Annotated in this window: 51 protein-coding genes; 22 read left to right on the plus strand and 29 right to left on the minus strand. The window is 65.3% G+C overall.

The window, feature by feature from the left end:
* Positions 1-173 precede the first annotated feature (173 nt).
* The gene (tyrS, locus tag CCR82_RS11920) at positions 174-1364 is read right to left on the minus strand and encodes a tyrosine--tRNA ligase (protein ID WP_201245988.1); all 1191 of its coding nucleotides are present in this window, start codon (positions 1362-1364) and stop codon (positions 174-176) included.
* A 188-nt stretch (positions 1365-1552) separates the two neighbouring features.
* Here tyrS and CCR82_RS11925 point away from each other — a divergent pair, with 188 nt between their 5' ends.
* Positions 1553-1789, plus strand: coding sequence for a hypothetical protein (locus CCR82_RS11925; RefSeq protein WP_201245989.1), 237 nt, complete (start codon positions 1553-1555; stop codon positions 1787-1789).
* Positions 1790-1810: 21 nt separating this feature from the next.
* Here CCR82_RS11925 and erpA read toward each other — a convergent pair whose 3' ends face one another.
* The 5 genes from erpA to CCR82_RS11950 all read right to left on the minus strand — a co-directional run bounded on the left by erpA (position 1811) and on the right by CCR82_RS11950 (position 4709).
* The gene (gene erpA / locus CCR82_RS11930; protein WP_201245990.1) at positions 1811-2164 is read right to left on the minus strand and encodes an iron-sulfur cluster insertion protein ErpA; all 354 of its coding nucleotides are present in this window, start codon (positions 2162-2164) and stop codon (positions 1811-1813) included.
* A 59-nt stretch (positions 2165-2223) separates the two neighbouring features.
* On the minus strand, positions 2224-2955 hold the full coding sequence (locus CCR82_RS11935; protein ID WP_201245991.1) for a DUF6776 family protein: 732 nt from the start codon (positions 2953-2955) through the stop codon (positions 2224-2226).
* Positions 2956-3021: 66 nt separating this feature from the next.
* Positions 3022-4053, minus strand: a complete 1032-nt coding sequence (argC, locus tag CCR82_RS11940; RefSeq protein ID WP_201246066.1) for an N-acetyl-gamma-glutamyl-phosphate reductase — start codon at positions 4051-4053, stop codon at positions 3022-3024.
* A 33-nt stretch (positions 4054-4086) separates the two neighbouring features.
* A complete protein-coding gene (locus CCR82_RS11945; RefSeq protein ID WP_201245992.1) occupies positions 4087-4449 on the minus strand; it encodes a HesB/IscA family protein in 363 nt (120 codons plus the stop codon).
* A 95-nt stretch (positions 4450-4544) separates the two neighbouring features.
* Complete coding sequence (locus CCR82_RS11950; RefSeq protein ID WP_201245993.1) at positions 4545-4709, minus strand: rubredoxin; 165 nt, start codon at positions 4707-4709, stop codon at positions 4545-4547.
* Between the two features lie 165 nt (positions 4710-4874).
* Here CCR82_RS11950 and hemL point away from each other — a divergent pair, with 165 nt between their 5' ends.
* On the plus strand, positions 4875-6161 hold the full coding sequence (gene hemL, locus CCR82_RS11955; protein ID WP_201245994.1) for a glutamate-1-semialdehyde 2,1-aminomutase: 1287 nt from the start codon (positions 4875-4877) through the stop codon (positions 6159-6161).
* 106 nt (positions 6162-6267) lie between these two features.
* Positions 6268-8268 carry a bifunctional DedA family/phosphatase PAP2 family protein gene (locus CCR82_RS11960; protein WP_201245995.1) on the plus strand — a complete coding sequence of 667 codons (2001 nt, stop codon included), beginning with the start codon at positions 6268-6270 and terminating at the stop codon, positions 8266-8268.
* Positions 8269-8326: 58 nt separating this feature from the next.
* Here CCR82_RS11960 and CCR82_RS11965 read toward each other — a convergent pair whose 3' ends face one another.
* The 11 genes from CCR82_RS11965 to CCR82_RS12015 form a co-directional block, all read right to left on the minus strand.
* A complete protein-coding gene (locus tag CCR82_RS11965; RefSeq protein WP_201245996.1) occupies positions 8327-8959 on the minus strand; it encodes a flavin prenyltransferase UbiX in 633 nt (210 codons plus the stop codon).
* Between the two features lie 48 nt (positions 8960-9007).
* Positions 9008-10453 carry a UDP-N-acetylmuramate:L-alanyl-gamma-D-glutamyl-meso-diaminopimelate ligase gene (gene mpl, locus CCR82_RS11970; protein ID WP_201245997.1) on the minus strand — a complete coding sequence of 482 codons (1446 nt, stop codon included), beginning with the start codon at positions 10451-10453 and terminating at the stop codon, positions 9008-9010.
* A gap of 23 nt (positions 10454-10476) precedes the next feature.
* Entirely contained in the window at positions 10477-10995 is a 519-nt protein-coding gene (locus CCR82_RS11975; protein WP_201245998.1) for a hypothetical protein, read from the minus strand.
* A gap of 120 nt (positions 10996-11115) precedes the next feature.
* Positions 11116-12717 carry an apolipoprotein N-acyltransferase gene (gene lnt / locus CCR82_RS11980; RefSeq protein ID WP_201245999.1) on the minus strand — a complete coding sequence of 534 codons (1602 nt, stop codon included), beginning with the start codon at positions 12715-12717 and terminating at the stop codon, positions 11116-11118.
* The gene (gene gloB / locus CCR82_RS11985; protein ID WP_201246000.1) at positions 12710-13492 is read right to left on the minus strand and encodes a hydroxyacylglutathione hydrolase; all 783 of its coding nucleotides are present in this window, start codon (positions 13490-13492) and stop codon (positions 12710-12712) included. Before gloB ends, lnt begins: the two co-directional genes overlap by 8 nt.
* Before the next feature lie 6 nt (positions 13493-13498).
* Positions 13499-15430, minus strand: a complete 1932-nt coding sequence (gene dxs, locus CCR82_RS11990) for a 1-deoxy-D-xylulose-5-phosphate synthase (RefSeq protein WP_201246001.1) — start codon at positions 15428-15430, stop codon at positions 13499-13501.
* 141 nt (positions 15431-15571) lie between these two features.
* Positions 15572-16414: a glutaminyl-peptide cyclotransferase gene (locus CCR82_RS11995; protein WP_338073157.1), complete on the minus strand. Its 843-nt coding sequence runs from the start codon at positions 16412-16414 to the stop codon at positions 15572-15574.
* A complete protein-coding gene (locus tag CCR82_RS12000; RefSeq protein WP_201246002.1) occupies positions 16415-16762 on the minus strand; it encodes a chaperone modulator CbpM in 348 nt (115 codons plus the stop codon). It lies immediately after the preceding gene.
* A gap of 4 nt (positions 16763-16766) precedes the next feature.
* Positions 16767-17747, minus strand: coding sequence for a DnaJ C-terminal domain-containing protein (locus CCR82_RS12005; protein ID WP_201246003.1), 981 nt, complete (start codon positions 17745-17747; stop codon positions 16767-16769).
* A gap of 200 nt (positions 17748-17947) precedes the next feature.
* The gene (locus tag CCR82_RS12010) at positions 17948-18376 is read right to left on the minus strand and encodes a putative toxin-antitoxin system toxin component, PIN family (RefSeq protein ID WP_201246004.1); all 429 of its coding nucleotides are present in this window, start codon (positions 18374-18376) and stop codon (positions 17948-17950) included.
* Positions 18376-18618 (minus strand): hypothetical protein, encoded by a 243-nt coding sequence (locus tag CCR82_RS12015; protein WP_242513418.1) that lies wholly within the window; start codon positions 18616-18618, stop codon positions 18376-18378. Before CCR82_RS12015 ends, CCR82_RS12010 begins: the two co-directional genes overlap by 1 nt.
* Before the next feature lie 188 nt (positions 18619-18806).
* On the opposite strand from CCR82_RS12015, the gene CCR82_RS12020 reads away from it, so the two are divergent.
* The 6 genes from CCR82_RS12020 to CCR82_RS12045 all read left to right on the plus strand — a co-directional run bounded on the left by CCR82_RS12020 (position 18807) and on the right by CCR82_RS12045 (position 28143).
* Positions 18807-20357, plus strand: coding sequence for a 2-isopropylmalate synthase (locus tag CCR82_RS12020; RefSeq protein ID WP_201246005.1), 1551 nt, complete (start codon positions 18807-18809; stop codon positions 20355-20357).
* A gap of 3 nt (positions 20358-20360) precedes the next feature.
* Positions 20361-21284 (plus strand): uracil-DNA glycosylase, encoded by a 924-nt coding sequence (locus CCR82_RS12025; protein WP_201246006.1) that lies wholly within the window; start codon positions 20361-20363, stop codon positions 21282-21284.
* Between the two features lie 80 nt (positions 21285-21364).
* The gene (locus CCR82_RS12030; protein ID WP_201246007.1) at positions 21365-21574 is read left to right on the plus strand and encodes a DUF2281 domain-containing protein; all 210 of its coding nucleotides are present in this window, start codon (positions 21365-21367) and stop codon (positions 21572-21574) included.
* Entirely contained in the window at positions 21564-21983 is a 420-nt protein-coding gene (locus CCR82_RS12035; protein WP_201246008.1) for a PIN domain-containing protein, read from the plus strand. The genes CCR82_RS12030 and CCR82_RS12035 overlap by 11 nt, the downstream gene beginning before the upstream one ends.
* Positions 21984-22028: 45 nt before the next feature.
* Positions 22029-25322 carry a DNA methyltransferase gene (locus CCR82_RS12040; protein WP_242513419.1) on the plus strand — a complete coding sequence of 1098 codons (3294 nt, stop codon included), beginning with the start codon at positions 22029-22031 and terminating at the stop codon, positions 25320-25322.
* Positions 25323-25326: 4 nt separating this feature from the next.
* Positions 25327-28143: a BPTD_3080 family restriction endonuclease gene (locus CCR82_RS12045; protein WP_201246009.1), complete on the plus strand. Its 2817-nt coding sequence runs from the start codon at positions 25327-25329 to the stop codon at positions 28141-28143.
* A gap of 74 nt (positions 28144-28217) precedes the next feature.
* Here CCR82_RS12045 and CCR82_RS12050 read toward each other — a convergent pair whose 3' ends face one another.
* From CCR82_RS12050 to CCR82_RS12060, 3 genes are all read right to left on the minus strand, one after another.
* Positions 28218-28973, minus strand: a complete 756-nt coding sequence (locus tag CCR82_RS12050; RefSeq protein ID WP_201246010.1) for an anaerobic ribonucleoside-triphosphate reductase activating protein — start codon at positions 28971-28973, stop codon at positions 28218-28220.
* Between the two features lie 10 nt (positions 28974-28983).
* Entirely contained in the window at positions 28984-29256 is a 273-nt protein-coding gene (gene nrdD / locus CCR82_RS12055) for an anaerobic ribonucleoside-triphosphate reductase (RefSeq protein ID WP_201246011.1), read from the minus strand.
* Positions 29257-29426: 170 nt separating this feature from the next.
* A complete protein-coding gene (locus tag CCR82_RS12060; protein WP_201246012.1) occupies positions 29427-31466 on the minus strand; it encodes a ribonucleoside triphosphate reductase in 2040 nt (679 codons plus the stop codon).
* A gap of 267 nt (positions 31467-31733) precedes the next feature.
* Between CCR82_RS12060 and miaB the strand changes: the two genes are divergently transcribed.
* The 4 genes from miaB to CCR82_RS12080 are packed head-to-tail and all read left to right on the plus strand — an operon-like array spanning position 31734 to position 35639.
* Complete coding sequence (gene miaB, locus CCR82_RS12065; protein WP_201246013.1) at positions 31734-33131, plus strand: tRNA (N6-isopentenyl adenosine(37)-C2)-methylthiotransferase MiaB; 1398 nt, start codon at positions 31734-31736, stop codon at positions 33129-33131.
* A 34-nt stretch (positions 33132-33165) separates the two neighbouring features.
* Entirely contained in the window at positions 33166-34143 is a 978-nt protein-coding gene (locus tag CCR82_RS12070) for a PhoH family protein (protein ID WP_201246014.1), read from the plus strand.
* On the plus strand, positions 34106-34738 hold the full coding sequence (gene ybeY, locus CCR82_RS12075; protein WP_242513420.1) for an rRNA maturation RNase YbeY: 633 nt from the start codon (positions 34106-34108) through the stop codon (positions 34736-34738). Before CCR82_RS12070 ends, ybeY begins: the two co-directional genes overlap by 38 nt.
* Positions 34716-35639, plus strand: a complete 924-nt coding sequence (locus CCR82_RS12080; protein ID WP_201246015.1) for a CorC family transporter — start codon at positions 34716-34718, stop codon at positions 35637-35639. Before ybeY ends, CCR82_RS12080 begins: the two co-directional genes overlap by 23 nt.
* A gap of 52 nt (positions 35640-35691) precedes the next feature.
* On the opposite strand, the gene CCR82_RS12085 is transcribed toward CCR82_RS12080, so the two are convergent.
* The 7 genes from CCR82_RS12085 to rsxA form a co-directional block, all read right to left on the minus strand.
* Positions 35692-36582 carry a phosphoribulokinase gene (locus tag CCR82_RS12085; protein ID WP_201246016.1) on the minus strand — a complete coding sequence of 297 codons (891 nt, stop codon included), beginning with the start codon at positions 36580-36582 and terminating at the stop codon, positions 35692-35694.
* A 169-nt stretch (positions 36583-36751) separates the two neighbouring features.
* On the minus strand, positions 36752-37474 hold the full coding sequence (gene rsxE / locus CCR82_RS12090) for an electron transport complex subunit E (RefSeq protein ID WP_201246017.1): 723 nt from the start codon (positions 37472-37474) through the stop codon (positions 36752-36754).
* Positions 37474-38205, minus strand: a complete 732-nt coding sequence (rsxG, locus tag CCR82_RS12095) for an electron transport complex subunit RsxG (protein WP_201246018.1) — start codon at positions 38203-38205, stop codon at positions 37474-37476. Before rsxG ends, rsxE begins: the two co-directional genes overlap by 1 nt.
* Positions 38206-38232: 27 nt before the next feature.
* Positions 38233-39297: an electron transport complex subunit RsxD gene (rsxD, locus tag CCR82_RS12100; RefSeq protein WP_201246019.1), complete on the minus strand. Its 1065-nt coding sequence runs from the start codon at positions 39295-39297 to the stop codon at positions 38233-38235.
* Positions 39298-39308: 11 nt separating this feature from the next.
* Positions 39309-41147, minus strand: coding sequence for an electron transport complex subunit RsxC (gene rsxC, locus CCR82_RS12105; RefSeq protein ID WP_201246020.1), 1839 nt, complete (start codon positions 41145-41147; stop codon positions 39309-39311).
* 63 nt (positions 41148-41210) lie between these two features.
* Entirely contained in the window at positions 41211-41801 is a 591-nt protein-coding gene (gene rsxB / locus CCR82_RS12110) for an electron transport complex subunit RsxB (RefSeq protein ID WP_201246021.1), read from the minus strand.
* A gap of 115 nt (positions 41802-41916) precedes the next feature.
* Positions 41917-42498, minus strand: a complete 582-nt coding sequence (rsxA, locus tag CCR82_RS12115) for an electron transport complex subunit RsxA (RefSeq protein WP_201246022.1) — start codon at positions 42496-42498, stop codon at positions 41917-41919.
* A 472-nt stretch (positions 42499-42970) separates the two neighbouring features.
* On the opposite strand from rsxA, the gene ndk reads away from it, so the two are divergent.
* From ndk to der, 8 genes are read left to right on the plus strand one after another with little or no spacing between them, the layout of a single operon-like run.
* Complete coding sequence (ndk, locus tag CCR82_RS12120; RefSeq protein WP_201246023.1) at positions 42971-43399, plus strand: nucleoside-diphosphate kinase; 429 nt, start codon at positions 42971-42973, stop codon at positions 43397-43399.
* A gap of 5 nt (positions 43400-43404) precedes the next feature.
* On the plus strand, positions 43405-44523 hold the full coding sequence (gene rlmN / locus CCR82_RS12125; RefSeq protein WP_201246024.1) for a dual-specificity RNA methyltransferase RlmN: 1119 nt from the start codon (positions 43405-43407) through the stop codon (positions 44521-44523).
* Between the two features lie 8 nt (positions 44524-44531).
* Positions 44532-45293 (plus strand): type IV pilus biogenesis/stability protein PilW, encoded by a 762-nt coding sequence (gene pilW / locus CCR82_RS12130; protein ID WP_201246025.1) that lies wholly within the window; start codon positions 44532-44534, stop codon positions 45291-45293.
* Positions 45290-46468, plus strand: a complete 1179-nt coding sequence (locus CCR82_RS12135; protein WP_201246026.1) for a RodZ domain-containing protein — start codon at positions 45290-45292, stop codon at positions 46466-46468. The genes pilW and CCR82_RS12135 overlap by 4 nt, the downstream gene beginning before the upstream one ends.
* Positions 46469-46479: 11 nt before the next feature.
* Positions 46480-47778, plus strand: a complete 1299-nt coding sequence (gene hisS / locus CCR82_RS12140) for a histidine--tRNA ligase (protein WP_201246027.1) — start codon at positions 46480-46482, stop codon at positions 47776-47778.
* A gap of 42 nt (positions 47779-47820) precedes the next feature.
* Complete coding sequence (locus CCR82_RS12145; protein ID WP_201246028.1) at positions 47821-48462, plus strand: YfgM family protein; 642 nt, start codon at positions 47821-47823, stop codon at positions 48460-48462.
* A gap of 5 nt (positions 48463-48467) precedes the next feature.
* A complete protein-coding gene (bamB, locus tag CCR82_RS12150; RefSeq protein WP_201246029.1) occupies positions 48468-49730 on the plus strand; it encodes an outer membrane protein assembly factor BamB in 1263 nt (420 codons plus the stop codon).
* 5 nt (positions 49731-49735) lie between these two features.
* Positions 49736-51139, plus strand: coding sequence for a ribosome biogenesis GTPase Der (gene der, locus CCR82_RS12155; RefSeq protein ID WP_201246030.1), 1404 nt, complete (start codon positions 49736-49738; stop codon positions 51137-51139).
* A 140-nt stretch (positions 51140-51279) separates the two neighbouring features.
* On the opposite strand, the gene CCR82_RS12160 is transcribed toward der, so the two are convergent.
* Positions 51280-51681 carry an H-NS histone family protein gene (locus CCR82_RS12160; RefSeq protein WP_201246031.1) on the minus strand — a complete coding sequence of 134 codons (402 nt, stop codon included), beginning with the start codon at positions 51679-51681 and terminating at the stop codon, positions 51280-51282.
* A 227-nt stretch (positions 51682-51908) separates the two neighbouring features.
* On the opposite strand from CCR82_RS12160, the gene CCR82_RS12165 reads away from it, so the two are divergent.
* Positions 51909-54164 carry a putative bifunctional diguanylate cyclase/phosphodiesterase gene (locus tag CCR82_RS12165; RefSeq protein ID WP_201246032.1) on the plus strand — a complete coding sequence of 752 codons (2256 nt, stop codon included), beginning with the start codon at positions 51909-51911 and terminating at the stop codon, positions 54162-54164.
* Here CCR82_RS12165 and recJ read toward each other — a convergent pair.
* Positions 54153-55883: a single-stranded-DNA-specific exonuclease RecJ gene (recJ, locus tag CCR82_RS12170; protein WP_201246071.1), complete on the minus strand. Its 1731-nt coding sequence runs from the start codon at positions 55881-55883 to the stop codon at positions 54153-54155. The two genes, CCR82_RS12165 and recJ, sit on opposite strands and share 12 nt — an antisense overlap.
* Between the last annotated feature and the right edge of the window lie 4 nt (positions 55884-55887).

Below are 55887 nucleotides of genomic sequence, written 5' to 3' on the forward strand. Positions count from 1 at the left end.
CAAGCTGACTTGACGTATTGTTAAAGAACTTGAACCCTCAGAAGCGCTTCACCACCTCCGTGGCTCGAAGCATTTCCTCGCTGGGCAGACCGACAAGTATACGCACTTTCAAAAGAGTGTCAAACTTTTTTTGGCCCGGATGTTTGCGGCGAGTGCCACCAGACCAAAACCAGCTAACTCAAGGTCACCCGTGCAAACCGACGTTTGCCGACCTGGAGCAGATGCGTGTGACCACCGAGGAACCGTTGCTTGGCATCCGCCAGCCGTTCCCCGTCGACTCGCACGGCCCCTTGGCCGATGAGTCGGATCGCTTCCGAAGTACTGGAGACAAGGTTAGCGTCTTTGAGCAGTCTTGGCAATGGCAGACCCTCGCCCCCAGCCGCCAACGCCAGCTCGACGACATCATCCGGCACCTGCCCGCGCTGGAACCGGTTCAGGAAGGCCTCCCGAGCAGCCTCCGCCTGCGAAGAACCATGGAAACGCGTGACCAGACTCATCCCCAGCTCGATCTTGATGTCGCGCGGGTTGGCGCCTGCATCGACAGAAGCGCGCAACGCCGCAAGCGCCTCGGGCGTGCGCGTGGTCAGCAGCTCAAAATAACGCCACATGAGCTGATCCGAGATCGACATCAGCTTGCCGAACATCTCGGCCGGCGGATCATCGATGGCGATGAAGTTACCGAGCGACTTCGACATCTTCTGCACACCATCGAGCCCCTCGAGGATCGGCAGCGTCATCACGACCTGCGGTTCCTGCCCCGCCTGCTCCTGTAGCTGACGACCGACCAGCAGGTTGAACTTCTGATCGGTACCGCCAAGCTCGACATCGGCCTCGAGCGCCACCGAGTCGTAGCCCTGGATCAGCGGATAGAGGAACTCGTGCACCGCGATCGGCTGATGCTCACGATAGCGCTTCGAGAAATCGTCGCGCTCCAGCATGCGCGCAACCGTGTGCTGCGCCGCCAGCCGAATCAGCCCTTCGGCGCCGAGCTGGCTGATCCATGTCGAATTGAACACGACCTCGGTCAGCTCGGGCTCCAGCACTTTGAAGACTTGTGCCTGATAGGTTTCGGCGTTGGCCGCGACCTCCTCGCGCGAGAGCGGCTTGCGGGTCACGTTCTTGCCGGTGGGATCACCGATCATGCCGGTGAAATCGCCGATCAGGAACAGCACCCGATGCCCGAGATCCTGGAACTGGCGCAACTTGTTGAGCAACACCACATGGCCGAGATGGAGATCGGGCGCCGTCGGATCGAAGCCGGCCTTGACGCGAAGTGGACGCCCAAGCGCGAGCTTCTTGCGCAGCGCCTCACCAGTGAGCACCTCATCGGTGCCGTGCACGAGTTGATCGAAGGAATCCGACATGCGCCTCTCAGCCAAGGTTAGACATGCTCAGCCCGAACGCACTCAGGCCAAAGCAAGAGAACCCACAAGGGTGCCATGGTCAGAAAGGGATTACCAGAGCGCGGGCGCGCCGCACTTTCGTCGCGTCGCAGGCTTCTCTAAACTGGACCGGATCCAAGCGACCGTCTTGAACCTACGGGAACCGACTCATGCGAGACTACAAAAGCAGCGGAGGCTTCAGCCTGCGGAAGCGCCGGCGCTTCCCACGCGGACTGATCTTACTCACCGTGCTGCTGCTGATTGCAGCAGCCCTCGGCTATGTATTCACCGAATACCTCGCCAACCCAGCCACCACCCCATCGGCGCGGCCGTCGTCGGGGCGGACCGTCATCCCGCTCCCGATCCCGGGTCAACAGGCGGAGCCCACCGCCAACGACGCCGACTGAGAGGCAAGCGCGTCCTCGCGTTCAGACCCCAAACGATGATCCACAACCGCAGGTCGTGGTCGCATTCGGATTGCGGATCACGAACTGCGCCCCCTGCAACCCTTCGGTGTAGTCGATCTCGGCACCGCTGAGGTACTGCAGGCTCATCGGATCGACCAACAACGTCACCCCATCGGTCTCGATCTCGGTATCGCCATCCTGGACCGACTCATCGAAGGTAAAGCCATACTGGAACCCCGAGCAGCCACCGCCTTGGATGTAGACCCGCAGCATCAGCCCTGGCGTCTCTTCCTGCTCGATCAACGTGGCGACCTTCGCGGCCGCCTGTGAGGTGAACACCAGTGGCGCATCAAGAGCAACGGCTTCTGTCATCATCGCATACCTCAGTAAAAGAGTGTGCCTTCAGGGGCAGAGGATGGGGGTCTCGGACCCGATCATTCAACCTCGAGCCGCTCGACAAGCCCGCGCGCATCGAACACCGGGGGCGGCAACCAGAAGGCATCGGACGCATCAGGCCAAAAGAAGGCCTCCGACGAGCGGACAAGGGACGCCCCTTCGGGCTCGATCTCGACGATCAAGCGCTCGGGTTGCGCCTCCTGCGGCAAGACGATCTCCCCATCAATGGCCTGGAAATGCTCGAAATCGAGGTCGACTTCAGCCGGAGACGACCCCGGCAAGGCATCCAGCGACAGTGTGCGCTCTTCGCCGCCCACCGTCACCACCACACTCAGCCTCACCCGACCCCGCGTGCGCGCCTGCTGCGGCACCAACGGGCTCAAGAGCATCTCAAAGCCATAGTGACCTGGCGCAAGCCCCTGGCGTAACTGCAGCTCCTTGACCTCGACCACCCCCGCCCGACCGTCCTGAACCAGGCGCTGCAGATAGGACACCCGCTTGCTCAGCAGCAAACGCTCCTGTTGCAGCTCGGCGAGCGACTGTTGCGCCTGGCGTTTCGCCTCGCGGTCCATCTGATGGGCACGGGCCAGGCGAATGCGCTCCTCGCGGCCACGCGCCAGCGCTTCGGACAAGGACGCGATCTCGGCGCGCAACGCCTCGGTACTCGCCAAGGCTTCGCCCGCGTCATAGCGCGCAAGGCGATAGCCAAGGACGAAGGTCGCGCCGATGACCAGCAACCAGCCGAGCGTGACGGCCAAGCGAAACAGCACGTGCCGGCGACCACGCACGGGGCGATAAGGCCCGACATTACCTCGTGGATTCCAATCCACCGGCCGTCAGGGCGCCAGGGCCGACAGTGCCAATCCGGTGGCCTCCTCCCACCCAAACATGAGGTTCATGTTCTGCACCGCCTGCCCAGCGGCGCCCTTGACCAGATTGTCGATCACCGACTGCACGACCATCATGCCCCCCCCCTGGGGCTCGAGCACCGAGAGCCGACACAGATTGGTGCCACGCACCGAGCGCGTCTCGACCGCAGAGCCAGCAGGCAACACATCGACGAACGGCTCATCGCGATAACGCGCCTCGAACAGCGCCTGCACATCCACCTCGCCTCGCACCAGGGGGGCATACAGACTGGCCTCGATGCCGCGCACCATCGGCAGCAGATGCGGCACGAAGGTCAACCCGACCTCGACCCCGGTCGCTCGCTGCAGGGTCTCGCGGATCTCCGGCTGGTGACGATGTCCACCGACGCTATAAGTCTTGAAGCTCTCGCCGCACTCGGCCATCAGCAGCGCGGTCGAGGCCTTGCGCCCGGCGCCGCTGACGCCGGACTTGACGTCCGCGATCAGCTGCGAGGCCTCCACCGCGCCGGCCTCCAGCAATGGCAGCAGGCCAAGCGTGACCGCCGTTGGATAGCAGCCCGGATTGGCCACCAATCGCGCCCCGGCGATCGCCGCCCGATTGACCTCGGGCAGCCCGTAGACCGCCTCCTCGACCAGTGCCGGCGCGGCATGCTCCATCCCGTACCAATGCCGCCAGACATCCAGATCCTTGAGCCGAAAATCCGCCGCCAGATCGATCACCCGCACGCCCGCCTCGAGCAGCACCGCCGCCTCGTTCATCGCCGTCCCGTTCGGGGTGGCGAAGAAGACGAGATCACAGTCGCTCAGGCGGGCCGCCTCCAGGGTCGAAAAGGCGAGATCGATCTCGCCGCGCAGCGCCGTGTAATAGTCGGCGACACCGGTCCCGGCGACCGAGCGCGAGGTGACGGCCACCACCTCGACGTGCGGGTGGCGCACCAAGAGGCGTAGCAGTTCAGAGCCGGTGTAACCGGTTCCGCCGACGATGCCAATCTTCATCATCGCCACGTCGTCGCCCGCCATGCCGTCCTCGGCTCAACCACAGCTGCCACCGGCGGAACCGCAGGTGCCGCAACCGCCACCGGCCGAGGGAAGATTGTTGAACACGAAGGTCGCGCTGCCATCGCCCGGATCGACGAAATCGATCTCGACGCCGCGAAGATGCTCGAGCGTGGCGTCGTCGACCACGACCTTATAGTCGTCGAAGTCGCGGATGCCGTCGTTCGGGTTGACGACATCGGTAAAGGTCATCCCAAAGCTGATGCCACTGCAGCCGCCAGAGGCCGCGTAGACACGCACGCCCTGGATGGCCTCGTCAACCTCTTGAAAGAGTTCGGCCAGCTTTGCTCGTGCCGAGGGGGTCATCGACAGATCAGCCTCAGTCATGAGGTTCTGCATGATCAATGCTCCGATTCTGGATCGCTAAAACGCTGCAATGTACAGCAGCCCCGCCCCTCAGTGCCAGACGCAAACGCCATCGAACGACGCCCGGCTCAGACCTCGACCATCTCGAAATCCTCCTTGCCAGCACCGCACTCCGGGCATTTCCAGGTCAGTGGCACATCCTCCCAGGCCGTGCCGGGCGCAATGCCATCCTCGGGCCAGCCCTCGGCTTCGTCATAGATCAGCCCACAAATCACACACAGATATTGCTTCATCGTCCTCGCTTGGTCCTCGTCAGGGTGCTGGTTTCATGCTCAACCGCAAAGGAGTCAGGGTTGCGTCTCTGCTTTTCAACGCGCCCAGACCATGTCACGGTTGCCAAGCGAGCAAGGTCGCCAGACAATGGCCAGCCTTTCGAGAACCCATCCAGGAGCCAACCGATGTCCCGATCCCACGACCTCTTCAGCGCGGCCCAGCGCCATATCCCGGGCGGTGTCAACTCGCCGGTGCGCGCCTTTCGCAGCGTCGGCGGGGACCCGGTCTTCTTCGAGTCCGCCGCCGGAGCCTATGTCACCGATGTCGACGGCAAGCGCTACATCGACTATGTCGGCTCCTGGGGGCCGATGATCCTCGGCCACGCGCATCCCGAAATCCTCGCCGCCGTCATCGAGCGCGCCACCATGGGCCTGTCGTTCGGCGCCCCGACCGAACTCGAAACCCTGATGGCCGACAAGGTCTGCGAGCTGGTCCCGAGCATGGACCTGGTGCGCATGACCAGCTCCGGCACCGAGGCGACCATGAGCGCGCTGCGCCTGGCGCGCGGCTACACCGGTCGCGACAAGGTGATCAAGTTTGAGGGCAACTACCACGGCCATGTCGACTCGCTGCTGGTCAAGGCCGGCTCCGGCATGCTCACCCTCGGCGAGCCGAGTTCCCCCGGCGTGCCCGCCGCGCTGGCCGAGCTGACCCTGACCCTGACCTACAACGACATCGAGCAGGTGCGCCAGACCTTCGCCGAGATCGGCGATCAGATCGCCTGCATCATCGTCGAGCCGGTCGCCGGCAATATGAACTGCATCCCGCCCGTGCCGGGCTTTCTCGAAGGACTGCGCGAGGTCTGCGATGCGCACGGCGCGGTGCTGATCTTCGACGAGGTCATGACCGGCTTTCGCGTCGCGCGCGGTGGTGCCCAGGAGCGCTACGGCGTGACTCCGGATCTGACCGCGCTCGGCAAGATCATCGGCGGCGGCATGCCGGTCGGCGCCTTCGGCGGCAAGCGCGCGATCATGGAGCATATTTCGCCACTTGGACCGGTCTATCAAGCTGGCACCCTGTCCGGCAATCCGATCGCCATGAGCGCCGGCCTGAAGACACTGGAGCTGATCTCCGAGCCCGGTTTCCACGACCGCGTCGCCGCTCAGACCGAGCGCCTGACCAGCGGCCTGGAAGCACAAGCGCAGGCGGCTGGCATCGCGCTCAGCACCAACCGCGCCGGCGCCATGTTCGGGCTCTTCTTCACCGACGCCGGCCCGGTCACCAATTTTGCCCAGGCCACCGCCTGCAACCAGGATCAATTCGGCCAGTTCTTCCACGCCATGCTCGAGCAAGGCGTCTACCTCGCGCCCTCGGCGTTCGAGGCCGGCTTCGTCTCCGGCGCCCATGGCGATGCCGAGATCGAGGCCACGCTCGAGGCCGCCGGCAAGGCCTTCACGGCCCTCGCGCGCTGAGCCCCGGTTCGGCCGATCGCGGCGGCTGATCGATCAGGCCGAGCCAGCGCTCGCCATGCCCCCTCCATGGCGTCACTGCCGCCTGCCACGAGGCGTCTGATGCGCGATGGAGGTGCTCTTCGGCCCGTTCTTCGACTGGATCAGCGCCAACCCCGCCTGGGCCTATCTCGCGGTCTTCCTGGTCGCCTTCGCCGAATCGGTCGCCGTCGTTGGCATGATCGTGCCGGGCGTGATGCTCCTGTTCGCCGCTGGCGCACTGATCGCCACCGGCGAACTCGCCTTCTGGCCCACCGTCACCCTGGCCATCGCCGGCGCCATCAGCGGCGATAGCCTGAGCTACTGGATCGGCGCGCGCTATCGCCACCAGATTCGCGCGCACTGGCCGTTCAACCGGCATCCGAAACCCCTCGATCGAGGGGTCGCCTTCTTCGAGAAGTACGGCGCCATGAGCGTCGCCTTCGGTCGTTTCGTCGGCCCGGGTCGGGCCATCATCCCGCTGGTCGCCGGCATGATGCGGATGCCGCGCACACGCTTCGCCGCCGCCAACATCAGCTCCGCGATTGCCTGGGGGCCGGCCTATCTGGCGCCGGGCATCGTCTTCGGCGCCTCGCTCAAACTCGCCGCCGAGGCCGCCGCGCGCCTCGCCATCCTGATCCTGATCCTGAGCGCGCTGCTCTGGGCGGCGGTCTGGCTCGCCCGGCGGCTGTTCTTCCTGCTCAGCCCCCACGCCTCGCGCTGGGTGCAAGCCTGGCTGCGCTGGATCGATCTGCATCCGCTGTTCGCACGCACCGCGCAGGCGCTCGCCGACCGCCAGCATCCCGATGCCGCGACCCTGGCCGCGCTCGCCCTCGCGCTCGTCGCCGCCGCCGCCATGCTCGGCATGTCGCTCAGCGCCGATCTCTTTGGCGCCCAGGATCTGCGCATCAACCAGTTCGCGCTCGACCTCGGCCAAAGCCTGCATACCCCGCTGGCCGATCAACTCATGGCCGCACTGAGCCGCCTCGGCGAGCCGGTGGTCACCATCCCGCTGGTCATCGCCATCCTCGTCTACCTGCGCCTGAGTGCTCAGCAGCGCGCCTTGGAATACTGGCTCGCGGCGCTCGCGTTCACCCTTCTGGTCACCCCCACGCTGGGCTGGCTGGTGCGCATCCCGCGCCCCGACCTCGGGCTCGATCTGCGCTGGCCCTGGTCATTTCCCAGTGGCCAAGTCCTGAGCGCCACCGTGCTCTATGGCTTTCTCGCCATCTCGCTCTCGCGGCCGCTGGCGGCGCGCTGGCGGTGGACGCCTTACGCCCTCGCTGCCGCGCTCGTCACCGCCGTCGCGCTCGCGCGGCTCTATGTCGGCGCCGCCTGGCTCACCGATCTCATCGCCAGCATGGCCCTCGGCTTGGTCTGGATCGCGGCCTTGGGCCTGATGTTCCGTCGCCATACCGAGCCCCTCGAACAGAGCGCCGGTCTCGCCCTGGTCACCCTGATCGCCGCCAGTGCCGCCTTCACGGCCGCCACCTTGACGCAGCAACAGCTCGACATCGCGCGCCACCAAGCGATCCGGCCGCCCACCCACATCAGCGAGGCCGACTGGCGCGCGCGCCAGGATCTGCCCATCGCCAGCCACCGCGAAGACCTCTGGCATCGCAATCGACGCCCCTTCGACATCCAATACGCCGGCCCGCTCGATCGCCTCGCCCAGGCCCTCGCCGATCACGGTTGGGAGCGCGCCGAGATGCTCGCTTGGAACAACGCGATCAAGCTGCTCTCGCCCTCGCTGCCGCTTGCAGAACTGCCGGTGGTCCCGCACGTCCACGACGGGCATCACGACGATCTGACGCTGGTCAAGGATCTTGCCGATGGCCGACGCCTGGTGCTCAGGCTCTGGGGCACGCATAGCGAGATCAGCGCCAGCGTGCCCGTCTGGGCCGGCAACGTCACTGAAGTGGTCAAGCACAGGATCGTCGATCTGCTAGCGCTGCCAACCACCCTCCCCGTCGAGGCGATTGGCAAGCAAGATTGGCTCCCCGACTTCGCGCAGATGCCGACCATCGCCATGGACCTGGGCACGCCGATCCTGCTCGCGCCCAGGGATCTCGGGTTGCTTTCGGCTCAGTGAGCCGACCGCGCTGCCATTCGCTGCAGCCCTCGCAGACGGATTCTCAGGGGACGGCCTCTCAGGACTCCACGCCCCAGCGCGCCGAGAGCTGATGCGCCACACCGAGATGATCGAGCACGCGCGCGGCCATGAAGTCGATGACCTCATCGACGCTTTGCGGATTGAAATAGAAACCGGGGTTCGCGGGCATGATCACCACCCCGGCCCGCGCCAGGCGCAGCATGTTCTCGAGATGGATGGTCGTGAACGGGGTCTCGCGCACCACCAGGATCAGCTTGCGGCCTTCCTTCATGGTCACATCGGCGGCGCGATCGATCAGATCTTCGCTCAGGCCAGCGGCGATGTTGGCCAGGGTGCCGGTCGTGCAGGGCACGATGGCCATCGCATCCGGCGGATTGGTGCCACTCGCCACCGGCGCGGTCCATTGCTGGCGACCAAAGACACTGAGCTGGCCCGGCTGGGCGCCCAAATACGCCGAGAAGAAGCGCTCGGCCTCTTGCGGTCGGCTCGGCACCTCGAGCCTGGACTCCATGCGCAGCACCACCTGCGCCGCTTGCGAGATGAGCAGATAGACGCGCACCTCGGCGTCGATCAGCCCCTGCAACACGCGCAGCCCATAGCCGGTCCCCGAGGCGCCGGTCAGTGCGATGGCAATGGTCTTGGTCCAGCGGGTTGAGGTCGATTTGATCATGCAAGACTCGGGCGGTAGTACTGTCGAAAACGGTTTTCCTGAATGACGTCAGCCACCCGCTGCCATCGTGCGGAGGCGCTCGAGTATCCGTTGGTGGATACCGCCGAACCCGCCATTACTCATGACGAGCAGATGATCCCCTGGGTTCACCTCGGCGGTGGCGGCGGTCAAGACCTGATCGAGATCCGCGCAAACACGCAGACGCTCACCGAGCGGCGCCAGCGCCGTGCTGGCATCCCAGGCCAGGTCTGGCGGGCTGTAGATCACCACGCGCTCGGCCATCTCCAGCGAGGCCGCCAGCGCGGTGCCATGAATGCCCATGCGCATGGTATTCGAGCGCGGCTCCAGCACCGCGATGATGCGCGCCTCGCCGACCTGGCGCCGCAGCCCGGCCAAGGTGCTCGCGATCGCGGTCGGATGGTGCGCGAAGTCATCATAGACGCGGATGCCAGCCTCGATCCCCCGCAGCTCCATGCGCCGCTTCACGCCCTGAAAACGAGCCAACGCCGAGATCGCCTGTTCCGGTTCGATGCCGACATGCTGTGCAGCGGCGATCGCCGAGAGGGCGTTCTGCACATTATGCAGCCCAATCTGCGACCACTCGAGCAGCCCCTGCGGCTGCCCCTGGAAAAAGAGACGAAACGTCGAGCCATCGGCCGCACAAAGCTCGGCCTGCCAATCGCCGTCAGGGCACTCGCCGCCAGCCCCATCGGCGTTAGGGCGACCGGAACCGATATCGGCAGCATCCGGCAAGCCAGCGGCCGCGATCCCCGTCGACACGCAGGGTGTCCAGCACCCCATCGCCAAGACCTCGGCGAGCGCCGCATCCTGGCGCGGATGGATGATCCTGCCGGTGCTGGGCACGGTGCGCACCAAATGATGGAACTGGCGCTGGATCTGCGCGAGATCATCGAAGATGTCGGCATGATCGAACTCGAGATTGTTCAGCACCAGGGTGCGTGGACGGTAATGGACGAACTTGGAGCGCTTGTCGAAGAAGGCGGTGTCGTACTCGTCCGCTTCGATGACGAAATAGGGCCCCTCCCCAAGCCGCGCCGAGCGCCCGAAATCCAGCGGCACGCCGCCAATCAGAAACCCTGGCTTGAGGCCAGCGGCCTCCAGAATCCAGGCCAGCATGCTCGCTGTCGTGGTCTTGCCGTGGGTTCCCGCCACCGCGAGCACATGGCGACCGCGCAAGCCCTGCTCGGCCAACCACTGCGGCCCGGAGGTATAGGGCAGATCACGATCGAGCATCGCCTCGACCACCGGCAGCCCGCGTTTCATCGCGTTACCGACGATCACCCGATCCGGTGCCGGGTCGAGATGCTCGGCGGCGTAGCCTGGCATCAGCGCGATGCCGGCGGCCTCGAGCTGGGTGCTCATCGGCGGATAGACGTTGGCATCGGAGCCAGTCACCCGATGGCCAAGCGCGCGCGCGATCAGCGCGAGGCCGCCCATGAAGGTGCCGCAGATACCGAGGATATGCAGGTGCATCACAGCGTCCTTAAGAGCGATCGTTAGCCGGCGCCATCGATGAGACCGCTGACGATCACGAACGACAGCAGATCAAAACCGACCGCGATCGCCACGCCCTGCGGCAGCGGCAACTCGAAGGTGTGACGCAGGATATGCCCCGCTGCCAGGATGCTCCAGACCACCAGCAGCAGGAACAGCATGCCCGCGAGCGCAAGCAACCCGCTCTCGGCATTCACTGGCTGTGCCAGCCCAACCGGCAGCAAGGCCAGCAAGGTGATCAAGGTATCGACCCCGATCAAGGCCGTTGCGCTCTGCAAGAAACGCGCGCGTCGCTCGAGCAGACTCAGAGCCACCCACAAAGCACCCAGCATCAGGGTCAGGTCGAGCAGGCTCTGCAACAGCGCGCTGCCAAGACCGGCCTCGGCCGTCAGTGCCAACAGCAGTCCCGCGCCTAGCCCGACCACCAACACCACGGAGAACAAGACGGGCGAAGCCGGCAGCTCTTGTGGCGCACGCCGCAGCAGCGCGAGTTCGATGAAGAAGTTGATGATAACGAGCACGAGAGCACTTCCGAGACGAGGATCGAGCCGGGCATGATAGCGATGCGACCGCCCGCTGGGAAACGCCGCGTTGTCCCGACGCACCGCCGCGATGCCGTTGGGCGGCGACCTTGGCGCTCGCTAGCTCTCTCGATCCTGCCCGGTCTCGACAGGCTGCGAGCGCCAACCCCCTTGGATGCCCAGCGCGAGCGCCGCGAGCAGCATCAGACCCGCGATCGCCAAGGGCAGCCGACTGCCAAACCGAACAAACGGCGTCGCCCCCGCGCGCGCTTCCACGCTGCCGGTGAGCACCGCGCGCTCGAACAGGGGCAAGCGAGCCTGCACCCGCCCGCGCGGATCGATGATCGCCGAGATCCCGGTGTTGGTCGCGCGCACCAACCAGCGGCCAGTCTCGAGCGCGCGCAAGCGCGCGAACTGCAGATGCTGATGCGGCGCCAGCGAGTCACCGAACCAGGCGTCGTTACTGACGTTGATCAAGAAAGCGGCCTCCGGCAGCGCTTGGCGAACCTCCTCCGGGAACACATCCTCGTAGCAGATCGAGACGCCGACCGGCCACCCGCCCACCTGCAGCAGCGGGCGCTGCGCTTGGCCGCGGCTAAAGTCGGACATCGGCACCTCGAACCAGTCGATCAATTGCCGCAACTGCGCCTTGAACGGCAGGAACTCACCGAACGGCACCAGATGACGCTTGAAGTACCGATCCTCGGCGCTGCCCAGGCTGACCAGGGCGTTGTAGTAGTGCCCATCGGGCTCCATCACCGGCAGCCCGATCACCACCTCGCTGCCCGCCGCGCGTGCCACCTCGCCCAGGGGTTGGATCAGCACCTCCTCGACCCGATGGAGGAACGCCGGGACGGCGGTTTCGGGCCAGACGATCAGCGCGCTGTCGAGATGCGTCTGAGTCAGCGACTGATAGAGATCCAACGTCGGCAATAGCCCGTCGGGATCCCACTTCACCGCTTGCTCGACATTGCCTTGGATCACGCTGACCTGGATCGACGGCCCCTGTCCGGCTGCACGCGGCGTCGGCCGCGTCCAGTCCAGTTGCCAAAGCAGTCCGGCCCCCAGCCAGAGCAGCAAGAGACCAGCAAACGCGCGCGCGCGAACGCGCCCGCGCCAATGCCAGAGCCCCCACAACAGCCCACTGGAGAAGGCCACCGCCAAGCTCAGGCCATGCACCCCGAGGACGGGCGCCAAACCACCGAGCGGTCCATCGAGCTGTCCGTTACCGGCAAACAGCCAGGGGAAGCCGGTGAACAGCCAACCGCGCACCCACTCCATGAGCACCCAGAGCGCCGGCAACAGCAGCAGCGGCCCGACCCAGACCGGAGCACGCGCGCGCAACACCCGCACTTCGAGCAGCCGGAGCAACCAGGCCGTGAGCCCGTAATAGAGCGCCATGACCGCCACGAACACCAGCATCAGCAGGTTGGCGATCAGCGCCGGCATGTTGCCGAACTCGTTCAAGCTGATGCGCACCCAGGCGACGCCCACACCAAACAGCGCGATCCCGAACAACCAGCCGGTCCCGAAGGCACGCGCGCCAGTGCGCCCGCGCAGCGCCTGATAGAAACCCAGCAGCGAGAGCACCGCCAGCGGATAGAGGCCGAACGGCGCGAAGGAAAACACCATGAGCGCGCCGGACAGCAGCGCCAGCAACGCTGACAGCCACCCATCGCGCAGCGGGTGCAATCGATTGCCCGCGCGACGGTCCTCAGTCATAGCGCTCGTCTTTCCAGCGGCGCAGTGCCATGAACACCTGCGTTTGTCCCTCCAGCGGCCTACCAGCGAAACGCTCGGCGGCGGCGATCACCGCAGGTTCTGCGGTGCGCAAAAACGGATTCACCGCGAACTCCTCGGCCAGGGTCGTGGGCACCGTCGGCTGCCCTTGGGCACGGCGTTGCTCGGCGGCGGTAATCGCTGCCGCCACCGCTGGGCTGTCGGGCTCGACCCAGCGCGCGAAACCGAGATTGGCCAGGGTGTATTCATGGGCGCAGTAGCAGCGCGTCGACGCCGGCAGCTCAGCAATCCGCTGCAATGACGCCGCGAGCTGCTCGAAGGTGCCATCGAAGACCCGCCCGCAGCCAGCCGCGAACAGGGTATCGCCGCAGAACAGGCGGTCCTTGCCCCGGTAGGCGATATGCGTCGCGGTATGCCCGGGCACCGCCATCACCTCGAATTCGCACTCGAGCCCAGCCAGAGGCACCCGGTCGCCATCGGCCAGCACGCGCGTCAGCCCCGGAATACGCCGATCTTCCGGCCCAAACACCTCGGCCTGCGGCCAGCGCCGGCGCAGTTCCGCCAGACCGCCGATATGGTCAGCGTGATGATGCGTGATCAGGATCGCATCCAGCCGCCGCCCATCGCGCTGCAAGCGCGCGATCACCGGCTCGGCCGCGCCCGGATCGACGACGGCGCAAGAGGCGCCATCCGGCCGATACAGCAGCCAGATGTAGTTGTCCTCAAACGCGGGGATCGGCTCGATGATCAGACACATGCCCGCTCAACCCGCGCTCGCCCCTTTCAGGCGCGTCTGCTCCAGCCCCAGATCGCGCAGCTCGGCGCGCACCGCCTCCTCGATGCCGGCGTCATCGAGCCCACAGGCGGCGAGCTGCTGCTCATGGCTGGCCTGCTCCTGGCAGCGATCCGGCAGCCCCAGATGCAGACAGCGCACCAGCACGCCCTGCTCGGCGAGCAGCTCCGACACCGCCGAGCCGGCACCGCCGGCGACCGCGTTCTCCTCCACCGTCACCAGCAGTCGATGGCGCTCGGCCATCTCCAGGATCAGCAGATCATCGAGCGGCTTGACGAAGCGCATGTTGACCACGGTCGCGTTCAAACGCTCACCGACCGCCTCGGCCGCGGCGACGCGACTGCCGAAAGCGAGCAGTGCCACCTCCTGTCCCTCGCGCCGGATCTCGGCCTTGCCGATCGGCAGCAGCGCGCCACCGAGCTTGTCCACGGTGACCCCAGGACCACTGCCGCGCGGATAGCGCACCATTGTCGGGCCATCATGGGCATAGGCGGTCTCCAGCATCCACCAGCATTCGTGCTCATCGGCAGGCGCCATGATGACAATATGCGGCAGCGGACGCGTGTAGCTGTAGTCGAAGGCACCGGCGTGGGTCGGCCCATCGGCGCCGACCAGCCCAGCGCGGTCGACCGCGAAAGTCACGTCCAGCCCCTGCAGGCAGACATCGTGCACTAGCTGATCGTAGCCACGCTGCAGGAAGGTCGAATAGATCGCCACCACCGGCTTCATCGCCTCGCAGGCCATGCCAGCGGCCAGCGTCACCGCATGCTGCTCGGCGATGCCGACGTCGAAGTAGCGCTCCGGGAAGCGCTCGGAGAAGCGCACCATGCCCGAGCCCTCGCGCATCGCCGGGGTAATGGCAAGCAGTCGCGCATCGGCCTCGGCGCGCTCACAGAGCCAGTCACCAAAGAGCTGGGTGTAGCTCTTGCGCCCGCCCTGCTTAGGCACCGCGCCGGTCTTCAGATCAAAGGGGGTGACGCCGTGATAGGCGGTCGGCGCATGCTCGGCCGGCTCATAGCCATGGCCTTTCTGGGTGATCAGGTGCAACAAGCGCGGCCCCGGCATCCTCTTCATGTTGCGCAGGGTCGCGACCACGGCATCCATATCGTGGCCATCCACCGGGCCGATGTAGTTGAAGCCCAGCTCCTCGAACAGCGTGCTCGGCATCACCATGCCCTTTACATGCTCTTCCCAACGGCCGACCAGCTCGCGTAGCTGCGGCATCCCGCGCAAGGCGGTCTTGCTGCCTTCGCGCATCTTGGTGTAGAGCCCGCCCGAGAGCAGCCGGGCCAGATGGCTGCTGATCGCACCCACCGGCGGCGAGATCGACATCTCGTTATCGTTGAGGATGATCAACACATCGGGATCGAGCGGGCCGCCATGATTCAACGCCTCGAAGGCCATGCCGGCGCTCAGCGCACCGTCGCCGATCACCGCGATGATCTGGCGCTGCTCGCCTTTCTGCTTGGCCGCGATCGCCATGCCCAGCGCGGCGCTGATCGAGGTGCTCGAATGGCCGACGCCGAAGGTGTCGTAAGGGCTCTCGGTGCGCTTCGGAAAGCCCGACAGCCCCCCCTGCTGGCGCATCCGCGCCATGCGCTCGCGCCGCCCGGTCAGGATCTTGTGCGGATAGGCCTGATGGCCGACATCCCAGATGATCCGATCATGCGGGGTATCGAAGACATAATGCAGGCCGATGCTCAGCTCGACCACGCCGAGCCCGGCGGCGAGATGACCACCGGTGCGCGACACACTCTCGATCAAGAAACCGCGCAGCTCCGAGGCGAGCTGTTTGAGGTCACTACTCGGAAGCAACCGCAGATCGGTCGGGTCATCGATGGTCGAGAGCAGCGGAAAGGGATGCTCGGAGGCACTGGCGGAGCCGTTTGGGGTATCGGACATGCTGGGGTAACCGGATCGTCGATCAAGCGATAGGGGCGAAGCGGCTGGCGGAAAACAGCGATGAATCCCGATGAGCCTGCCCGGATTCTAGTGCATCATCGCGCGCCCCGCATTGTTACGACTCAGGCACACCCGCCCGTGTCAGTCGGCGAGCGCCTCGGTCACCTCGATGCGAAACAGCCAAGGCCAGCGTTTTCCGGTCACCAGCAGATGCCCCGTTTCGCGCTCGACGGCGATCCCGTTCAGCACTTGCTCATGCCGACGCTGCCGGTCATCCGGCCAGAGATGGCTCAGATCCACATACCCCAGCACCCGACCATCCGCCGGGTCGATACGCACCAGGTGATCGCGATACCAGACGTTCGCCCACACCTCGCCGTCGATGAATTCGAGTTCGTTCAAGTGTCGCACCGGCTGATCGCCATCCATCACCCGCACGCGCCGTTGCTCGCGGCCATCGACGGGATCAAGGAAGCGCAGCTCGGCGCTGCCATCGCTCATGATCCACTGCCGACCGTCGTGGGTCAGCCCCCAGCCCTCGCCCTGGATCGCGAAGCGAGCGCGCGGCTCCAGGGTGGCACGCGCGTAGCGCACGCCGACCCCCGCGCGCCAGGTCAGTTGGATGAGTTCATCGCGCCACTCGGTGATGCCCTCGCCAAACCAGCGCGCGGGCAGATCGACGCGCTCCAGCACGCGCCCGGTCTCGAGGTCGACGCGGCGCAGTGAGGAGTCGCCATAGCCGCCGGTGCTCTCGTACAGCACGCCATCGGCGAGCACCAAGCCCTGGGTAAAGGCATCGGGATTGTGTGGATAGCGCGCGATGACCCGGGCCGAGGCGACCGGCGCCGCAAACGCCGGCGCCGCCTCAACGCCGGCTCCCGTGACGAGCCCCGTTAGGAGTCCGATGATGAGCCAAGTACCCCCGCCAAGCGGCGCTCGCAACGCAAGCCCGATCCGCCAGCGGCCGGCACCCCGCCAACCCACTCAGTTCGTCCCGTCGGCGTCAGCAAGGTCACCGAGCTGATGCTCGAGGCAACGCACCCGATTGCGCAACCACTCGACCTCATCGAGCAGATCCAGCGCCAACGCGGTGCCGGCCAGATTCAGCTCCAGATCCCGCTGCAGGCGCAGCGCCCGGCGCGTGCGTCGCACCTCGATGCCGGTGAAGCGCCACTGCTCCGGGGCCGCGCCACGCGGTTGCAGCATCCCCTCGCTGACCATCGATCGCACCTGCTCCAGGCTCAGGCCGCAGACCTGGGTCAGCTCGGTCACCGTCACCACCGTGCGCTCATCCAGGATGACGCCTTCCAGTGCGCTGATGTTCGTCGACATGGGCTCAAACCCCCAGCGTTGCACGCGGATTGAAGGACGTGAAGTGCTCGGCCATGGCCTCGAAAGCCGCCTGCGCCTCGGCGCTATCGGCGGGCGGATTGCGGATCTCGAGCTGCACCAAGGCATCGCCAGCGGGCTTGCCAGGCAGGCCCCGGCCTTTGAGCCGCAGGCGCTGACCGCTCTGCGAGCCGGCCGGGATCTTGAGGCTCAGGGTGCCGCCGAGCGTCGGCACCGGCACGCTCGCCCCACGCGCCGCCTCCCAGGGGGCGATCGGCAAGGTCAGATGGATGTCCTTGCCCTCGGCGCGAAAGATCGGATGCGGCTCGAACGCGACCTCGAGGAAGAGATCGCCCGCCTGAGCACCACCGCCGAATCCGGCGCCGCCTTGACCGGCCAGGCGGATCTGTTGGCCCTCGGTGATCCCGGCCGGGATGCGCACATTCAGGGTCTTGGTGCGCCTCGTCACCTGGCCCTGGGCATCGATGTCTGGGACCTCGAGGCGCAACTGGCGCGTCCCGCCCTTGTACGCCTCCTCGAGCGAGAGACGAATGCGCGCGTTCTGGTCGGAACCGCGCCCGGCAAATGGATCAGCATGCATACCGGCACCACCAACACCGCTGGAACGGCCGGCGCGAGCACCGCCCATGCCCCCCATGCCAAAGAGACTGGAGAAGAAGTCGCTGAATTGGTCCGCCTCCTCCTGCGAAAACCCTTCGGCGCGCCCCCGCGCCCCACCACCCGGCGGTGGGCGGACGTGATCGCCCGACTGCCACCCGCTGCCGAGCGCATCGTACTGCGCCCGCTTCTCCGGGTCCTTCAAGACCTCATGGGCCTCGTTGACCTCTTTGAAGCGTGTCTCGGCATCCGGCTCCTTGCTCACATCCGGATGGTACTTGCGCGCCAGCTTGCGATAAGCCGCCTTGATCTCGTCGGGCTTGGCCTCGCGCGAGACGCCGAGGATCTTGTAGTAATCCTTGTATTCCATCGTGACTGTCGACTCGTAGAACCATTGGATTCAGCCCTGATGGTAACTCGATGCGCGCCTGAACCACAGTGGCGCTCCATGCGATCCTTGACCAGATGCCGACAGGCACCTCCGATCACACCGGTAGCGATCGGAAAGCCGGCCTCCAGGTAGGCATCGTAGGCCATGTGATGGCGGGCCTGGCCCCGGCGGTGCTTGTGCTAGCCTTCTGGCGCGACCAAGGTTTGCGGGGCAACTGCCTGCGCAAAAGCACGCACGCTTAGGATGGGGGTCGCGATCAGCGCCTGTGCCTCGCTGAAATCGCCATCCCCGGTGATCAAATAATCCGCTTCGCCAGCGGCCGCGCACATCAGAAAAGGCGCATCCTTGCGATCACGCGGGAAGTCGATGTTGCCCCTCGCTTCGATCATCTGCGTATCGGCCGCGAGCAGTTCCAACCACCAGTCGATGGTTGCGCGAGGTAAGCTGAATTTCGGACGCTGAATGACCGCGCTGTATTCGGCCATGATCTCGGGGGTCACCAACCACTCGATATCCGAATGCCCCAAGCACCACAGCAGCACCCGTTCGGGCAGACGATCCCGAATCACCGCCGATACCAGAAGATTGGTGTCGATCACTACCCGCATCAGCGCCCGCTGCGCTGCGCGTCGATTTCGGCTGCAATATCCTCGTCGGTCAGTACCGCCGACTGGGGCAGGCTCTGCACATGGCGCATCAGCGCACGCCAGCTTTCGGTGCGCTCTTCAGGCTGGCGCGTTTGATCGACCACCAGCACTTCCAGCAAGGCGCCTTCGGGAAAAGGCATGCCTTCCAGCACAACACGGCTTGAAGCATCCATGCGGACGTAGGTCTTGTAGGCATTCATCATGATTCTTCGACATTGGCGCGGCACAGCTCAAGGGGCAAGTGTAGCCGATTCATCACACCATCACCCATCCTGCAACATCGGCAACAGCGAGCGACGAAGGTTAGAATCAACGCCCTTTCCCCTGGTCCAAACGCGATCGGCGGCGATCCCGCTCGCGCGAGCCCAACCCACTGCACCGAGACCCACTCATGAGCGACAAAGAACACCTGATCATCTTCGACACCACGCTGCGCGATGGTGAGCAGAGCCCGGGCGCGTCGATGACCCGTGACGAGAAGGTGCGCATCGCCACCGCCCTCGAGCGGCTGCGGGTCGACGTCATCGAGGCCGGCTTCCCGGCCGCCAGCACCGGTGACTTCGAGGCCGTGCAGGCGGTCGCGCGCGCGGTCAAAGACAGCACCGTCTGCGGGCTTGCGCGCGCGCTCGAGGGCGACATCGACCGCGCCGGCGAGGCGCTCAAGGACGCCAACGCTGGGCGCATCCACACCTTCATCGCCACCTCGCCGATCCACATGGAGAAGAAGCTCAAGATGAGCCCGGACCAGGTGGTCGAGCAGGCCGTGATCGCGGTCAAGCGCGCGCGCCAGCACTGCGATGATGTCGAGTTCTCGCCCGAGGACGCCGGCCGCTCCGAGATCGATTTCCTCTGTCGCATCCTCGAGGCCGTGATCGACGCCGGCGCCCGTACCCTCAACATCCCCGACACCGTCGGCTACGCGGTGCCGCATCAATTCGGCAGCCTCATCGCCCAGCTGCGCGAGCGCATCCCGAACGCCGACCAGGCCATCTTCTCGGTGCACTGCCACAACGACCTCGGCCTTGCGGTCGCCAACTCGCTCGCGGCGGTGGAGCACGGCGCGCGCCAGGTCGAATGCACCATCAACGGCCTCGGCGAGCGTGCCGGCAACGCCGCGCTGGAGGAAGTCGTGATGACGGTGCGCACGCGCCAGGATTATTTCCCGTGCGACACCCGGCTCGACACCACCCAGATCCTCAACTGCTCGCGCCTGGTCTCGGGCATCACCGGCTTCCCGGTGCAGCCGAACAAGGCCATCGTCGGTGCCAATGCCTTCGCCCATGAGTCGGGCATCCATCAGGATGGTGTGCTCAAGCATCGCGAGACCTACGAGATCATGCGCGCCCAGGATGTCGGCTGGCAGCAGAACCGCATGGTGCTCGGCAAGCACTCGGGTCGCAACGCCTTCCGCGCCCGGCTCGAGGAACTGGGCGTGCAGCTCGCCACCGTCGAGGAGCTGAACGAGGCCTTCCGCCGCTTCAAGGATCTGGCCGACAAGAAGCACGAGATCTTCGATGAAGACCTGCAGGCGCTGGTCACCGATGCCACCCTCGGCAGCGCCAACGAGCGCGTCAAACTGGTCTCGATGCGGGTCTGCTCCGAGACCGGCGAGACACCGCGCGCCGATCTGGTGCTGAGCGTCGATGGCGAGGAAGAGCCCGGCACCGCGATCGGTGGCGGCCCGGTCGATGCGACCTTCCGCGCCATCGAGTCGATCATCAACAGCGGCACCACGCTCAAGCTCTACTCGGTCAACGCCATCACCAGCGGCACCGATGCCCAGGGCGAGGTCACGGTGCGGCTCGAGCGCGGCGGTCATGTGGTCAATGGCGCGGGCGCCGATACCGACATCGTCATCGCCTCGGCCAAGGCCTATCTGAACGCGCTCAACAAGCTCAGCAGCGCCAGAGAACGCGCGCATCCGCAGACCGGTGATGTTTGAGCCATGGATGAAGCACGCCGCTTGCACTATCTGGCGGCCATGGGCATCGAGGTCTGGCAGCCGCGGGTCGCCGGCGAATCGGCCGCAGCGACAGTGCCGGCCCCTGAGCCGAAATCAGCGCTGGAACCCGCGCCGCTGCTGGCCGATCAGGATGCCGAACCGGCACCCCAGCCAGCACTGACAGCGCAGCCGACGACGGGCGCAACCGGTGCGCAAGCGGCGTTGCAAGCGATCGCGCGCGCCTCATTGGCTCGCAAAACCCAAGCAGCGGTGCCAGCGGCAACGTCCCATTCAGCACCAGCCGCCGCGGCCGCCGCTGCCACCGCTGCCACTGACGAACAGCGCCAGATCACCGGCATGGACTGGGACACCCTTGCGGCCTGCGTTGCCGAGTGCCGCCGCTGCCCCCTCTGCGAGACCCGGACCAAGACGGTGTTTGGGACCGGAGATCGGCACGCCGAACTGCTGTTCGTCGGCGAAGGTCCAGGCCAGGACGAGGACCAGCAGGGCGAACCCTTCGTCGGTCGCGCCGGGCAGCTCCTCAACAAGATGCTCGCCGCCATTGGGCTCGCGCGCGAGCAGGTCTATATCGCCAACATCGTCAAATGCCGCCCACCGCGCAACCGCAACCCCGCGCCTGAGGAGGCCAGCGCCTGCCGCCCCTACCTCGAGCGCCAGATCGCGCTGCTCGAGCCCAAGCTCATCGTCAGCCTCGGCGCCGTCTCGGCCAACAACCTGCTCGGCAACAGCGAGGCGGTCGGGCGCATGCGCGGCAAGCACCATCATTATCAGCCCGGCGATGGCGCCGAACCGATCCCGCTGCTGGTCACCTATCATCCATCGTATTACCTGCGCAGCCCGGCCGAGAAGGCCAAGGGCTGGCAGGATTTGCAGCGGATCATCACCCTGTTGAGGGAACGGCGCTGAGAGCGGAGCATCGGAGCATCACCGCCGAGGTATCAAAGAACTGCCTCGGCATCAATTTTTATGATGAGCACCAAGACAACATGAATACCATCGACCAGATCAGCCGCGAGTCAAGTCAACTCCCCCCTGAGGCCCAATTCGAGGTGCTTGACTTTGTCCGTTTTTTACAAGGCAAAATCAAACAACAACCCATCGTTGAAGAAGACGATGAGCTAACGCGGCTACTGTCCAATCCGCTACAGGTCAAAGCGGCCCGCCCGCTCCATCGGGACGAAATCTATGACCGCTGAGCGTAGCTTCGTCGACACAAATATCTGGTTCTACGCTTTCGTGTGCGGCGAATCTGAAGACGATCAGCGTAAAAACAAGATCGCCCAACACCTCGTCAAAAGTCGGCGTGAATTAAGCATTCAGGTGATCAATGAGCTCAGCGTAAACCTGATCCGCAAAGCAAAATATAACGAACCCGAACTTCAAAAATTGATTGAGAGCTTTTTCTACCATCACAGGGTTCACGCATTAACTCGCCAAACTCTAACCTGCGCATCAACCATCCGCAGCCGATATGCCATCAGCTTTTGGGACAGCCTCATTGCTAGCACAGCACTGGAAAACGATTGCGCGACGCTCTACTCCGAAGACATGCAAAATGGTCTCGTCATTGATCATTCACTGACAATCATCAATCCTTTCACATAAACGAAACCAGTCGTCGATTCTTCAAAAACGGAGCCGCAGCACAGGATGTTCGACCACCTCACCGACCTGATTTTCTCACTCACGCCCGAGGATGGTTCCTCGATCGGCAACGGCGCGATGCTGGCGCTGCTGCGCGAGCGCATGCCGGAGTTGACGGACGAGGACTATCAAGCCGCGCGCAACAGGCTGATCGAGGCCGACCGGCTCGGCCGAGGCCGAGGGCGAGGTGGGTCGATCTTCCGAATCATCGAGCGCGAGGCGAGCACGAATGACGCCGGGCGAGCGCCAGACCCAGCGCCTGCGTCAACGCCAGGACAAGCAGAAGGACAAGCGCCAGAAGCAAACCCGAAGCCAGCCTCACAGCAAGACCAACCCAGTGACGACTTCGGCTTGAGCCTCATCGAGGCGCCGACACCAAAACTGCGCAAGACGACCACGGGCGCAAAACCGGCCAAGCGCAAGCCGGACGCTCCCACACAGGTGCTCAGTTATCGCCACGGCGAGACCCGCGTCAACAATCCCGAGGTTGGGATGGTACATGCCGGGACCGACCCGGACGGCGACAAGACCCGCTGGGCCTACGACCCGCACCTGGACCCGGCGCTGAACTTCGACAGCGCCCGAGCCAGCATCGAGCAACTGATCGACGACGCGCTCGCCTCCGATGATCCCGACCGGATGCGCGACGCCTTGCACGAGCTGAAGCGGCTGCAGGCGCCCTATTTGAACTGGACCGGCAAGGCCGAGCGGACATCGTTCGAGATCGACACCGTCTCGCTGCATGTCCATGAGCGGGTGGACCCGGCGACGATCCTGGCCAACGCGGCGAAGCGGCTGCAGGGCAAGGACGCGGACCATCAATGGCGCCAGCCGGATCTGTTCGCGGCACCGTTCGAGAACCTGCCACTGCGCCAGGCGCTGGACTTCTACCACCACGAAAAGGGCTGGTCGAATCGGCTGGTGGCCGGCGACTCGCTGCTGGTGATGAACTCGCTGCTGACCAAGGAAAGCCTGGGCGGCAAGGTGCAGATGATCTACATCGACCCGCCCTACGGCATCAAATACGGGTCGAACTTCCAGCCCTTCACCAATAAGCGCGACGTCAAGGACCGCTTGGACGCCGACCTCACCCAAGAGCCCGAGATGATCAAGGCGTTTCGGGACACATGGGAGCTGGGCATCCACTCCTATCTCACCTATCTGCGCGATCGGCTGCTGCTGGCGCGGGAATTGTTGAGCGAGAGTGGGTCGGTGTTTGTGCAGATTGGCGATGAAAACTTCCACACCGTCAGGAATCTTTTGGATGAAGTCTTTGGCTCAGAGAACTTCGTGGCTCAAATTGCCTTTAAGGCCACCGACCCACTCGGGCAGAAGGGCTTGGCAAAGGTCTACGACCATATCTTATGGTATGGGAAGTCACTTGCTGAGCTGAAGTTTCGTCAGATCTATCGCCCCCGCGATGTTAGCGACGATCGGGAATACCGATTTATTGATCCAATAATTTGGGAAGAAACGCCGACCGACCGAAAGAGCCAGGATTTCCTTGATCGAGTCTATCGACGGAGAAATGCCACTTCTTCAGGGTTCACTCCTTCCTGCACTTTTGACTTGCCATTCCTGGGGATGATGTTCCCGCCTTCTGGCAATAAGAGTTGGTCAAGCAACTACGAGGGAATGACCCGTGTAATCAAAGGCAATCGCCTTTTCCAGCTTGGCAAGGACCCTTACTACAAGCAATATCAACGCGATTTTCCACTCTCCCAGTTTGATAACTGCTGGACTGACAAGCCTGCAGCGCAGGGCAAGAGATACGTCGTTGAAACGGCAGTGAAGTTCATCGAACGCTGCCTCCTCATGACCACCGACCCCGGCGACCTCGTCCTCGATCCCACCTGTGGCTCGGGCACCACGGCCTATGTCGCCGAGAAATGGGGCCGGCGCTGGATCACCTGCGACACCTCGCGCGTGGCGATCACGTTGGCCAAGCAGCGGCTGATGACCGCTTCCTTCGACTATTACGCACTGCGCTATCCCCAGGAAGGCCTGAAGGGCGGATTCGACTACGAGACGGTGCCGCACATCACGCTCAAGTCCATCGCCAACAACCCCGACATCGACCGCATCCACGACGAGGAGCATCCGAAGATCGCCGCCGCGCTCGATGCCCTGAATGCCGCGCTGACCGCCAACCCACCCACACCCCTCAAGCCCACGCAGGGCGTGCGCAAGGGCAAGCCAGTCGACTTTGCCAAGGGCGAGACCCTGCACGAATGGGAGGTGCCCTTCGACTGGCCGGAGGATTGGCCCGAACCCACCCGCGCGCCCTTCGAGGCCTTCCACGCTGCGCGTCAGGCGATGCAGCGCCGGATGGATCAATCCATCGCCGACCATGCCGAGCAGGAGACGCTCTACGACAAACCGCGCATCGACAAGACCAAGCTGCGCATCTGCGGTCCGTTCTCGGTCGAGGCGGTGCCAGCACCGACCGTGCGCTCACTGGATCAGCCCCTGCCGCCGCAAGCGGCCGACGCCAGCATCGCCCGCTCCGGCGAGACCTCGCGCCAGGCGCTCTGGCGCGACGAGCTGCTCAAGACCGGCGTGCGCGGCAAGGGCGGCGCCCTACTGCGCTTCGCCGAATTCGAGACCCTGCCTGGACTGAAAAACCTCCATGCCAGTGGCGCGCTGGCCGAGACCGGCGAGCGCATCGTCGTCAGCTTCGGCCCCGAGCACGCGGCGCTGGAGCAGCGGCAGGTGGAGCTGGCACTGACCGAGGCCGAGAGCCTGCGTCCGTCGCCGAAGTTCATCCTGTTCTGCGCCTTCACCTTCGACCCCGAGGCGGCGAAGGACATCGACGAGGTCAATTGGCCCGGCGTGACCCTGCTGAAGGCGCAGATGAACACCGACCTGCTGACCGAGGATCTGAAGAAACAGCGCGCCTCGAACCAATCCTTCTGGCTGATGGGCCAGCCGGATGTCGAGCTGCGCCAGCGCCCGGATGGGCGGTGGGAGGTCGAGGTCAACGGCTTCGACTATTTCGACCCGCGCGCCGGTGATCTGGTCTCAGGCGGCAAGCAGCAGATCGCGATGTGGTCGCTCGATACCGACTACGACAATCGCTCGCTGATGCCGCATCAGGTCTTCTTCCCGCTGGCCGATGCCAAGGGCGGCTGGCATCGGCTGCGCAAGACGATCCGCGCCGAGCTGGACGAGGAGCTGCTGGCGCGCTTCCACGGCACCCGCTCGCTGCCGTTCGCGGCCGGCGAGCATCGGCGCATCGCGGTCAAGATCGTCGATGATCGCGGGATCGAATCGCTGAAGATCCTAGCGCTCGAGGACTGAGCCAGTGTCGCTGATCATCAATTCGCCGTACCTCTGCCCGACCCAGCACTGGATCGACGGCGAGGGCGGCCAGCTCGCGATCAAACCCGAGCGGCGGCCAGCGAGCTACGAGGTCTTCGACGCGCGCAACCATACCAAGCGCACCGAGGTGCTGGCACTGGTCAACAGCATCCGCGCCCGGGTCGACGCCTGGCGCGCCGCCGACTGGCCCGGTATCACCATCATCACGCGCAAGCTGCTCGAGCACTGGCACGCGCGCACCGGCGAGCTACTGGCCTCGGTGGACAAGACGCCCGAGCCGCCCTACCCCTTCTATTTCTGCCAGCTCGAGGCCATCGAGACCCTGATCTGGTGGATCGAGGGCGCGGCCGCCTACAAGCAGGGCATCGCGATCCCCGGCGATGGCGGCCCCTGGCCGCGGCTGTGCAACAAGATGGCCACCGGCGCCGGCAAGACCACGCTGATGGCGATGATCATCACCTGGCAGGTCCTGAACGCGCTGACCTACCCGAAGCGCCGCAAGGATTTCAGCCGCGCGGTGCTGATCGTCACGCCGGGGCTCACCGTAAAGGAGCGGCTGCAGGTGCTGCTGCCGCGCGCGGGCAGCTACTACGACAGCTTCAATCTGTGCCCGTCCGAGGCGCTGCGCCAGAAGCTCAATCAGGCCGAGGTGCTGATCGAGAACTGGCATACGTTGATGCCGCTGAAGGAGGCCGACCGCTCGGTGGTCAAGAAAGGCCGCGAGTCGGACGAGGCCTATACCCGCCGGGTGCTGGGCAAGCTGAGCCAGTACAAGGATCTCATCGTCATCAACGACGAGGCGCACCATGCCTATCGCAAGCCGGCCGAGCTGAAGATCAGCAAGCAGCGGGCCGCCGAACAGGGCATCGACCTAGACGAGGCGACGCGCTGGATCGAGGGCCTGGACCGCATCCACGAGACTCGTCGCATCCAGCGCTGCTTCGATCTCTCGGCGACTCCCTTCGCGCCGACCGGCAAGAAGAGCACGGATACGGCACTGTTCGACTGGATCATCTCGGATTTCGGCCTCAACGACGCGATCGAGGCCGGTCTGGTCAAGACCCCGCGCGTGGTGGTACGCGATGATGCGCTGCCCGACGCCAAGACACTGCGCTCGAAGCTCTATCACCTCTATCGCGACCCCTCGGTTGCCGAGGATCTGAATCGGGCCAAGGCCGAGCCGCACGAGGCGCTGCCGAAGCTGGTGCAGGATGCCTACACCCTGCTCGGCGCCGACTGGCGCGACACCCGGCGACAGTGGCGCGACGCCGGCCATGTCTCGCCCCCGGTGATGCTGACGGTCTGCAATCGCACCGAGACCGCAGCGCGCATCGAGCACTCTTTCAACCAGGGCGACGCGCACTGGCCCGAGCTGCAGGCGCCGACGCGCACCTTGCGCGTCGACTCCAAGGTGCTGGACAAGGCCGAGGTCGGCGAGACCGCGACCGCCGACAAGGATTACGAGACGCGCCTGCGGGCGATCATCGCGGCGGCGGATCTGCCCGACACCCGCCGCCAACAACTGCTGGCGCTGAAGAAGGAGGAGCTACTGCGCGAGATCGTCGATAGCGTCGGCAAGCCGGGCGCGGCCGGTCAGGATCTGCAGAACGTCATCTCGGTGGCGATGCTCTCCGAGGGCTGGGATGCGAAGAACGTCACCCACATCATGGGGCTGCGCGCCTTCACCTCGCAGCTGCTCTGCGAGCAAGTAGTAGGCCGTGGCCTGCGCCGCGTGTCCTATGACACCGACGCCAATGGGCTGTTCTTGCCCGAATACGTCAATGTCTTCGGCGTGCCGCTCTCGATCTCGGAGACCGGCGATGGCGGCGATCCGCCGCCGCCACCCAAGCCGACGACGCAGATCGAGGTCATCCCCGAGCGGGCGCATCTGGAGATCCGCTGGCCGAATGTGCTGCGGATCGAATCGGTCGTGACGCCACAGCTGACGATCGACTGGGACCAGGTCGCGCCCTTGGTGCTCGATCCCGCCAGCACGCCGATCAGCGCCGAGCTGGCCCCGGCGCTCGGCGGCGCCACCGACATGGGTAAGGTCACCGCCATCGACCTGGAACAACTGCCGGATGGATTCCGGCTGCAACGGCTGATGTTTCAGGCCACCCGCAAGGCCTGCGCCGAGCTGCGCCACGGCTTTTCCGGCACGCCAGACTATTTGGCGGTGCAGCTGGTGCGGATCATCGAGGCGTTTCTGCGCTCCGACCGGTTGCGGATTCCATCGCGCTTCCACTCGGACCCGCTGCGCCGGCGCATCCTCATCGCCCTCAACATCGACCTGCTGGTGCAGCACCTGCTCAGCCAGGTGCGCGAGCAGAACACCGAGCAGCTGACACCGGTCTTCGACGAAGAGGATCCGATCGGGGCGACCAGTCAGATGCGGACCTGGTACACGAGCAAGCCCTGTTTCCCAACGCAGAAGTCACAGATCAGCCATCTGGTTGGAGACTCGGCCTGGGAGGGCCATGCAGCGAATGTTCTGGAGTCGCGCGATGAGGTCATCGCCTACGCCAAGAACGATCATCTCGGCTTTCAGATCTACTACCTGTGGGCCGGCTCAAGGCGGCGCTATGTGCCGGATTTCCTGATCCGTCTCGCCAACGGCCAACAGCTCGCGCTCGAGATCAAAGGCACCGACAGCCCGCAGAATCAGGCCAAGCGCGAGGCGCTGAGCGAATGGGTCAGCGCCATCAACAGCAGCGGCGGCTTCGGGCACTGGGCCTGGGATGTCGCCTTTCAGCCCAGTGAGGTGCAGGACATCATCACCAAGCATGCGGAAGCGCGTTGATGGACCGCCCCTCTTTCGTTCAGCAAGGCGCGATCTGGCATTACATCATCACCAGCATAACGCCAGCATCGCCTTCAGGCCGCGCGCAGCTCGAAATGCAGGAATGGATTGGGCAGTCCGCCCTCAGGGTCCTCAAGACTCGCGGCATTGGATAGCGCATGCTTGGAAAAATGACGCAGTTGATGGCACAGCGCGGGCTCCAGCAGATGAGCGGATTGTGCCTGCTGCAAGGCGTAATGGGTCACGCCGGCCTTGGCCAGCTTGTGCATCAGCCGAGAGAGATAGGCATCGTCATCGAGCCCCGGCATCGGTGTGGTCCGTACCTCCAGTGAGACCCTGGCTTCGAGCAGCAGCGCCAGGCTCTGCCAAGCCTGCTCGCCAGAGCCGGGCACACCGGTCACCTGGGGATAGTCTTCGGGTAAGGCCTTGATATCCAGCCCGACCCAATCGAGCAGCGGCAGCAGGCTGGGCAAGCGCTGCGGATAAGGACCACCGGTATGCAGCCCAACCTTGAAGCCGAGCGCGCGCACCTCGGCCATCGCAGCGGCGAGCGCGGACTGCGCGGTCGGCTCGCCGCCGCTGAAGACCACCGCATCGAGCAGACCACGGCGAGATTTCAGCCGCTCGAGCACCTCGGCCCAGGTGATCGCCTCCCGCCCCCTGCCCTCGGGCGCGGCCTCCAGCAGATCGCCGTTATGGCAATACGGGCAGCGCCAAGGACAGCCTTGGCAGTAGACCACGGCCGCGAGTTCGCCCGGATAATCGACGCTGGTCAGCGGCGTCAGTCCGCCGAGCTGGAGCGCATTGGCAGCGGGCTGGGGCTGGATCATGGCCTATCGCTCAGGCGGCTTCGCGCTGTGTGTCCTCGCAACACCGTTCTTCGGAGTGCGTCTCTGCGAAATGCGGATGTGAGCGCTGGTCCACGCTCTGGCGCGCATCCGGGCGACCGGCAGGCCGCTCCTGAAAATAGGTGCGCTCCTGATGCTCGGCCTGCTTGCCGCGATTGAAGGCGGAGACTGGCCGGTGATACCCCATCACCCGGGTCCAGACCTCACAGCGGGTGCGCTCTTCGTCGCGCAGCTCGATGGTCGGTTCGACGGTGTTCTCTTTCATCTCGTACTCCTCTAATCGTGTAGCGATTGATCGCGATACTGCGGTCTGCGTGTCGACCGCTATCGCTTGCTCAGTTTTGCGTTGGATGTTGCTTGCCCCGCGAGGGCCGGCCCGTGCTGGGATCAGCACCCTCGAGAGCCGACGCGACCGACAGCCTGCGTGGCGAGCACTCAGGCCGTCGCCGCTTGCAGCTCGGCGCGTTTTTTCTCGATCAGCTCGGCATCGCACTTGGGACAGAATTCGTGCTCGCCGGCAAGATAGCCATGGGTGGGACAGACCGAGAAGATCGGCGTCACCGTGATATACGGTAGCCGAAAGTGGGTCAGCGCGCGCTGGACGAGGCGCTTGCAGGCCTCGGTCGAGCCGATACGCTCACCCATGTACAGGTGCAGCACGGTGCCGCCGGTGTACTTGGTTTGCAGCGCATCCTGCGCCGCCAGGGCCTCGAAGGCGTCGTCGGTGTAGCCGACCGGCAGCTGCGAGGAGTTGGTGTAGTACGGCGCCTCCTCGGTTCCGGCCTGCAGGATGCCCGGGTAGCGCTTCTTGTCCTCGCGCGCGAAGCGATAGGTCGTGCCCTCGGCCGGCGTCGCCTCCAGGTTATACATATGCCCAGTCTCTTCCTGGAACTCGACCATCCGCGCACGCACGTGATCGAGCAGTCGGCAGGCGAAGGCATGGCCCCACTCGGTGGTGATGTCGTCGGTATCCGCCGTGAAGTTGCGGATCAGCTCGTTGATGCCATTCACGCCGAGCGTGCTGAAGTGATTGCGCAGGGTGCCGAGATAGCGCTTGGTATAAGGGAAGAGCCCGGCATCCATGTGGCGCTGGATCACCTTGCGCTTCAGCTCCAGGCTCTTCTTCGCCAGCTCCATCAGCTCATCGAGGCGCCGCAGCAGCCCGGCCTCGTCGCCGCGATGGGTATAACCGAGCCGCGCGCAGTTGATGGTCACCACGCCGAGCGAGCCGGTCTGCTCAGCCGAACCGAACAGGCCATTGCCGCGCTTGAGCAGCTCGCTGAGATCGAGCTGCAGCCGGCAGCACATCGAGCGCACCATGTTCGGCGACAGCTCGGAATTGAGGAAGTTCTGAAAATAGGGCAAGCCATATTTGGCCGTCATCTCGAACAGATGCTCGGCATTCTCGCTATCCCAGGGGAAATCCTCGGTGATGTTGTAGGTCGGGATCGGGAAGGTGAAGATGCGCCCCTTGGCATCGCCCTCGGTCATCACCGCGATGTAAGCGCGGTTGATCATGTCCATCTCGGCCTGCAGCTCGCCGTAGGTGAACGGCTGCTCGACGCCACCGATCACCGGCACCTGCTCGCGCAGATCCTCCGGGCAGACCCAATCGAAGGTGAGATTCGTGAACGGCGTCTGTGTGCCCCAACGCGACGGCACATTGAGGTTGTAGATCAACTCCTGGATGTACTGCTTGACGCGCGGATAGTCGAGCCCATCGACGCGAATATAGGGCGCCATGTAGGTATCGAAGCTCGAGAACGCCTGCGCACCAGCCCACTCGTTCTGCAAGGTGCCGAGGAAATTGACGATCTGCCCGACCGCGCTCGACATGTGCCTGGGTGGCCCGGCCTCGACCCGGCCCGGCACGCCATTCAGCCCTTCAGCCAGCAGTGTGCGCAACGACCAACCGGCGCAATAGCCGGCGAGCATGTCGAGATCATGGATGTGCATATCGCCCTCGCGATGCGCCTCGCCGACCTGCGGCGGATAGACATGCGAGAGCCAGTAGTTGGCGATCATCTTGCCCGAGGTGTTCAGGATCAGCCCGCCGAGTGAATAGCCTTGGTTGGCATTGGCCGAGACCCGCCAGTCGGAGCGATCCAGATACTCGTTGATCGAGCTGGTGACATCGACCAGCGTGCGACGATCGGCGCGCAGCTTGGCGCGCTGCTCGCGGTAGACGATGTAGGAGCGCGCGGTCTCGAAATGGTTGGCGCTGATCAGGGTCTGCTCGACGACATCCTGGATGCCCTCGATGTCCGGGCTGCGGCTCTCGCCATACCGATGCGCGAGCACCTTGATCACTTGCGCGGTCAGCAGTTGCGCCTCCATCTCGCCGAACTCCCCAGTCGCCTGTCCGGCGCGCACGATCGCCGACTCGATCTTCGAGGCGTCGAAGACGACCTGCTCGCCATCGCGCTTGGTGACGCGGGTTGGCAGGGTCGCAAGCGAGGAGGCGGAGGTCGACATGATTTGGAGATTCCCGAACGAAAGACACAAGATATTGTGTTCGAGAGTATACCTAGGCCCAGATGTAGATGATCGCCCAGATTCCATCACATTGATTCACATCAGCCCGAACGCTGATCGTCGGTCCGTGATCGATCGCCGCGGGGGGTATCGCGATGCGCCACCGGCGAGGCGAAAACCGATTGATTCGGCTCGGCTTGACACCATGATCCCCTTTCCCGAGGATGGCCCACTCGCGCCTTTGCCCGACGCCCACCACAAGAGCCCATGCCCCGCAAAGTCTTCATCCAAACCTACGGCTGTCAGATGAACGAGTACGACTCGTCACGGATGGCCGATCTGCTGCGTGAATCGCATGGGCTCGAGCGCACCGAGCGGCCCGAGGAGGCCGATGTGCTGCTGATGAACACCTGCTCGATCCGCGAGAAGGCACAAGAGAAGGTCTTCTCCCAGCTCGGGCGCTGGCGGCCCTGGAAACAGGCGCGGCCCGAGCTGGTCATCGGCGTCGGCGGTTGCGTCGCCAGCCAGGAAGGCGACGCGATTCGCGAGCGCGCGCCCTATGTCGACCTGGTGTTCGGCCCGCAGACCCTGCATCGGCTGCCGGCGATGCTCGACGCGGTCGCGCAACGACAGCAGCCGCAGGTCGATATCAGCTTCCCGGAGATCGAGAAGTTCGACCGCCTGCCCGAGCCGCGCGCCGATGGCCCGAGCGCCTTCGTCTCGGTGATGGAGGGCTGCTCCAAGTATTGCACCTATTGCGTGGTCCCCTACACGCGCGGCGAGGAGGTCAGCCGACCCTTCGACGACGTCATCGCCGAGGTCGCCAGCCTCGCCGAGCAGGGCGTGCGCGAGATCCATCTGCTCGGGCAGAACGTCAACGCCTATCGCGGCCCGATGCACGATGGCGAGTGCGCCGATCTGGCGCTGTTGATCCGCTATTGCGCGGCCATCGAGGGGATCGATCGCATCCGTTTCACCACCTCGCATCCAGTCGCGTTTTCGGACAGCCTGATCGAGGCCTATGCCGAGGTCCCGGAACTGGTCAGCTTCCTGCACCTGCCGGTGCAGAGCGGCTCGGACCGCATCCTCGGGTTGATGAAGCGTGGCCACACCGCGCTCGAGTACAAGGACAAGATCCACCGACTGCGGCGCGCGCGCCCCGAGATCAGCCTCTCCTCGGACTTCATCGTCGGCTTCCCCGGCGAGACCGAGGCCGATTTCGAGGCCACCCTGCGTCTGATCGATGAGATCGGCTTCGACCAATCCTTCAGCTTCCTCTATAGTGCGCGCCCGGGAACCCCCGCCGCCGACTACCCAGACTTGGAGCTGGATGTGGTCAAGCAGGAACGCCTGGCGCGGCTGCAGCAACGGATCAACCAGCAGGCGCAGCAGATCAGCCGGCGAATGGTGGGCCAGGTGCAGCGGGTGCTGGTCACTGGCCCCTCGCGCAAGGATCCGAGCCAACTCGCCGGGCGCACCGAGAACAATCGGGTGGTCAACTTTAGCGGTCCACAGGCGTTGATCGGCGACTTCGCCGACCTGCTCATCACCGAAGCGTTGCCAAACTCCTTGCGCGGCGCGCTTCAACAGACCCCGCCGGTCGCACCGGCGGGACCGATCGGCCTCGCGCCCGAGACCCGGCTCGGCGGCGGCGCCAGGCTGTAAGTTCGCCGCCATGCCACCTCAGCGACCGCCACCATTGATCCAACAACCCATCACGATCGATCTCAGCCTCGCACCCGAAGACAATGTGCGATTGGCCAACCTCTGCGGCCAGTTCGATTCGCATCTGCGCCTGATCGAGCGCCGTCTCGGCATCGAGATCGCCAACCGCGGCATGAGCTTCCGCGTCATCGGTGAGCGCCAGGCCGCCGAGGCCGGCGCCCAGGTGCTCGAGCGACTCTATGCGGCGAGCGCCGAGGAGGCGCTCGTCGCCGAGCGCATCCATCTGGAACTGGTCGAGTCTGGCGCCGATGCGGTTGCCGCAGCCAGCGCCGACGCCCTTCCCGAGCTGATCATCAAGACCAAGCGCGGGCTGATCAAGCCGCGCGGCGCGATGCAGCTCAGCTATATGCACGCGATCCTGCGCAACGACCTCAATTTCGGCGTCGGTCCCGCCGGCACCGGCAAGACCTATCTTGCCGTCGCCTGCGCCATCGAGGCGCTCGAGACCGAGCGCGTGCGCCGGCTGCTGTTGGTGCGTCCGGCGGTCGAGGCCGGCGAGCGACTTGGCTTCCTGCCCGGCGATCTGGCGCAGAAGATCGACCCCTATCTGCGCCCGCTCTACGATGCCCTGTTCGAGATGCTCGGCTTCGAGAAGGTCAACAAATTCATCGAGCGCAACGTGATCGAGGTCGCGCCGCTCGCCTACATGCGCGGGCGCACGTTGAACGATGCCTTCATCATCCTCGACGAGGCGCAGAACACCACGCCCGAGCAGATGAAGATGTTCCTGACCCGGATCGGTTTCGGCTCCACCGCCGTGGTCACTGGCGATGTGACCCAGGTCGACCTGCCGCGTGGTCAGCCCTCGGGGCTGCGGCAGGTGATCGAGATCCTGCGCGCGGTGGAAGGCATCAGCTTCACGTTCTTCAGTGCCCGCGATGTGGTGCGCCATGCGCTGGTGCAACGCATCGTCAATGCCTACGACGCCCATGACCGCGACCAAGGTGTCTAAGCCGGCGGCGCCAACCGAGGCGCAGGCGCGAGAGGATCGATCAGCCTCGAGGCTTTTTCTCGACCTGCAGCAAGGGCCTCTCGATGCGCAACAGCGTGCGGTGCTCCCCGCAGCCGCCGACTTACAGCGCTGGACCCTGGCCGCGCTCGATCCTCGGCGCTCGCCCCGTCATGCGCGCATCCACTGGCCAGTGGAGCTGACCATTCGCATCACCGACGAGGCCGAGAGTGCGGCACTCAATCAGCGTTATCGCGGGCGCTCGGGGCCCACCAATATCCTCTCGTTTCCGTTCGAGCCCCCTCCCGGACTCGATTCCGGGCAGTCGGTGGACGCCGGCATCAATGCCCTGCTCGGGGATCTGGTGATCTGCGCGCCCCTCGTGCGTCGCGAGGCGGCCGACCAGGGCAAGACCGAGACCGCCCATTGGGCGCATCTGGTGGTGCACGGTGTACTGCACCTGCTCGGCTTCGATCACCTCACCGCCGCCGAGGCCGCGCCGATGGAAGCGCTGGAAATCACCATCCTGGCCGCGCTAGGATTCTCAACACCTTACGAAGTCAACGACGACGCCCATGACGAGCGACGACGGATCTAGCAACGGCGCCCCGGCCAGTCAGGGCTGGCTGCGGCGTCTCAGTCTCGCCGGGCTCCTGCGGCGCTTCGCCCGCTCCGAGCCCAAGAACAAAGAACAGCTCGCCGAACTCCTGCAACAGGCCGAAGGTCGAGGGCTGCTCGATCGCGACGCCCTCGGCATGATGGAAGCCGTGCTGCAAGTCGCCGACCTGCGCGTTGGCGACATCATGATCCCGCGCGCCGAGATGGTGCGCATCCGCCGCGATGACCCGCTCGAGCGCATCCTGGCCATTGCCGTGGACTCCGCGCATTCACGCTTCCCGGTGACCGGTGACGACAAGGGCGAAGTGGTCGGCATCCTGCTGGCAAAAGACCTGCTGAGCTATTGCGCCGAGGCCAATCGGCGCTCCTTCAACATCCGCGACCATGTGCGCCCCGCGATCTTCGTGCCGGAGAGCAAGCGGCTCAATGTGCTGCTCAAGGAGTTCCGGGCGAGCCGCAATCACATGGCGATCGTCGTCGACGAGTACGGCTCCGCCGCCGGCCTGGTCACGATCGAGGATGTACTCGAGCAGATCGTCGGCGATATCGAGGACGAGCACGATTTCGATGAAGGCGCCTTCATCTACAAACGCGGCCAAGGCGAGTACACGGTCAAGGCGCGCACCTCGGTCGAGGAGTTCAACGACTACTTCGGCTGCGCGCTCGACGGTGGCGATCTGGATACGATGGGGGGGCTCGTCGTGCATGCGCTCGCGCATCTGCCAGCACGAGGCGAGCGCGTCGAGATCGGCGGATTCCGCTTCACGATCCTGCGCGCCGACAGCCGCCGGGTCCATCTGTTGACGGTACGCCCGCCGGCCCATCCCGAAGCGCCGCCGCCGGATGATAGCGCGCGCAGTGCGGCCACAGCGTCATCCTGAGCCAGGAGAGGGCCGCCGAGCGCTCGCAGGCGCCCAGCGCGCGCCTTGCGGATCAGACGTTGCGGGCCGCCATCATGCGCTCGATGATCGGCTGCAGGATGACCTCCATCGCAAAGCCCATCTTGCCACCGGGCACGACGATGGTATTGCGCCGGGACATGAACGAGTCCTTGAGCATCGACAGCAGATAGACGAAATCCACATCGAACTTTTCCGGCTCCTTGAAGCGGATGACGACGAAGCTCTCATCCGGGGTCGGGATATCGCGCGCGATGAATGGATCGGAGGTATCGACGGTCGACACACGCTGGAAATTGATATCGGTGCGCGTGAACTGCGGCGTGATGTGGCGGATGTAATCCGGCATCCGGCGCAGGATGGTATCGACGATGGCCTCGGCCGAATAGCCGCGCTCGGCGTTGTCGCGGTGGATCTTCTGAATCCATTCCAGGTTGACGATCGGCACCACGCCGATGCCGAGGTCGACATGCCGCGCCACATCGGCCTCGTCGGTCTTGGCCAGACCGTGCAATCCTTCATAGAACAACAGATCGGTCCCCGCCGGCACCTCTTCCCAAGGCGTGAACTCACCCGGCGAGAGGTTCGTGCCCAGGCGTTCGTTGTGATGCGCGGCCTCTTCATCGCTGTGGATGTAGTAGCGCTTCTTGCCGGTACCGGTATCGCCATAGCTGCTGAACAACTCGGCGATCAGGTCGAAATGGTTGGCCTCGGGTCCGAAATGGCTCAGGTTCCGATGCTCCTCGGCGGCCTTGGCCATCTCGGCCTTCATATCCTTGCGGTTATAGCGATGGAAGCTATCCCCTTCGATGACGGCGGGGTTGATGCCATCGCGATAGAAGATGTGCTCGAAGGCGCGCTTGACCGTCGTCGTCCCCGCGCCAGAGGACCCGGTAACGGCAACGACTGGATGCTTTTTCGACATGCGTAACTCCCCGTCTTTCTTGAGATACTGCCAGCTGCAAACGTGATGGGGCTTGCGGTTGCTGGCGTGACTGAAAAGCCTGAAATTAGATCAGCGCGCAAATATACCACTTCCCAGGCAAACGTCTGGGACGTGGCGTACTCAAGAACAGACGGTGGGCATCCCGAGTTCAGCCGTTGGAGGGTGCAACTTCACCCGCTGCCGCCTCTGGGGCGACACGCTCGGCAGAGACAGGGCGCTTCCGCCGCAGCCGCTCGATACGCTTATCGATCAGGTTCTTGATCGCGATCATCAGCCCAAGACCGATGAAGGCCCCTGGCGGGAGGATCGCCAGCAACGCCCCTTGAAAGTCTTCTCCAAGATCGAGACCAATACCCTGGGCGCCAGCACCGAGCAACAGATCGGCCTGATAGAACAGGGTGCCTTGGCCGAGGAATTCCCGCAACCCGCCGAGCACCATCAGCACCAGCGTGAAGCCGAGCCCCATCGCCAGCCCATCGACGATGGCCCGATCCAGCGGGGCCTTGGAGGCAAAGGCCTCGGCCCGGCCGATGATCGCGCAGTTGGTCACGATCAGCGGGATGAAGAGCCCCAACACCAGATAAAGTTCATAGAACTGCGCCTGCATGGTCAGCTCGACGGCGGTCACGAACGAGGCGATCACCAGCACGAACACCGGCAGGCGCACCTCTGGGCGGACCAGATTACGGATCAGCGAGATGGTCGCGTTCGAGAGCACCAGCACGGTCGTCGTCGCCAGCCCCATACCGAGGCCGTTGGTCGCCGTGGTGGTGACCGCAAGCAGTGGGCAGAGCCCGAGCAGCGCGACCAGGGCCTGATTGTTGCTCCAGAGCCCATCACCAACCAAGCCGCCATAACCCTTCTCCGCCATCAGGAGGCCTCCTTCGCGGCCGCTGCTGACGCTGGCGAGGGCGCGACCTGTTTAGCCTGCTGACTGGCCGCAGCGGCCTGCATCGGCTCCGCCGCCTCATCGGTCGTTCCCTCGGCGGGCTGCGCATAGAGCGACTCGCCATGGCGCTGCACGAAGAGCAAGGTGCCCTTGACCGCGTTGACCACCGAGCGCGGGGTAATGGTGGCACCGGTGAACTGATCGAAGACGCCGCCGTCACGCTTGACCGTCCAGTCCTCGAGCGGCGGCTCACCCAGCGAGCGGCCCTCGAACTGCTCGACGATCCAGTCATCCTTGCGCTCCTCGATCTTATCGCCCAGCCCCGGCGTCTCGTGATGCTCGATCACGCGCACGCCGCCGAGCGAGCCGTCGCGCAACACCGAGACCAGCAGTTTGATCGGGCCGGCGTAGCCATCGGGGACGATCGGTTTGAGGATCACCGCGACCGGCTCATCGCCATCGCGCACGCGATAGACCTCGGTGACCTGACCACCGAGCAGCTCGGGGGCGCTGACCTCGATGCGATCGGCGAGCGGATCGTTCGACATGCGCCCGGCCGGCACGATCGCCTTGAGCTTGGCGAGCATCGCCTCGCGCTGGTTCTCGGCGATGCGGGCATCGGTCAACTCGTGCGTGACCGCAACGAGACCGACACCGCCGACCGCGAAGCTGCCGAGGATAAATGCGGCGATGAGGATGGGAGCCTTTTTCATGATCGTTGTCCTTTGACTGCAGTGGACTCAAGCCTTTTTGCGCGCGCTGCGGCGCTGGCCGAAAACGCGCGGCTGAGAGTATTGATCGATGGTCGGCACAGCGATGTTCATCAAAAGGACCGCGAAGGCGACGGCATCCGGATAGCCGCCCCAGGTGCGGATCGCAAAGATGATCACCCCAATCGCGGCCCCGTAGATCAACTGTCCGCGGCGGGTGGTGCTGGCCGACACCGGATCGGTGGCGATGAAGAATGCACCGAGAATGGCGCCGCCCGAGAACAGATGGAAGGCCGGGAACGGATAAAGCTGGGGATCAAGCAGCCAGAACAGCGCCGAAGCGCTCAACAGTCCGCCGAGCACCGCCACCGGGATATGCCAGGTAATCACGTGTTGCCTCAGTAGATAGATCCCGCCGAGCAGGAATCCAGCCGCGACCCATTCCCAGCCGCGCCCGCCGAAAACGCCCCAGAGCGGGCTGCTGGCGCGGATCTCATCGATGCGCTGGCCCTGATCGAGCAAGGTGCGCATCTCGTCGAGCGGCGTCGCTGCGGTGATCGCATCCCAGCTCAATCCCTCGGGCAGCGCACCGGTAAAGACCAGGCGTGCCGAGTCGATCAACGACAGCGTGCTGAGATCACGCGCCTCGAGCAAGGCCGAGACATCCGGTGGCAACCAACTCGTCGTCGCCACCGGATACGAGATCAACAAGAACACATAGCCGGCCATGGCCGGATTGAATGGGTTGTAACCAATACCGCCATAGAGCTGTTTGACGATCAGGATCGCGAACAGAATGCCGATCAGCGTCATCCACCAGGGCAACGTCGGCGGGATCGTCAAGGCAAACAGCAGCGCGGTCACCACCGCGCTGTAGTCCTTGATCGCTGGCAACACCGGGCGCCTGCGCAGGAGCAACGCCAGGGCCTCGGCGATCACGGCGAAGACCGTCGCCAGGGCCATGTTGATCAGCACGCCCCAGCCGAAGAACCAAACCATGACCAGGGTACCGGGCACCAGCGCCAGGGACACTTGCAGCATCACCTGATCAACGCGGTTTACGCGCGCGCTATGCGGCGAGGAAACGAAAGACATGGCCACTCGATTTACTCCTGACCGGCCGCAGCCGTCTCACGTCGCTCGAGCAGCGCACCATCCGGCTCGTCGACAGGCGCTGCGGCCGCGCGATTCTGCACCGGCGTGTTGCCCGTTGGGTTGTCAGCAGCGTGGTCAGAAGCGCTCCCGGAAGCATTTCCTGGGGCGTGTTCCGGAACACGTTGGGTGACAGGCCGAGCGGTTTGCTGCGTTTGCTCAACCGTGGATTTCTTTTCGGCCGCGCGCCGGCGCGCGGCCTCGATCGCCGCCTGTTTATCGGCCTTATCGGCCTTATCGGTCTTGCCAGCCGTGTCGTCCTTGCCGCTCTTGTCGCCCTTCGGCGCGCCGCCACCTGCGGCCACCGCCTCCTTCTTCTTGCGCAGTTTCGCCTTGCGCTCGCGCTCCTGGCGCTCGAGCCGGGCCTCGCGCGCGGCATGGCGCTCGCGGGCGTGGTCCGCGGCGCGTTTCTCCTGCTCGCGCGCCCAGCTCTCGGTCTTGGCGAAACGATAGTACTGCACCAACGGGATATGCGACGGGCACACATGCGCGCAGCAGCCACACTCGATGCAGTCGAACAGGTTGTAGTCCTGCACCTTGTCGAGTTCCTTCGCGCGCGCGTGCCAGTAGAGCTGCTGCGGCAGCAGGTTGGCCGGGCAGACCTCGGCACAACGCCCACAGCGGATACAGGGCAAGGGCGCGCCCGGGTCCGGGCTCTCGGCCGGTGTCAGCGCCAGCAGACAGTTGGTCGCCTTGGTGATCGGGACCGCATCGGTCTCGAGGCGAAACCCCATCATGGGCCCGCCCGCGACCAGCTTGGCGAGATCGCCGCTGTAGCCACCGCTGGCGGCGATCAGCGACTCCGCCGGCGTGCCGATCGGCACCCGATAATTGCGCGGCTCGACCACGCCACGGCCGGTGACGGTGACCAGGCGCTCGATCAGCGGCTGGCCGCGCAAGACCGCATCGGCCACCGCCGCCGCCGTGCCGACGTTCTGACAGACGACGCCGATCTGCGCCGGAATCCCGTGGCTCGGCACCTCCCGGCCGGTGAGGATGCGGATCAGCTGTTTCTCGCCACCGCTCGGGTACAGCGTCGGCACCACCACCACCTCGACCCGCGCGCCGAGTTCGGTCGCATCGATCGCGCGGCGCAGCGCCGTGGCGGCCTCGGGTTTGTTGTCCTCGACACCGATCAGCGCCTGCTTGGCCTTGATCAGATGCAACATGATGCGCACGCCATCGAGGATGTCGGCGGCGCATTCGCGCATCAGCAGATCGTCGCAGGTGATATAGGGCTCGCACTCGGCGCCGTTGATCACGAGGGTATCGATGGGCTGATCCTGGCCCGGATTCAGCTTCACGCTCGACGGAAACGAGGCACCGCCCATGCCGACGATACCGCTCGCGCGGATGCGTTCGCGCACCTCGGCCACCTCGCAGGCGTCGATCTCAGCGGTGGAGGCGGCCAGCGGCGCGGGCAGCTCGCCCCAGCGATCCTCGCCATCGGTCTCGATCACCACGCACGGCGCGCTGAGCCCCGAGGGATGCGGGATCGGACGCGGCTCGATGGCCACCACGGTGCCCGAACGCGAGGCATGGATGGGGGCGCTGATATAGCCTTGGGGTTCGGCGATCAGCTGTCCCTTGAGCACCTGATCGCCCACCGCGACCCGACAGCGCGCCGGGGCGCCGATGTGCTGCTGCAGAGGCAGCACGAGCTGAGGCGGTTGTGGGGCGTCGACGACAGGCCCGCGATTGGAGAGGGTTTTTTCATCCGGCAGATGGACGCCACCGTGGAACTGCCACAGCTTGCGTTGACCATTGCCGAGGAGCGATCTGAGACCTGACATCTGGTAAAGCGTGCTCGTTGTTGGAAGCGGTTGATGTGGCGCGGCGCATTGAGGCGATGGCGCTCAAGCGGCTTCGCGATGTTCCGGCAGCAGGTCGGACGCGGGCGGCAGCACGACGCGCGGGCGCAACGGTGTCGGATAGGGCCATTTCCAATTGGAGACCGTCTCCGGCACCGGCACTAAATGAATGCAATCGACTGGGCAGGGATCCGCGCAAAGACCACAGCCCGTACACTCGCTCGCAATGATGCCGTGCAGCTGCTTGGCCGCGCCGACGATGGCGTCGACCGGGCAGGCCTGCAGGCACTTGGTGCAGCCAATGCACGTCTGCTCATCGATCACCGCCACCTGCTTCGGCGTTTCCTCGATCTCCCCGACCTCGACTGGCTCGCGCCCGAGTAGATCGGCAATCGCGAGCATCGTCCCCTCGCCGCCCGGCGAGCAGAGGTTGATCTCGGCCTCGCCAGAGGCGACCGCCTCGGCATAGGGCCGGCAACCTGGATACCCGCACTGCCCGCATTGGCTCTGCGGCAGCAGCGCATCGACCTGATCGGCAATCGGATCGCCTTCGACACGGAAACGGATCGCCGAATAGCCGAGCAGCAGTCCAAAGGCGACGGCAAGACCCGCAATCGCCGCAATCGCTATCAACATCTCAGTCTTCTCCCGGGGTCGCCATCAGCGGTCGGCTCATCGCTTCACGGCAGCCCTGCCCGCCGCAACCCCATTGCATTGTGACCCCTGTCTCTCAACCAGGGAGTGAACCAGCTTAAACCGAAACCAGACCGGCAAACCCCATGAAAGCCAAGGACATCAGTCCGGCACTCACCATTGCGATCGCACTGCCTTGGAAGGGTTCCGGTACATCGGCCACCGCAACCCGCTCGCGCATCGCGGCAAAAAGCACCAGTACCAGCGAGAACCCGATGGCTGCCCCAAACCCGTACAGCGCCGACTCGAGGAAGCTGCGCTGCTCTTGGAGATTCAGCAGGGCGACGCCAAGTACCGCACAGTTGGTGGTGATTAACGGCAAGAAAATGCCAAGCACCTGATAGAGCACCGGGCTGGTCTTATGCATCACCGTCTCAGTGAATTGCACGACGACCGCGATCACCAGGATAAAGGCGATGGTTCGCAGGTACTCGATGCCGAGTGGCACCAGCAGATAGGTATTGACAATCCAAGTGGTCACGGCCGCCAACGTGAGCACGAAGGTGGTTGCGAACCCCATGCCGATCGCGGTCTCGAGCTTCTTCGAGACCCCCATGAACGGACACAGCCCCAGGAATTTAACCAATACAAAATTGTTGACCAAGACCGTACTGACCAAGATCAACGCATACTCTGTCATGATCCCCACCTAAATCCGAGTTCACCTGAACAAGTGCCATACACAGACGAGCCGCATGGCCATTACGCGAACCGCAGCTTACTGCGATTTGTGCACTGCAGCAAGACGGTCATAATCACTGATACCGCACTCTAGCAATCAGCCTGCCGCGAGACGTTGACCACCATCACATCCGGCGCTCAGCCGACCGTTTTAGTTGGTTTTCGCCGCGCTCACCCGGAGACGACGAGCATGCAAGACACTCCCCTGCCCGCCATCGAATTCGCCCTCTTCATGGGCCTGGTCGCCTGGCTCTTCTTGCGCAAAGGCTGACGATCTTGGCCAAGGCAAAGACTGACACCGCTCGGACGATGGATTTGTAAGCGCATATCCAGCTAAAATGCGGGGCTGACATGATCCCTCTCACCGATGCTCTAAGCCACGCCCAACGGCGACGTCGTGGGCATCGGACAACCCGATATCAGGAGCCCGCATGGCCGAGCAACTCACGCTCTCGATCATCAAACCCAATGCCATCGCCAAGAATGCAATCGGCGCCATCTGTAGCCGCTTCGAGCAGGCCGGATTACGGATCGTCGCCGCGCGCATGCTGCACATGAGCCTCGAGCAGGCAAGCGCCTTCTATGCCGAGCATCAGGGCAAGCCGTTCTTCGATGAGCTGGTCGGCTTCATGACCTCGGGGCCGGTGCTGGTGATGGCGCTCCAGGGCGAGGAGGCGATCAGCAAGAATCGCGAACTCATGGGCGCGACCAACCCCGCCAACGCCGAGCCCGGCACCATCCGCGCCGATTTCGCCGACTCCTTCACCGAGAACGCGGTGCACGGCTCCGACGCCCCGGACACGGCCGAGCGCGAGATCGGCTTCTTCTTCCCCGACGGCCTCTGCAAGCGCACCCGCTGAATTTGATGCAACAGGCACCGCAGACGACGCCCGACCTTCGCATCCCGCTGCTCGACCTCGACCGCACCGGCTTCGAGGCTCTGACCGCTGGCTGGGGCTTCAAGCCGTTCCACGGGCGTAACCTGTTCCGCTGGGTGCACAAGCACGGCGTCTGCGATCTCGAGGCGATGAGCGATCTCTCCAAGGCCCTGCGCGAGCGCCTGGCCGCCGAGACACGCCTCGAGCTGCCGCGCGTGGCGCTCGAGCAGCCGTCACCCGATGGCACCGTCAAGTGGGTGTTCGAACTCCACGACGGCCAGCGCGTCGAGACCGTCTCCATCCCAGAGGAAAGCCGCAGCACGCTCTGCGTCTCCTCGCAGGTCGGCTGCGCGCTCGATTGTCGCTTCTGCGCCACCGCCCGCCAGGGCTTCAGCCGCAACCTGAGCACCGGCGAGATCATCGGCCAGGTCTGGCATGCCACGCGAGCACTCGGCAAACCGCCGACCAACGTCGTCATGATGGGCATGGGCGAGCCGCTGGCAAACTTCGACGCAGTGGTGCGGGCGATGGCGATCATGCAGGACGATTTTGCCTACATGCTGGCCAAGACGCGCGTGACCCTGTCGACCTCCGGGATCGTGCCGAACATCTACCGGCTCGCCGAACTCAGCGAGGTTTCGCTCGCCGTCTCGCTGCACGCGCCCGAGAACGCCTTGCGCGATCAGCTCGTGCCGATCAATCGCAAATATCCCCTGGAAGAACTGATCCCCGCCTGCCGCGCCTACCTGCGCGGTGAGCCACGCCGCCGGGTGACCTGGGAATATGTCATGCTCAAGGACGTGAACGACAGTGATCGCCATGCCAAGGCCCTCATTCGGCTGCTCGAGGGCACGCCGTCGAAGGTCAACCTGATCCCCTTCAACCCGTTTCCTGGCAGCGGCTTCGACACCAGCGATGCAGATCGCATCGAAGCCTTCCGGCAACGGCTCAAACGCTCCGGCCTGGTCGCCACCACGCGCAAGACCCGTGGCGATGAGATCGCCGCCGCCTGCGGTCAGCTCATCGGCCAGGTGCGCAATCGTCGGCTACCGCGCGTCGACGCTGGACGCCCCGCGGCCGGACTCCCCGTTCGCCTTGGTCCCTGATGCAACCCATGACCGGCCGCCGAGGGTCGCTCATCCCGGGCAGATTGAGCAGCCTGCTGTTGGTGCTCGCGCTGAGCGGCTGCGCCGGCGCGCTGGGGCAACGCGCAGAGGCGCCAGAGGACGAGAGCCCGGCCGATCTCTACGTCGAGCTGGCCACCGAGTACCTCCAGAGGGGGCAGCTGGAGACCGCGCTCGAACGGGCCCAGCAAGCGGTGGCCACCGACCGTGGCAGTGCGCGTGCGCACTATATCCTCGCCATCGTCCACCAGCGGCTCGGCCAGGGCGATGACGCCCAACGCGAGTTCGCCCAGGCGGTGAAACGCGCACCCCAGAATCCAGACTACCGCAACGCCTGGGGCGCGGTCCTGTGCGCTCAAGGTCGCCACGAGGCCGGGCTCGCCGAGATCACCGCCGCCCTTGCCGAGCCGCTCTACCAGGGCCAGGAAGTTGCCCTGATGAACGCCGCCGGCTGCTCGCGCAGGGCCGGTCGAGACGCCGATGTCGAGCGCTATCTACGAGCGGCACTGGAACATGACCCACGTTTTCCACCGGCGTTACTCGCGCTCGCCGAGCGTGATTATCAGCATGGCGACTATCAAAGCGCACGATCGCTGATGGCGCGTTATTCTCATACGGGCGCGGCGACCCCCGAAGCACTCCTGCTCGCCGCGCGCATCGAGCGCCAGCTCGGCAACGCCCAACTCGCGCGCGAACTCGAGCGCACTTTGCGCCAGCGCTTCCCCCATTCACCCGAGGTGATAGAACTGTGACCACGGCCGACGAGGCACCCGCGCCCACTCCCGAACACCCCACGCCCGGGCTCGCCGGTTCGGCGATTCCGGACTCACCCGGACGCGAGCTGCGCCAGGCGCGCCAAGCGCGCAAGCTCGACGTCTCCCATGTCGCCACGGCCCTGCGACTGACACCGCAGGTGGTCGAGGCGATCGAGCGCGACGACTACGCGCCATTGCCCAGCGCCACCTTCGTCTCCGGCTATATCCGCAGCTACGCACGGCTCGTGGGGCTCGACCCCGAGCCCCTGAATCAGAGCTTTCGGCGCCTCCATCCCAATGCCGAGCCGCCGCCACGCCATTTCGCGCGCAGCGAGCAAAACGGCGAGCAGACCGATGGTGGCGGCCTCGCCGGCGCGCTCGTCCTGGCCCTGATCGTGCTGGCCGCAGCGGCGGGCGGCTATGCCTGGTGGACCCTGCGTTCAGGGCCTGACGAGCCCGCGCAGCAGGCCGCGACGCCGGATCCCTCGGCGCCACCCTCCTTCTCCGCGAGCGACCCGCAGCGCGAGCTTGCGCCAGCGCCCGGAATGGATCGCGACACCGAGGCCCGCTCCCCGAGCGATCGGGCGCCGTCCGTCGTGAACGAACCGCCCACCGAGGCTGACTCAGAGACCGGCTCCGAGCCCACCCTGGGCACCAGCCCCGATGTCAGGATGGCCGAACCGGGGGCTGAGCCGCCCACATCGGCCACCGACCCGATCCCCGAGGTCGCCGACAGCCCAGCCCTCGAGAGCACGCCAGCCGACTCTACCGTGGAGTCCCCGAGCGCCCCGCTACCCACGCCCCCCAGCCCGGAGGTCGAACGGCCCGCCTCGAGCGCGACACAGACACCCGCGGATGACGAGGAAGAGGCGGTCTCGGCACCGGCGGACTCGAGCGCCACCGCCATCGAACTGGGCTTCACCGGCCCCTGCTGGGTCGATATCCGCGACGCCACCGGCGAGGTCTTGTTGTTCGGCGAGATGAGCCGAGGCGACCGCGAGACGCTCGCCGGCGAGCCGCCGTACTCGCTGGTGATCGGCAACGCGGCCGCCGTCGAGCTGACCGTCGGCGGGGCACCCTATGACCTGCGCTCGGTTGCACGTGGTAATGTGGCCCGCTTCGAACTCGATCCCGCCGAGATCAGCTCTCGCACACCCGACGCGACCGACTAGGACAGCAAGCGATGGCAAGGCAGACCCCCCTGCGCGCAATCCGTGGCATGCACGACCTGCTCCCGGACCAGAGCGCGCGCTGGCAACAGCTCGAGGACCGCGCCCGCGCGGTGCTCGAGCGCTACGGCTACCAGGAGATGCGCACCCCCCTGGTCGAGCAGAGCGAGCTGTTCAAGCGCTCGATCGGAGAAGTCACCGATATCGTCGAAAAGGAGATGTACAGCTTCGAGGATCGCGGCGGGGACCAGCTCAGCCTGCGCCCCGAAGGCACCGCGAGCTGCGTGCGCGCGGCGATCGAGCACGGCCTCCTGGAGCAACCCCGGCGCATCTGGTATCGCGGGCCGATGTTTCGCCGCGAGCGCCCGCAGCGCGGTCGCTACCGCCAGTTCCACCAGATCGGCGTCGAGGTCTTCGGCCTCGGCGGCCCGGATATCGACCTCGAGGTGATCCTGCTCACGCACCGGCTCTGGCAGGCTCTGGGCCTCGGCGACCTGCGGCTCGAGATCAACAGCCTCGGCGACAGCGCCGAGCGCGCCGACTATCGCGAGCAACTGGTCGCCTATCTGCGCGCCCACGAGGATCGACTCGATGATGACAGCCGCCGGCGCCTGGAGACCAACCCCTTGCGCGTGCTGGACTCGAAGAATCCAGACCTGCAAGCCCTCCTCGCCTCGGCGCCCAGCCTGCACGCGGCCCTGGGCCGCGACTCACGCGCGCATTTCGAGGCGCTCTGTGCCGGGCTCGAGCGCGCCGGCATCGCCTACGAGATCAATCCCCGCCTGGTGCGCGGGCTCGACTACTACAATCGCACCGTCTTCGAATGGATCACCGACGCGCTCGGCGCCCAAGGCACGGTCTGTGCCGGCGGCCGCTACGATGGGCTCGTCGAACAGCTCGGCGGACGCGCGACCCCGGCGGTCGGCTTCGCCCTTGGGCTCGAACGGCTGCTCGAACTCAGCGACAGCGCGCCACCGGCGAGCATCGATGCCTATTTGATCGCCGTCGGCGAACAGGCCAGCGCGGCCGCGATGCCCATCGCCGAACGGATCCGCGACGCCCTGCCCGCGCTGCGGTTGATCTGCCATTGCGGCGGCGGTAGCTTCAAGAGCCAATTCAAACGCGCCGATCGCAGCGGTGCACGGGTCGCGCTGGTGCTTGGCGATGACGAGCTGGCTCAGGGACGCATCGGCATCAAGCCGCTGCGCGCGCCTCAAGATGATCGCACGCAGGCCAGCACCGATCAGGCCAAAGCCGAGCAGACCAGCGTCGCGCTCGACGCCTTGGCCGAGCAGTTGCCCCGCTTCCTCTAGGGCGCGACCCTCCCCGACCATAAGACAAGCAACAGGACTCCCATGGCAGAGCTGACCACAGACGACGAAACCGTCGAAGCAATCAAAAAATGGTGGAAGGAGAACGGCACCGCCGTGATCGCCGGTCTCGTCATCGGGCTGGTCGTGGTCTTCGGCTGGCGCGCCTGGATCAATCATCAGGAACAGGTTGGCCAGCGCGCCTCGCTCGCCTTCGAGCAGTTGCTGATGGCCGCAAACAGGGGTCAGCATGACGCGGCGGTCAAGCAGACCGAGGCGCTGATCGACGCGCATGCCAAGACGCCCTACGCCGCCCTCGCCGAACTGACGCTCGCCAAGGTCCGAATCGCGCAGGATGACCTCGACGGGGCCGCCGAGGCGCTGCGCTCGGCCGTGGAGCGCGCGCCGAATCCGGGCCTGGCGAAGCTCGCCGCTTTCCGGCTCGCGCGCGTGCTGATCGCCAATGAGGCCTTCGAGGACGCGCTCGCGGTCATCGAGCGGCATGATGATGGCGGCGCCTTCAGCGCCGATTTCGCCGGCTTGCGCGGCGATATCGCGCTCGCCCAGGGCGAGACCGCCGACGCGCGCGCGGCCTACGAGGCCGCGCTCGCCGGCGGCGCCGGGCTCTCGCGGCTGATCGAACTCAAACTCCAAGACCTGCCGGCAGCGAACGACCGCTCCTCCTGACCATCATGAACAGCCATCGACCCCTTTGCACACGGCGGCGCGCGCTCCTGCTCGCGCTCGGTGGCAGCGTGCTGTTGCAAGGGTGCGGCAGCCTCGGCTGGATCGGCCTCGGGCGCAACAAGCCTCCGAGGCCCCCCACCGAGCTGGCCAAGACGGCGCCCCAAGCGGTCCAGATCCGCCCCCTCTGGTCGACGCGCATCGGCAAGGGACAGGAAGGGCGCACGCTCAGTCTGCGCCCTGCCGTGGCCGGCAATCGGGTCTATGCCGCCGACCACAGCGGCAGGGTCGTCGCCCTCGCTGCCGCCGATGGCCGCCCGCTCTGGGAGCGCGACGAGCGGCGCATGCCGTTCAGCGGCGGCCCCGATGTCGATGGCGAGCAACTGGTGGTCGGCGCCTCCAATGGCCAGGTGCTGCTGCTCTCGACCCGTGATGGCAGCCAACGCTGGCGCGCCCAGCTCGGCAGCGAGGTGCTCTCGGTGCCGCGCATCATCGGCGACCTCGTCGTCGTCCACACCATCGACGACAGTGTCTACGCCCTGGAACTCAGCGATGGCAGCGAGCGCTGGCGCTTCGGCTATCAGGCACCGATCCTGACCCTGCGCGGCAGCAGCACCCCTGCCGTCGGCCCTAACGGGATCATCGTCGGCGTCTCCAAGGGTCGACTGATCTACCTCGACCCCGAGCAAGGGGTGCCGATCTGGGAGGTCATGATCTCGCCACCGAGCGGGCGCACCGAACTCGAGCGCATCGCCGATATCGACACCGACCCGGTGGTGGTCGGCGAGCAGGTCTTCGTCGCCAGCTTCAACGGCGACCTGGCGGCCGTCGACATCAACAGCGGCACGGTGCGCTGGCGGCGCGAACTCTCGGCGCACGCCGGGCTGGCGGCGAGCGCTGATGCGCTCTATATCACCGACTCCGATGACCAGCTCTGGGCCGCCGATCCCACCGATGGCGCCGGACGCTGGCGCCAAGACGACTTGCGCTATCGCCGTCTGACAGCGCCGGTGGTGGTTGGTGATGCCCTGGTGGTCGGTGACCTCGAGGGCTATGTGCATTGGGTATCGCCCCGTGATGGACGCCTGCTGGGCCGCACGCGCGTGGGCAAGGCGGCGGTGGCCTCCACTCCAGTCGTTGCCGGCCAGACGCTCTATGTGCAGTTGGCGAATGGCACGATCGCTGCGGTGCGCGCAACAGGGACTCCAACGGGCGCGCGTTCAGAGACACCTCCAGCAGCCGAGACAGCCGCGTCGGCTAGACAGGATTGACCGCCATGCTGCCCGTCTTCGCGCTGGTCGGTCGGCCGAATGTCGGCAAGTCGACCCTGTTCAATCGGCTCACGCGCACTCGCGATGCCTTGGTGGCCGATGTGCCGGGGCTCACGCGCGATCGCCAATACGGCATCGGCCGCGTTGGCCCCGGGCCCTATGTGGTGGTCGATACCGGCGGCATCAGCGGTGGGGAGGGCATCGAGGCCTTGAGCGAGCAGCAGGTGCGCATCGCGATCACGGAGGCCGATCACCTGCTCTTCCTCGTTGATACGCGCGATGGGACCACGCCCGCCGATCTTGAGATCGCCGCGCAGCTGCGCCGCACCGGCAAGCCGGTGACCCTGGTCGCGAACAAGGTCGATCACCTGGATTGGACCCTGGCCGCCGGTGAGCTGCATCAGCTCGGCCTCGGTGACCCACAGCCGATCGCGGCCTTGCAGGGGCGCGGTGTCTCGGCGCTCATCAGCGGGATCTTCGCGACTCTGCCCGCAGGCGAGGAGGCGGCCTGCGCCGAGACCGAGGAGGCGACCACCGAGGCGGTCCGGGTCGCCGTGGTCGGGCGGCCGAACGCCGGCAAATCGACCCTGATCAATCGGCTGCTCGGCGAGGAACGGGTGGTCGTCTACGACAGCCCAGGCACCACGCGCGACAGCATCGAAATACCCTTCGCGGTGGGTGAGCGCCAGTATCGCCTGATCGACACCGCCGGCATGCGCCGGCGGGCGCGGATCAGCGAAGCGATCGAGCATTTCAGCGTCATCAAGACATTGCAAGCCATCGAGGCCTGCCATGTCGCCATCCTGGTCCTGGATGCCCACGCCGGCATCGGCGAGCAGGATGCGACCTTGGCCGCGCATTTGATCGACAGCGGCCGGGCGCTGGTGATGGCGGTGAATAAGTGGGATGGGCTCACGCCTGATGCCCGTTCGGCGCTGAAAATCGCCATCGAGCGGCGCTTACCCTTCCTGGATTTCGCTGAGCAGCATCGGATCTCGGCACTCCATGGCAGCGGCGTCGGCTTGCTCCTGGAGGCCGCCGATCGGGCCTATGCGAGCGCCATGCGCACCCTGCCCACGCCGCTGTTGACGCGGCTCTTGGAGGATGCCGTGGGCGAGCATGCGCCACCGCTGGTGCGCGGGCGCCGGATCAAGCTGCGTTATGCGCACCAGGGTGGGCGCAATCCGCCGATCATCGTCATCCATGGCAACCAGACCGAAGCACTCCCAGACAGCTATCAGCGCTATCTGATCAAGCGCCTGCGCGAGGCGCTGCGCTTGCAGGGCACGCCGCTACGCCTGGAGCTAAAAAGCGGCACCAACCCGTTCGCTGGGCGCAAGAATACCCTCACGCCGCGTCAGCGCCAGAAGCGCGGACGATTGCGTGCCTTTGTAAAAGGCAAACGTTAGAGAAGGAGAAAGCCAGTTGGCTTTCAGAGCCGGGCGTCGAACGGACAGCGATAAAGTCTTTGCGAGCCGAAGATCCGTCGGCGCTGCTCGGCCAACGAGCCGCATGTTGGACGGTCATCGTGGCCGAGCGTTGGTCGGCATCAAGCAGCCAAAGGCGTCAAATGCTCTTCCTTGAACTGCTGGCGGTGTTCGGCATTTTTCGGGTCGTAGCCATTGGCGGCCATTTTGTTGGTGAGCCATTGTGGCATCCGCCCCCGGGTATAGACATTCTCGGGGTTGTCCGGATCGGCATACTTGGTGTAGCTGCTGTTGTTTTTAGCGCTGGTGGCGCGGCGGCGTTTTGCCTTTCCACCGCTAATCAGGTTGGCGATCTCGTCCACATCATGGCCGCGCCCGATGATCATCTCTTTGATCTCGGCGGCGAGTTCTTTACTTTCTTCTTTTTGCCGCTCCTTGAGCGCTCGCTCGAGGGCGGCTTGGTCTTGTTTGAGTTGCTCGAGATGGGCTTGGATCTCTTCCGCGCTGCGGTATTCGTCGTTCATCAGTGGTCCCTCGATGAGGTTGTTTTGTGGAGCTAAACCATGGCGCTTCAAAGCACGCTGGTTATCTCTTTATCATTCCTGTTATCGGCGCGGATTTCAAGTGTCTTTGTGGGGTTGAGGGGCAGGCCTCAGGGAAAGCGCCAACCCTGTGCCGGGGATGGCGGTCACTGACAGGTAACGCCGTGAGGCTATAATCCTTTCGTGTTCATCGGCAACAGGACCATTCCATGCATTGGACGTTCTCTGCGATAAGGATCATTCTGGTCTATGTCGTCTTCGGTAGCCTGTGGATCTTTCTGTCCGATCAGGGGCTCGCTCTGATCACCGAGGATGCCGCGCAGTTCGTGCAGTGGCAGCAGTACAAGGGCATTGCCTTCATCCTCGTCACCGCGCTGTTGTTGTATGGCTTATTGGCGCTCAGTCAGCGGCAACTGGCCCAGAGCGAGGCGCGGCTGCGTCTGTTCATCGAGCATGCGCCGGCGGCGCTGGCGATGTTTGATACTGAGCTGCGCTTCATGGTGGTGAGCCGGCGTTGGCTGAGCGACTATGGAATGCTGGGCGAGGACTTGACCGGGCGCGCCCATTACGAGGTCTTTCCCGAGATTCCGCCGCGTTGGCGCGCGGTGCATCAGCGTGCATTGCGTGGAGAGGTCTTGAGTGGCGATAACGATGCGTTCGTGCGCGCCGATGGGCGCACCCAATGGCAACGCTGGGAGGTGCGCCCTTGGTACAGGGCGGATCGCTCGATCGGCGGCATCGTGATCTTTACCGAGGACATCACCGTGCAAAAGGAGGCCGAGCGGGAGATGCGCATTGCCGCGAAGGCCTTTGAAATCCGCCAGGCGATGATCATCGCCGATGCCGAGCAGCGGATTCTGCGCGTCAACCACGCCTTTTGTCGGATCACCGGCTACCGTCAGGATGAAGTGATCGGGCGCACGCCGGCCCTGCTCAAATCCGGCCAGCATGGGCCCGCCTTTTATCAGGCGATGTGGCAACAGCTCAAGGCGCAGGATCAATGGCAGGGTGAGGTCTGGAACCGCCGCAAGAATGGCCAGATCTATCCCGTCTGGCTGCATATCTCGGCGGTGCGCGATGCCGAGGGGTGCATCAGCCAGTATATCGGGACGTTCGAGGATATGTCCCTGCACAAACAGGCCGAGGCGCGGATCCATCACCTGTCGTATTTCGATGTGCTGACCAATCTGCCCAATCGGCGATTGTTCATCGATCGCTTGCAGCAGGCCTTGCGTGCGAGTCAGCAGTTAGGTCATCGCGGGGCGGTGTTTTTCATCGATCTGGATGATTTCAGCGCGCTGAATGATACCCAGGGCCATGAGGTCGGCGATCAGGTGTTGATCGGGATCGCGCGCCGTCTGTTCGCGGCGGTGAACACGGACGAGACCGTGGCCCGTCTCGGTGGCGATGAGTTCGTGGTGGTGGTGGAAAACCTGGATGCCGAGGCCGAGGCGTCGATGCTGCAGGCGACCCAGTCGGGCGAGCAGATGCTGGCGGCGATCCGCCAACCTCTGCAGGTCGATGGTAGCCAGTATGTGATGACCGCCAGCATGGGGATCTCGCTGTTCGATGGCGCTGTGGACACGGTCACCGATCTGCTCAAGCGCGCCGATGCCTCGATGCTTCAGGCGCGCAAGCTCGGGCGTGATCGGCTGCATTTCTTCGATCCCGCGATGCAGCAGGCCTTGGAGCAGCGGGTCGGGCTGGAGGCGCGATTGCGCCGTGCCATCCCGGAGCAATTGCGCCTGCATTATCAGCCGCAGGTGGATGCCGGGGGCCGTGTCTTGGGGGCGGAGGTCTTGGTGCGTTGGCAGGACCCGGAGCAGGGGTTGATCTCGCCGGCGGCGTTCATTCCGCTCGCCGAGGCCTCGGGGCTGATCCTGCCGATGGGGCAGTGGATTCTGCGGGCCGCCTGCGAGCAGTTGCGCTGCTGGGAGGATGACCCGGCGTTGCGGGGGCTGTCGCTGGCGGTGAACGTGAGCGCGCGGCAGTTTCAGCAGGCGGATTTCGTCGAGCAGGTGGTCGAGACGCTGCAGCAGTCGGGGGCGAATCCGCGGTGGTTGAAGCTCGAGATCACCGAGAGTCTGTTGTGCGAGCATCTGGATCAGGTGGTCGCGACCATGACGCGGCTGAAAGCGGTGGGTCTGCAGTTCTCGCTGGATGATTTCGGGACCGGCTTTTCGTCGCTGTCGTATTTGAAGCGCTTGCCGTTCGATCAGTTGAAGATCGATCAGTCGTTCGTGCGGGATCTGGAGGTCGATGAGCACGATGCCGCGATTGTGCGCACGATCATCGCGCTGGGGCGCAGCCTGGGGCTGGAGGTCATCGCCGAGGGGGTAGAAACCGGGACGGCGCGGGACTTTCTCGCCGCCCATGGCTGCGAGTGTTATCAGGGATACTATTTCGCCCGCCCCATGCCGATCGCAGAGATCGAAGGCTGGCTGAGCGCGGGCTCAGGCGGATAGCGGGACCAGTTGCTCGATGATGAGCTGGGGGCTGCGCAGGCCCCGGTAGTCGTTGACATCGAGCCGGTAGACGAGCTGGGCGTGAGTGGCGCCGCGCGGGTGTTGCTCGGCGAGGTTGAAGCCGATGGCCTCGAGCGGCGGGCCCTGGTCGGGGTGGACGCGTAGCTTGAGGTGGCGATCCTTGAGCAGGCGCGGGGCGCTGATCTGGAAGGAGCCGTCGAACAGGGGTTCGGCGAAGCCTTTGCCCCAGGGCGCGGCGAGGCGCAGGGCCTCGGCGGTGGGAAGGTTGAGCAGGTTGGCTCCGAGGGGACCGTCGCTGTGCAGGGTCGGCGTGGTGGCGGTAGGGCCGAGGGCCGCATCGACGGCGGCGGCGAAGGCGGCGCGGAAGGCCTCGAGGGCGCCGCGCGGGAGGCTGAGACCGGCGGCCATGGCGTGTCCGCCGAAGCGGGTGATCAGACCGGGGTGATCGCGGTCGACGGCGGCGAGGCAGTCGCGCAGGTGCAGCCCTTCGATGGAGCGCGCGGAGCCTTTGAGCAGGCCATCGCCACCGGGGGCGAAGGCGACGACCGGGCTGTGGCTGCGCTCGCGCAGGCGCGCGGCGAGGATGCCGATGATGCCTTCGTGCCAGTCCTCGGCGAACAGGCAGAGGCCGGTGGGGCGCGGATGGGCGCCGTCCTGGGGGGCGCTCTCCGGGGAGGCATGCGCGAGGCCTTGTTGGCGTGCGAGCAGCTGTTCGGCCTCCTCGCTCATGCGCTGGGTGAGGGCGCGGCGTTCCTGGTTGAGGACGTGCAGGCGTTGGGCGTGGTGCATGGCCTCGAGGGGTTGATCGGCGATGAGGCAATCGATACCGGCGCTCATGGTCTCGAGGCGGCCGGCGGCGTTGAGGCGCGGGGCGGCGAGGAAGGCGAGGTCGCGGGCGCTGACGCGCGCGAGCTGGGCGCCGGCGATCTCGAGCAGGGCGCGCAGGCCGGGGCGGCAATGGCCGGCGCGGATGCGGCGCAGACCTTGTTCGACGAGGATGCGGTTGTTGGCGTCGAGGGTGACGACATCGGCGACGGTGCCGAGGGCGACCAGATCGAGCAGTTCGGCGAGGTTGGGCTCGGCGCGGGTCTGGAACCAGCCCCGGCGGCGCAGTTCGGCGCGGGTGGCGATGAGCAGGTAGAAGATGACGCCGACGCCGGCGAGGTGTTTGCTCGGGAAGGGGCAGCCGGGTTGGTTGGGGTTGACGTGCGCGGCGGCCTCGGGGCGTTCGGCGCCGGGCAGGTGATGATCGGTGATCAGCACCGGCAGGCCGTGTTCGCGGGCACGGGCGAGGCCGGCGTGGCTGGCAGTGCCATTGTCGACGGTGATGAGCAGATCGGGCTGGCGCTCGGCGGCGGCATCGACCACGGCGGGGCTGAGGCCGTAGCCGTCGGTGAAGCGGCTGGGGATGAGGCAATCGAGCGGGCCGGCGCCGAGGGCGCGCAGACCGAGCAGGGCGACGGCGGTGCCGGTGGCGCCGTCGGCGTCGTAGTCGCCGATGATGAGCAGGCGGCGTTGGGTCTGGATGTGGTCGGCGAGCAGCGCGGCGGCGGTGTCGATGTCGCGCAGCTGTTCGAGGGGGTGCAGGGCGCCGAGGCGTTGTTCGAGCGGGCCGTCGAGGCCGCGATGGCGGTAGAGGCGCGCGAGCAGGGTGTCGAGGTGATGGGGGGGCTGTTCGGCGCCGGCTGGGCGGTGGATGGGG

The sequence above is a fragment of the Halochromatium salexigens genome, assembly GCF_016653295.1.
GTDB lineage: Bacteria > Pseudomonadota > Gammaproteobacteria > Chromatiales > Chromatiaceae > Lamprobacter > Lamprobacter salexigens.

Excerpts from the sequence above, each read along its gene's own strand:
- mpl (WP_201245997.1), bottom strand. The coding sequence starts at position 10,453 with ATGCACCTGCATATCCTCGGTATCTGCGGCACCTTCATGGGCGGCCTC.
- ndk (WP_201246023.1), top strand. The coding sequence starts at position 42,971 with ATGGCCGAGCAACTCACGCTCTCGATCATCAAACCCAATGCCATCGCC.
- CCR82_RS12000 (WP_201246002.1), bottom strand. The coding sequence starts at position 16,762 with ATGTCGACGAACATCAGCGCACTGGAAGGCGTCATCCTGGATGAGCGC.
- argC (WP_201246066.1), bottom strand. The coding sequence starts at position 4,053 with ATGATGAAGATTGGCATCGTCGGCGGAACCGGTTACACCGGCTCTGAA.
- rsxD (WP_201246019.1), bottom strand. The coding sequence starts at position 39,297 with ATGTCTTTCGTTTCCTCGCCGCATAGCGCGCGCGTAAACCGCGTTGAT.
- rsxC (WP_201246020.1), bottom strand. The coding sequence starts at position 41,147 with ATGTCAGGTCTCAGATCGCTCCTCGGCAATGGTCAACGCAAGCTGTGG.
- lnt (WP_201245999.1), bottom strand. The coding sequence starts at position 12,717 with ATGACTGAGGACCGTCGCGCGGGCAATCGATTGCACCCGCTGCGCGAT.
- CCR82_RS12040 (WP_242513419.1), top strand. The coding sequence starts at position 22,029 with ATGTTCGACCACCTCACCGACCTGATTTTCTCACTCACGCCCGAGGAT.
- CCR82_RS12025 (WP_201246006.1), top strand. The coding sequence starts at position 20,361 with ATGGATGAAGCACGCCGCTTGCACTATCTGGCGGCCATGGGCATCGAG.
- CCR82_RS12060 (WP_201246012.1), bottom strand. The coding sequence starts at position 31,466 with ATGTCGACCTCCGCCTCCTCGCTTGCGACCCTGCCAACCCGCGTCACC.
- CCR82_RS12085 (WP_201246016.1), bottom strand. The coding sequence starts at position 36,582 with ATGTCGAAAAAGCATCCAGTCGTTGCCGTTACCGGGTCCTCTGGCGCG.
- CCR82_RS12050 (WP_201246010.1), bottom strand. The coding sequence starts at position 28,973 with ATGATCCAGCCCCAGCCCGCTGCCAATGCGCTCCAGCTCGGCGGACTG.
- hisS (WP_201246027.1), top strand. The coding sequence starts at position 46,480 with ATGGCAAGGCAGACCCCCCTGCGCGCAATCCGTGGCATGCACGACCTG.
- miaB (WP_201246013.1), top strand. The coding sequence starts at position 31,734 with ATGCCCCGCAAAGTCTTCATCCAAACCTACGGCTGTCAGATGAACGAG.
- CCR82_RS12030 (WP_201246007.1), top strand. The coding sequence starts at position 21,365 with ATGAATACCATCGACCAGATCAGCCGCGAGTCAAGTCAACTCCCCCCT.
- rsxB (WP_201246021.1), bottom strand. The coding sequence starts at position 41,801 with ATGTTGATAGCGATTGCGGCGATTGCGGGTCTTGCCGTCGCCTTTGGA.
- CCR82_RS12165 (WP_201246032.1), top strand. The coding sequence starts at position 51,909 with ATGCATTGGACGTTCTCTGCGATAAGGATCATTCTGGTCTATGTCGTC.
- rlmN (WP_201246024.1), top strand. The coding sequence starts at position 43,405 with ATGCAACAGGCACCGCAGACGACGCCCGACCTTCGCATCCCGCTGCTC.
- CCR82_RS11925 (WP_201245989.1), top strand. The coding sequence starts at position 1,553 with ATGCGAGACTACAAAAGCAGCGGAGGCTTCAGCCTGCGGAAGCGCCGG.
- CCR82_RS12005 (WP_201246003.1), bottom strand. The coding sequence starts at position 17,747 with ATGGAATACAAGGATTACTACAAGATCCTCGGCGTCTCGCGCGAGGCC.
- rsxA (WP_201246022.1), bottom strand. The coding sequence starts at position 42,498 with ATGACAGAGTATGCGTTGATCTTGGTCAGTACGGTCTTGGTCAACAAT.
- rsxE (WP_201246017.1), bottom strand. The coding sequence starts at position 37,474 with ATGGCGGAGAAGGGTTATGGCGGCTTGGTTGGTGATGGGCTCTGGAGC.
- CCR82_RS12020 (WP_201246005.1), top strand. The coding sequence starts at position 18,807 with ATGAGCGACAAAGAACACCTGATCATCTTCGACACCACGCTGCGCGAT.
- CCR82_RS12010 (WP_201246004.1), bottom strand. The coding sequence starts at position 18,376 with ATGCGGGTAGTGATCGACACCAATCTTCTGGTATCGGCGGTGATTCGG.
- rsxG (WP_201246018.1), bottom strand. The coding sequence starts at position 38,205 with ATGAAAAAGGCTCCCATCCTCATCGCCGCATTTATCCTCGGCAGCTTC.
- tyrS (WP_201245988.1), bottom strand. The coding sequence starts at position 1,364 with ATGTCGGATTCCTTCGATCAACTCGTGCACGGCACCGATGAGGTGCTC.
- erpA (WP_201245990.1), bottom strand. The coding sequence starts at position 2,164 with ATGATGACAGAAGCCGTTGCTCTTGATGCGCCACTGGTGTTCACCTCA.
- CCR82_RS12080 (WP_201246015.1), top strand. The coding sequence starts at position 34,716 with ATGACGAGCGACGACGGATCTAGCAACGGCGCCCCGGCCAGTCAGGGC.
- der (WP_201246030.1), top strand. The coding sequence starts at position 49,736 with ATGCTGCCCGTCTTCGCGCTGGTCGGTCGGCCGAATGTCGGCAAGTCG.
- gloB (WP_201246000.1), bottom strand. The coding sequence starts at position 13,492 with ATGTGTCTGATCATCGAGCCGATCCCCGCGTTTGAGGACAACTACATC.
- CCR82_RS11965 (WP_201245996.1), bottom strand. The coding sequence starts at position 8,959 with ATGATCAAATCGACCTCAACCCGCTGGACCAAGACCATTGCCATCGCA.
- hemL (WP_201245994.1), top strand. The coding sequence starts at position 4,875 with ATGTCCCGATCCCACGACCTCTTCAGCGCGGCCCAGCGCCATATCCCG.
- ybeY (WP_242513420.1), top strand. The coding sequence starts at position 34,106 with ATGCCTACGACGCCCATGACCGCGACCAAGGTGTCTAAGCCGGCGGCG.
- CCR82_RS12035 (WP_201246008.1), top strand. The coding sequence starts at position 21,564 with ATGACCGCTGAGCGTAGCTTCGTCGACACAAATATCTGGTTCTACGCT.
- nrdD (WP_201246011.1), bottom strand. The coding sequence starts at position 29,256 with ATGAAAGAGAACACCGTCGAACCGACCATCGAGCTGCGCGACGAAGAG.
- CCR82_RS11950 (WP_201245993.1), bottom strand. The coding sequence starts at position 4,709 with ATGAAGCAATATCTGTGTGTGATTTGTGGGCTGATCTATGACGAAGCC.
- dxs (WP_201246001.1), bottom strand. The coding sequence starts at position 15,430 with ATGTCCGATACCCCAAACGGCTCCGCCAGTGCCTCCGAGCATCCCTTT.
- CCR82_RS12145 (WP_201246028.1), top strand. The coding sequence starts at position 47,821 with ATGGCAGAGCTGACCACAGACGACGAAACCGTCGAAGCAATCAAAAAA.
- CCR82_RS12015 (WP_242513418.1), bottom strand. The coding sequence starts at position 18,618 with ATGATGAATGCCTACAAGACCTACGTCCGCATGGATGCTTCAAGCCGT.
- CCR82_RS11945 (WP_201245992.1), bottom strand. The coding sequence starts at position 4,449 with ATGCAGAACCTCATGACTGAGGCTGATCTGTCGATGACCCCCTCGGCA.
- bamB (WP_201246029.1), top strand. The coding sequence starts at position 48,468 with ATGAACAGCCATCGACCCCTTTGCACACGGCGGCGCGCGCTCCTGCTC.
- pilW (WP_201246025.1), top strand. The coding sequence starts at position 44,532 with ATGACCGGCCGCCGAGGGTCGCTCATCCCGGGCAGATTGAGCAGCCTG.
- CCR82_RS11960 (WP_201245995.1), top strand. The coding sequence starts at position 6,268 with ATGGAGGTGCTCTTCGGCCCGTTCTTCGACTGGATCAGCGCCAACCCC.
- CCR82_RS12160 (WP_201246031.1), bottom strand. The coding sequence starts at position 51,681 with ATGAACGACGAATACCGCAGCGCGGAAGAGATCCAAGCCCATCTCGAG.